This window comes from Luteibacter sp. 621 (genome assembly GCF_050435445.1).
Lineage (GTDB): Bacteria > Pseudomonadota > Gammaproteobacteria > Xanthomonadales > Rhodanobacteraceae > Luteibacter.
Window position 1 is genome coordinate 1 of the sequence record NZ_JBNDKI010000018.1, and the last position, 56,402, is coordinate 56,402.

Sequence of the window (56,402 nt, forward strand, 5' to 3'; positions counted from 1 at the left end):
CCGCTTCAAGACATTTCGTCCTGAGTGAGCCGCCCATTCTAGATCGTTTTTCGTTTCTGTCAACACCCTCGTGAAACATTTTTTCGAGGTGGTTGCTAGATCCGAAGACCTTGGACACCGTTCGCGAAGCGCGTTCCGTGTCAGCGGGGAGGCGAATAATACGGGTTTTCGAAGGGGCCGCAACCCCTTTTGTGAAATATTTTTGAAACCGCCGTTAAATCAGGCGGATACGGGCGAAGTTTCGCTTGCCGACCTGGAGTACGCCCTCGAAACCGGCCGTGAAGACGCGCGAACCATCCTCCACGACCTCGCCATCAATACGTACGGCGCGCTCCTTGAGCTTACGGTTCGCCTCTGAATTGCTCGGCGTGACGCCCGCAGCCGTAAGAAGAGCGGCTAGGCGGAAGCCTTCGGCCGGGGCGGGAATCTGCTCCAGCGGCAACAGGCTGGTATCACCCTGCCCCGTGACCACGGCATGCCAGCCGGCGATCGCCTGCTCCGCGGCAGCCGCATCATGGAAGCGGGTGGCCAGCTCGCGCGCCAGGCGCAGCTTCGCATCGCGCGGGTTCATGGCCCCGGAGGCCACATCGGCCTTCATGGCGGCCAGCTCATCCAGCGATACATCAAAGCTGAGCAGCTCGAACCAGCGCCAGGTCAGCTCATCGCCAATCTTCATCGTCTTGGTGACGATATCGATGGCCGGTTCGTTGATACCTATGTAGTTGCCCAGGGACTTGGACATCTTGTTGACGCCATCCAGCCCCTCGAGCAGCGGCATGGTCAGCACGATCTGGGGCGCCTGGCCGTGGTGCTCCTGCAGGGCGCGGCCCATCAACAGGTTGAATTTCTGGTCGGTACCGCCCAGCTCGACATCGGCCTCCAGGGCCACCGAGTCATAGCCCTGCACCAGGGGATACAGGAACTCGTGGATGGCAATGGGCTGCTCACCCTTATAACGCTTGGCGAAATCATCGCGCTCGAGCATGCGCGCCACGGTGTGCTGGGCGGCCAGGCGGATCATGTCGGCCGCCCCCATCTTGCCGAACCACTCGGAATTGAAGCGCAGCTCGGTCTTGTCCTTGTCCAGCACCTTATAGACCTGCTCGGCGTAGGTCTGGGCGTTGGCCAGCACATCCTCGCGGGTGAGCGGCTTGCGGGTCACGTTCTTGCCCGTGGGGTCGCCGATCATCCCGGTGAAGTCACCGATCAGGAAAATGACCTGGTGCCCCAGGTCCTGGAACTGGCGCATCTTGTTGAGCAGCACGGTGTGGCCGATGTGCAGGTCGGGCGCGGTCGGGTCGAAGCCCGCCTTGATACGCAGCGGACGCCCTGTCTTAAGGCGTGCCTCGAGGTCTTCCTTCTTGATGATCTCGTCGGCTCCGCGCGCGATCAGCGCCAGCGACTGCTGCAGGTCGTTCATGCTTGCTCTCTTGTTTACGTACGTATGTATGGGTTTCGCGTGCTTCACAAATGTATGTGAAGGACGTGTAGCGGTTAATTGTGCGTTAACCGCGACATGCGATGCAAAGCCTTGATGTGAAAGGCGTTGACGTCTTTTGCACGAGGCCGTTATGGTACGCGACAACACGGGGCGAGCGGATACAAGAAAGACAATGGGTGATGAGATTCGAAGCGCGCAACATAGCGCGCGCAAACAGGCGATCCGCCGCAAGGCGCAGCGTCGCCATTCCCACTTCTATGACAATCGTGCCGCCCACTGGTCCTTCAGTCGCAATGCGTCGGCCGAGCCACTGAGCTGGTCGCGCGAGCGCTGGATCCTCGCCGGTACCGCGTTCCTGCTCGTCATTCTTTCCGCGCTGGTCATCCCCGCATGGGCCGGCGCCATGAAATCGCCCAAGATCACCGCCACCGGCAGCGTCGTGTCCGCGCCCGTCGTGCATAACGTGGTTGCACTGGCCGTGCCGAAGATGGACCCCACCGCCATCAAGCCGCTCGTCCCCGCGGAAGAATGGCAGACGGTGCAGGTGGAAGCCGGCCAGACCCTTGCCGACATCTTCCTTGCGCAAGGCCTGAACATGACCGACCTGCAGCACGTCATTGACGGCGCGGGCGGCACCAAGGTGTTCCACCAGATCAAGCCCGGCCAGGAGTTCCAGTTCCTGATCGGCGCCGACCACGTGCTCAAGGGCGTGCGCTTCGACCAGGATGAAGCCACCATCGCCACGCTGCGCCTCGATGGCGATGCAGCGAAGCTCACCACGCAGGTCCGCGATGTACAGCGCCGTGAGCACATCGCCCACGGCATCATCGATAGCTCGCTGTTCGGCGCCGCCTCGAAGGCCGGCATGAGCAACGCGATGGTGCTGAAGCTGGCCGAAGCGTTCAAGTACGACATCGATTTCGTGCAGGACCTGCGCGTTGGCGACAGCTTTACCGTCATCTATGACGACGTGTACAGCGATGGCGCTTACCTGCGCGAAGGCGACATCGTCGCCGCCGAGTTCGTGAACCAGGGCAAGCGTTACACCGCGTACCGCTATAAGAATGCCGACGGCAAGGTGAGCTACTTCAGCGAAGAAGGCCGCCCGCTCGTGGGCTCGTTCCTGCGCATTCCGGTCGATTTCACCCGCATCTCCTCGCAGTTCAGCGCCGGCCGCATGCACCCCATCCTGGGCAAAATGCGCGCGCACAAGGGCGTCGATTACGCCGCACCCACCGGCACGCCCATCCACGCCGCCGGCGATGGCGTGGTGAAGTTCCGCGGCTGGATGAATGGCTACGGCAACTTCGTGGTAATCCAGCACAACGGCACGATCAGCACCGCGTACGGCCACATGTCGCGCTTCGCCAACCTGCGCGTCGGCCAGCACGTGAGCCAGGGCACCACTATCGGCTTTGTCGGCATGACCGGCCTCGCCACAGGCCCGCACCTGCATTACGAATTCCGCGTCAACAACGTGCAGCGCGACCCGCAGACGGTCACCCTGCCGAAGCCCGAGCCGCTGCCGGCCGCACAGCTGGCGAAGTTCAAGAAGGAAGTGGTCGCCCCGCAGCTTGCCCGCCTTAACCAGCTCGATAGCAACTACAAGCTGGCCAGCGCGAAATCCGGCAACACCGCGGGTGATGACTAAGCCGTGGCGCATGCCTCGGATGGCCTTTACCTCGGCCTGATCTCGGGAACCAGTGCGGATGGCATCGATGCCGCACTGGTCCGCTTTACCGATACCCGCCCCGCGCTCGTCGCGGGGCTTACGCATGCGTGGGATGAACCGCTGCGCCAGCGGATCCTTGCCGTCGCGCAGGATGAAGAACGCCTGGACCTGGATGGTTACGGCCACCTGGATGTGGCGGTAGCACGGAGCTTCGCAGATGCCGCGCACGCCGTACTGGCCAAGGCAGGCGTGAAGGCGGCCGACGTGCGCGCCATTGGCTCGCACGGCCAGACGATTCGCCACCGCCCCGATGGCGAATACCCCTTTACCCTGCAGATCGGCGATCCCTCGGTGATCGCCGAGCGCACGCGCATCGATACGATCGCCGATTTCCGCCGCGCGGATGTCGCGGCCGGCGGCCAGGGCGCGCCACTGGTGCCCGCGTTCCATGCCACGGTGCTGCGGCCTGACAAGGGCGCGCGCGTGGTGCTGAACCTGGGTGGCATCGCCAACGTCACGCGGCTAACGCCCGACGGGCACGTCACGGGTTTCGACACGGGCCCGGCCAACGGCCTGATGGATGCGTGGTGCCTGCGCCACCGCGGTGAGGCGTTTGATCGCGATGGCCTGTTCGCTGCCACGGGTACGATCGACCCGGACCTGCTGGCCGAGCTGCTGGACGACCCGTACTTTGTGTTGCCGCCGCCGAAGAGCACCGGCCGCGAACATTTCCACCTGGCGTGGCTGGATGCCCACCCACGCGTCGCCGAGGTGTCGCCGGAGGATGTCCAGGCCACCCTGATGGCGCTCAGCGCTATTTCCATCGGAGATGCCATCCGCCAGTACGCAGGCGATGCGACCGATGTGGTCGCGTGCGGGGGTGGCGTGCACAACGCCGTGCTGATGCATGCGATCGAAGGCCGCCTCGAAGGCCGCACGCTGCACGTGAGCAGCGCGTTCGGCATCGATCCGGACCAGATGGAAGCCATGGGCTTCGCATGGCTTGCGTTCCGCCGCCTGCGTGGCGAGCCGGGCAACTTGCCGGCGGTCACGGGGGCGCGCGGCCCACGTCTGCTCGGTGCGCTGTACGCCGCACCCTGAGCGGAACCGCTACAACGGTTCCGCAGCGGCGCCTCGCTCGTAAGCTTTTGCGGCCTCCGACAACGTCGCGGGCGAGGCCTGCGATAGCGCCGCAAGCGCTTCCTGGAACGCGGCCTGCTCGTCGGCATCCCACGCACCTGTCAGGTGTGCGATATCGCCTGGTTCGAGCAATAGCTCGCTGAACACGTCGCCCGCGCTCAAACCGAGCCCGTACCGCAACGCGTGCAGTATCACTTCGTTGATCGACCAGCGCCTTTCCCGGGCGAGCTGTTTGATCCGCTCGGCCATTTGCTCGTCGATGTGTCGCACCACGATATCCGGCACGTGCGTAACCTCCTTCGCGCATGCCCCCTGTGCCGCGGATCTTACACAGAATCCCGGGGGTCGCGCATATACACCAGTCGAGCTATTCCTCTATGGCCGCCGGCGCAGGCAAGCCGCGCCACAGGATGGCCAGGACGATAAGGGTGGGCACGATCGACGCGGTGCTCACCACGAACAGGGCGGTATAGCCCGAATCCTTTACCAGGAAGCCGGAGAACCCACCCAGCAACTTGCCCGGCAAGTTGGCCAGCGCGCTTAGCAGCGCGTACTGCGTGGCGGTGAAGCGGCGGTTGACCAGCCCCGACATGAAGGCGACCAGCACGGGGCCTGCAAAGCCCTGGGCGAAGTTATCGCCCGAGAGCGTGGCAACGAACGCCCAGGTCTGCCCCGGGTTCTGGGCCATCAACAGATAAAGCATGTTGGACAGCGCCACGCCGATCGCGGAGATCACCAGCAGGCGGCGCATGTCGAACCGGGTGACCGCCCAGCCACCGAGCAACGCACCGAGGATGCCGACGATCACGCCGTAGACCTTTGACACCTCGGCGATCTGCGTTTTGCTGAAGCCCGCGTCGAGATAAAAGGGGTAAGCCATCACCCCGAGCATCTGGTCGGGCAGGCGGAACAGCGCCACGAACAACAGCAGCCCCAGGGCCAGGCCCACGCCGTAGCGCGCAAAGAAATCGCGAAAAGGCCCGATGAAGCCTTCCTGTACGGCCACGGCAAACGGCACCCGCTCGCGCACGCGGTGTTCCGGCTCTCGCGCGACCAGTACCGTGGCGACGGGAATAAGCAGCAACGCGCAGATGGCCATGTAGCCCTTCTGCCAGCCGAGCGCATCGGCCACGATAAGAATGCCCGCGCCGCCCGCGATCAGGCCAAGCCGGTAGCCGAGCGTGTACGTGGCGGCCAACGCCCCCTGCGCTTCCGGGGGCGCGATCTCGACACGGTACGCATCCACGACGATATCGACCGTGGCCCCCGCGAAGGCGGCCAGCAAGGTCATGCCCAGGAAGCGCTGCAGCGATTCCGCCGGTGGCATCATCGCCATGCCGAACAGGCCCACGGCCAGCAACAGCAGCGCGAACATCAGCCAGCCGCGGCGCTGGCCCAGCCGGCAGAACAGCGGCAGGCGCACCTTATCCACCGCCGGCGCCCACACGAACTTGAAGTTGTAGGCGAAGGTGACGAAGCTGGCGACGCCAATGGCGCCGTAATCCACCCCCGATTCCTTCAGCCACGCCGAAAGCGTGTTGCCGACCAGCAGGAACGGAAGGCCCGATGCCAGCCCGAGGAACAGCATGACCACCGCGCCTGGCTGCGCGAACGCGGCGAACAGGCCGCGCCAGCCCTTATAGCGGGCCCTGCCCTGCGTTTCGGTCACTCCGCGTAGTCCACGGTGAACGGCGCATGGTCGGAGAAGCGCTCATCCCGGTAGATCGAGCAGCCGCGCAGGCGATCGCGCAGGCCCGGGGTGACGATCTGGTAATCGATACGCCAACCCACGTTGTTCGCCCGGGCCTGGCCGCGGTTGCTCCACCAGGTGTATTCCACGGCATCCGGCTTCAGCGCGCGGAAGCTATCCACCCAGCCGATCTCCTTGAACAGCAGGTCGAGCCACGCGCGCTCCGCGGGCAGGCAGCCGGAGTTTTTCTGGTTGGAGGTCCAGTTCTTGATGTCGTCCTTCGTGTGCACGATGTTCCAGTCGCCGCACAGCACGTAATCGCGGCCGCTGGCCGCCCACTCGCGGAAGATGGGCGTGAGCCATTCCATGATCCGGAACTTGTACTGCTGCCGCTCATCGCCCGACGAGCCGGAGGGGATGTAAAACGACACGACGCTGAGGTTGCCGTAGCGCGCCTCGATGTAACGGCCCTCGCAATCGAAATCCTCGCGACCCAGCGACGTACGGATTTCGTCGGGCTCGCGTTTGGAGTAGATGGCTACGCCGCTGTAACCCTTCTTGCTGCGTGCATCGTGGTAGAAGCAGTGGTGCCCGTCGGGGCGAAACATCGGATCGGTCAGCTGCGCTTCCTGCGCCTTGGTTTCCTGCAGGCAGACCACGTCGGCGTCCTGCTGGCGCAACCATTCGAACACGCCCTTGGTGGCGGCGGAACGGATGCCATTGGCGTTCAGGGAAATGATGCGCATGGGATCTCTGGTCAATGAGCGATGGGCCCATGATAGCAACCGAGGCGAGCCCGGGCGCCGCGCGGTACCATGGCGGCCTTTGCTTCTACCGGGATACCCGCCGTGCACGATTACCAGCGCGAATTCATCGAGCTCACGCTCGCCCGCGACGTCCTCCGCTTTGGCGAATTCACCCTGAAGTCGGGCCGCACCAGCCCGTACTTCTTCAACATGGGCCGGATCGATTCGGGCGCCGCGCTAGCCCGGCTGGGCCGATCGTACGCGGCAGCCGCCGTGCGCTCCGGGGTCGCGTTCGACATGCTGTTCGGCCCGGCCTACAAGGGCATCGCACTGGCGGCGGCAACGGCCATCGCGCTGGCCGATACCCAGGACCGCGACGTACCCTGGGCGTACAACCGCAAGGAAGCCAAGGACCACGGCGAGGGCGGCATGCTCGTCGGTGCCCCGTTGAAAGGCCGCGTACTCATCGTCGATGACGTGATGACCGCCGGCACGGCCGTTCGTGAATCGCTGGAGCTCATCCGCGCCCAGGGCGCCGAACCCGCCGGCGTGCTCATTGCGCTCGACCGCCAGGAGCGCGGCCAGGGTGAGCTTTCCGCCGCCCAGGAAGTCGCCTCGCACTTTGGTATCCCGGTCATCGCCATCGCCAGCCTGGCCGATGTGCTCACCTACGCCGGCGAGCGCCCGGAGCTGGCCAGCGAACATGAACGGCTGCTCGCCTACCGCGCGCAGTACGGCGTGAAGGGCTGACAAAACCCACGACCGCGTCACGCCGGAACGCACCTGTGTTGCCGACCGTGCGCCGAACCGGGCGCACGGCTGGCTATACTCCGGTGACAGGAGGGGACATCAATGCGAGCAGTGCGTTACATCCTTGCGGGAACGGTGCTGGTCATGGCCACATCCGCCATAGGCGCCCAAAACGACAGGAACAACAACGGCTACCGCTATCGCTGGAAGGATGCGTCCGGCCAGTCGAACTTCAGCGATAGCCTCACCGCCGATGCCATGAAAGCGGGCTACGACATAGTCAATGCGCAAGGCGTGGTGGTACAGCACGTCAATCGCCAGCTGACCGCCGATGAACGCGCAGCGGCAAAGAAAATTGCCGACGAGCAGGCCGCCGCAAAGGCCGCGGCCGATCAGCGCCAGCGCGATGACATGCAGATGCTGAACGCCTATCCGACGGAACAGGCGTTCACGGCGTCCCGGCAATCGCAGGTGGATAACTTCCACCAGGCGGTGAACACCACCCAGCTAAACCTGCAGGGCCAGGAAAAGACCCTGGCCGATCTGCTGAACCGTGCCGGTGACCTGGAACGCGCCAAGCAGCCCGTGCCCCCGTATCTCACCACCCGCATCGGCGAGCAGCGCAACACGGTGGCGGGCCTGCGTGCCACGTTGCAGCGCCAGCAGGCCGCCGAAACGGCCGCCAAGGCCAGCATGGCCGCCGATGTGCAGCATTACCGCCAGCTGAGGGCGGCAAACCCGAACGGCGGCTAAGGCCGCCGTTCGCTCAGAACGGCAACGGCAGCTTCGCGTCCACCGCGTGAAGCTGCAGCCGGAACGCCTGCTTCACCCGCTCCAGCACCTTCGCGCTATCCGCATCAAAGCGGAACACCAGCGCGGGCGATGTATTGGAGGCGCGGACCAGGCCCCAGCCATCCGGCCAATCCGCACGCACGCCATCCAGCGTGCTGATACGTGCTTCCTCAAACGCGGCTTTCGCCCGGAAAGCCTCCATGAACCGTGCCGGCGCGCCTTCGGGCATGGGCAGGCGAATTTCCGGCGTCGAGACACTCTTGGGCAAGCCTTCGAAGATCTCGGTCGGCGTGCGGTCCTCGAGATCGGCCGCGAGGATTTCCATGAGGCGCGCCGCGGCGTAAACGCCATCGTCGAACCCGTACCAGCGGTTATTGTCGGCAAAGAAGAAGTGGCCGCTCATTTCGCCAGCCAGCGCCGCGCCGGTGTCGCGCATCTTGGCCTTGATCAGCGAATGCCCGGTGCGCCACATCAGGGGCACGCCTGCCGCCTCCTGTATCACCTTGCGCAGGTGCCCCGTGCACTTCACGTCGTAGATCACCGTCGCGCCCGGGTTACGCGCCAGCACATCCTGTGCATAAAGCATCAGCAGGCGATCGGGGTAGATGATCTCCCCGCCCGGCGTCACCACGCCCAGCCTGTCGCCATCGCCATCGAACGCGATACCGAGGTCGGCGCCTATCGTATGCACAGCGGCGATCAGGTCGGCCAGGTTGTGCGGGTCGGACGGATCCGGATGGTGGTTCGGGAAACGGCCATCCACATCGCAATACAGCGGCACCACCTCGCAGCCAATTTCTTCGAGCACGCGAGGGGCCACCACGCCCGCCGCGCCGTTGCCGGCATCGACCACGATCTTCATCCGGCGCTGGGTGGATACATCGTCGGCCACCCGGTTCACGTAGGCATCAACCACCGACTGCTCGCGCCAGCTGCCATGGCCGCCGGTGGGCAGGCCACCCGCGGCGATACGGCGGTAAAGATCGGCAATGGCGTCCTCAGCCAGCGTTTCACCGCCCACCACGATCTTGAAGCCGTTGTGCTCGGCCGGGTTGTGGCTGCCCGTTACCGCCACGCCACAGCCGGTACCCAGCTGGAAACAGGCGAAGTACACCAGCGGGCTGGGGACGACGCCCAGGTCGATCACATCAATGCCCGCCTCGCGCAGGCCATCGGCCAGCGCGCCAGCGAGCTCAGGCCCCGACAACCGGCCGTCGCGGCCAACCACGATCTCGCGCAGGTCACGCTCCTGCATAACCGCGCCGATCGCCTGCCCGATCTGGCGTGCGGCATCGGCGGTCAGCGTGCCGCCGGCGACGCCACGGATGTCGTACGCACGGAAAATGGCCGGATCCACTGCCGCAGGGGCAGCCACCGGCGTGCGTGGGGCCGCCGCGCGCGCGGGCGCCAGCGGTGCGCTACCGGCGTCGCCCGGTGCAGGCGGCAGGCGCGGCTTTCGTTGCACATCGGCGACGAGCACGTCTTCTTCGACTGGCTCGGGCGCTGCCACCGGTGCGGGGCGGCTTCGCGACCAGAGCAGGAAGGCGCCCCCGCCAAGGCCGATAAGCGCCAGCAACGCGGCCAGCACTTCGGAATGCGGAATGACGATGAAGGCCCGCGGCATCGCCGCGAATACAAACAGCGCCGTGCCGGTGATGCGCTGCCCGTTGGGCTCGGTGTCCCCGCTCCGGCTGCCCTTGGCGATCAGGTTGAGGCTATCCGGGCCATCGCCCTGGCGCAGCTCCAACCGGCCACCGTGTGGCGATACGCTCTCAAAGCGCGTGGCAATGCCATCAAACGGATATTCCAGCCACGCCCAGGCACGCAGCGTGCCGCCGGCCTGGATCGGTTCGACCACGCTCAGCTGGCGCTTACCGCCGCTGAACTGGGTACTTGCCGGGGGCGGCTCGGGTGAGCCCAGGGCAGCCATCAGCTGGGCCGCCTTCGCATAGCCGAATTCACGGTAGTTGGCGCGAACGACCTCATCCAGGCCGGGGGTGAAAATCTCGACGGCCTGCGCGGTAGGCAACAGGGTGCGCAGCCGGGCGGCGGCAGCGGCGTGGTCATCGATCCCCGCCAGCACCGCGGGGTCGTTCACGGCCCCCTGGAACTGCTTGCGCAACGTGGCGTAGTCGCTGGAAAGCGCGCGCACGGCTTCCGCCTGCGATGCGCGCACTTCGGCGGCCGCATTTTCTTCGTCAGCGATCAGCCATGCCTGCCAGGCGCAGAAAGCGCCAGCCACGATCAGCACGGTGGCCCCCACCAATGTGAGCAGCTGCCGCGCATCGACGCGAGGCCCCCGCCCCACCCCTCTCGCTATCCGAGCCATGTTGCCCCTTACCCTTCCGGAGTATTAGTTGACGCCGGTGGAACCAAACCCGCCCTCGCCCCGATGCGAAGGTGCAAAGCCGTCGACGACCCGCAAGCGCGCCCGGCCGACCGGCACCAGCAATAATTGCGCAATCCGGTCCCCCGGCGCGATGGTGAATTCGGCAGTTCCGCGATTCCATGCCGAAATCATCAGCGGCCCCTGGTAGTCGGCATCGATCACGCCCACCAGGTTGCCCATCACCAGGCCCTGCTTATGCCCCAGGCCCGAGCGCGGCACAATCAGGGCACACCAGCCCGGGTCGCCAATGTGGATGGCCATGCCGGTCGGCACGAGCACGCTCTCACCGGGCTCCAGGGTCACAGGCGCCTCCACGGCGGCGCGCAGGTCCATGCCAGCGCTTCCGTCCGTCGCCGGTTCCGGCAGCGGGATGCTATCGCCCAGGCGGGGATCAAGGACCTTCAGTTCAATATCGATCAAGAGCGGTTTCCGTCTTTGGCGAGGAATCGGGCAGCCACGTGGGCCATGAGCTGGCGAGCCAGGTCGGTCTTCGGCGCCCGCGCCAGCACGGCATCACCATCGGCCCAGAACAGGTGGAGCGCGTTATCGGCCACCTCGAACCCACGCCCCGCGCCCACTTCATTGGCAGCGATCATATCCAGCCCCTTCCGGGCCAGCTTGTCGCGGGCATAGTCGGCCACGTCGCGTGTTTCCGCGGCGAAGCCCACCAGGAAGGGATGAACCGGGAGTGCCGCCAGCGCGCCGATGATGTCGGGGTTTTCTGCCAGCTCAAGGCGGAGTGGCTCACCGCCGGCCTTCTTCAGCTTGTGCTCGGCGGCATCGGCGGGGCGGTAATCGCCCACGGCGGCCGCGCCGATATACATGTCGGCACCCTCGGCCGCGGCAAGCACCGCCTGGTGCATCTGCCGGGCGCTGCGTACATCCACCCGGCGCACACCCGGGGGCGTGGCCAGCGCGACAGGGCCTGCGACCAGGGTCACCTCGGCGCCGGCATCGCGTGCCGCCTCGGCCACCGCAAAGCCCATGCGGCCGGAACTCCGGTTGCCGATAAAGCGCACCGGATCAATGTCTTCGTAGGTGGGGCCCGCGCTTACCACGACGCGGCGGCCACGCAGCGGCTGGTCGCCAAACGAGGCCACCAGGATATCGCGCAGTTCGTGCGGCTCGAGCATGCGGCCCGAGCCGATATCACCACAGGCCTGGTCGCCATCGGCGGGGCCAAGCACCTGTACGCCACGCACGCGCAGCGTGCCCACGTTGGCCTGGACCGCCGGGTTGGCCCACATCTGCTGGTTCATGGCCGGCGCAACGTAAACCGGGGCGGCAGTCGCCAGCACCACGGTGGAAAGCAGGTCGTTCGCAAAGCCATGGGCAAGTCGCGCGATGGTATCGGCGCTGGCAGGGGCGATCAGTACGCGCTCGGCCCACTTGGCCAGCTCAATGTGGCCCATGGCCGCTTCGCCCGCTTCGTCCCACAGGCTCACCCGCACCGGTTGCCCGGAAAGGGCCTGGAACGTCGTGGGGGTGACGAAGTGCGTGGCGCCCTCGGTCATCACGATGCGCACCTCGGCCTCAAGGTCACGCAGGCGGCGCACGAGTTCGCAAATCTTGTAGGCGGCAATGCCGCCGGTGACGCCGATCAGGATGCGACGCTGGCGGAGGGTCATGGCGAAACATGGCTTAGCGGCTGGACGCGCTAGCTTAACGGATTTCCCCTACGCAACCCCGTGAGTTCGGGCCGGCCCTTTTTCCGAATCCTTCCCTCGTCAGGCGGGGCCGGGCAACCGTAACGTGAGGATCTCCCCGCCAGCCCGCCGGGGCATGCACAGGAAGCGCCCGATGCCACGCCCACCGCACACACGCCACACCGCCCGGGATAGCGCCCCCGATACCTCCGCGTGGTCACGCCCCATCCACGCCTGGCCGGAGCGCGATCGCCCGCGCGAACGCCTGCTGCAAAAAGGCCCCAATGCCCTTTCCGATGCCGAACTGGTCGCCGTACTGCTGGGCAACGGCAGCCGCGGCGTGGATGCCGTCACCATGGGGCGCACCCTGCTGGCCAGGGCGGGTGGCGTGGGCAAGCTGCTGGCGGGGGCCGCCGATATGGATCACCTGCCCGGCGTCGGGCCGGTCAAGCGGGCCCGGCTGATCGCCGCGATCGAGCTGGCCCGCCGCTCGCTTGGCGAAGGCCTGACCCAGCTGCCCCTCATCGAGGGTGCGGACGATTGCTTCGCGTTCCTGAAGGCCCGGCTCTTTCATATGAAACACGAGGTGATCGGCTGCCTGTTCCTTGATGTGCGCCACCGGGTGATCAGCTTCGAGATCCTGGCCGAGGGCTCGGTCACCAGTGCGGAGCTCTACCCCCGCGAGCTGGTGCGGGCGTGCCTTCGCCACCATGCGGTCAGCGTCATCCTGGCCCACAACCACCCCTCGGGCGATACCACGCCCAGCGCCGATGACCGGGCCATGACCCTCGCCATGCGCGAGGCGCTGAATGTCGTGGAAATCAAGCTGCTGGACCACATCGTCATCGGCGCGGGCAAGCCGGTATCCATGGCCAGGCTGGGCCTGATCTAGGGCCGCCGCCAAAAAAAATGACGGCGCGAGTGCCGCTCGCGCCGTCATGGGTCACCTGTCGAGGGAGGGGCATCGATAACCCGTGCGTGCCGTGGGCCGGGGAGACACCGGGCACGAAGAAAAGTGTGACAGCGGCCGATGACAGGCCCATGACGTGCCGGTTCCGGGCAGCTTGCAGGCTTGCATTATCTGACTTATGCACATCGGCGCTTTTTTTCAGTTGCCCGTCACAGCTGTTGTCCCAGCGCAGGTCACGAACCTAACCCATTGTTTGGTTAGGGTTTAGCTTATTACGCAGTGATGTCACGCATTCGCCAGCACGTGGCATCCGGCCGGCGGCGGGTATTGCCCACAGAGTTATCCACAGGGCTGTGGAGAACCTGGCCCACCCCGCCGGGGCGGGCCGTGTAGCCCCTTTCTGCTAGGATTACCGGTTCCATATCCGTGTCGCGAAGCCCGTGAAACAAGAGCTCAAACAACTCGTACTGCAGGCCATCGGCGCCATGCGGGAGTCCGGCAAGCTGCCGTCCGATTTCGTGGCCCCGGTGTTCGTGATCGAGCGCACGCGCAGCCGTGAGCACGGTGATTTCGCCACCAACGCCGCCATGATGATGGCCAAGGCCGCTGGCCGGAAGCCGCGCGATATCGCTACCGACCTGGTCGAGGCCCTGCCGGCCTCGCCGCTGGTGGGCAAGGTCGAGATCGCCGGCCCGGGCTTCATCAACTTCTTCCTGGCACCGGCGGCGTTCCACGCCGAGATCGAGCGCGCGCTGGCGGAAACGGATCGCTACGGCCACAACCGTGATGGCGGTGGCCGCACGGCGGGCGTTGAGTACGTATCGGCCAACCCGACCGGCCCCCTGCACGTCGGCCACGGCCGCGCGGCGGCCATCGGCGACAGCATCGGCCGCCTGCTCCACGCCACCGGCTACAAGGTGTTCCGCGAGTTCTACTACAACGACGCGGGCGTGCAGATTGCCAACCTGGCCCTCTCCACCCAGTGCCGCGCCAGGGGTATTGCCCCGGATGAAGCCGGCTGGCCGGAATCCGGCTACCGCGGCGACTACATCGCCGAAGTGGCCCGCGCGTTCCTGGCGAAGGAATCGGTCGAGGCTGATGGCGAGACCGTCACCGCCACGGGCGATGCCGATAACCTGGACGACATCCGCCGCTTCGCCGTGGCCTCGCTGCGCCATGAGCAGGACCTGGACCTGAAGGCCTTCGGTGTCTCGTTCGATGTGTACTACCTCGAATCCTCGCTGTACTCCGAGGGCAAGGTGGATGAGACCGTGCGCGAACTGATCGCGCATGGCCACACCTACGAGGAAGGCGGCGCGCTGTGGCTGCGTTCCACCGATTTCGGTGACGACAAGGACCGCGTCATGCGCAAGTCCGACGGCACCTACACGTACTTCCTGCCCGATGTGGCCTACCACCGCACCAAGTGGCAGCGCGGTTACGAGCGCGCCATCACCGAACTGGGCAGCGACCACCACGGCTCGCTGGCCCGCGTGAAGGCTGGCCTGCAGGCGCTGGATGCCGGCATTCCGAAGAACTGGCCGGAATACGTGCTCCACCAGATGGTCACGGTGATGAAGGGCGGCGAGGAGGTGAAGATCTCCAAGCGCGCCGGTTCGTACGTGACCCTGCGCGACCTGATCGATGAAGTGGGCCGCGATGCGACCCGCTACTTCCTCATCGCGCGCAAGGCCGATTCGCAGCTCGTGTTCGATATCGACCTGGCCCGCTCGCAGAGCAACGATAACCCGGTGTATTACATCCAGTACGCCCACGCCCGCGCCTGCCGCGTGTTCCGCGAACTGGCCGATCGTGGCCTTACCACCAGCCGTTCCAATGGCATGGCCAGGCTGCCGTCGCTCGATACCGAGCACGAGCAGGCGCTGATGGTCGAGCTGTCGCGTTACCCCGAAGTGGTGGAAGCCGCCGGCGCCAATCTGGAACCGCACCTGATCGCGCAATACCTGCGCGAACTCGCGGGCGCGCTGCACAGTTACTATCACGAGCACAAATGGATTGTTGACGACGCCGACCTGCGCGATGCCCGCCTTACCCTGGTGGCCGCCACGCAGCAGGTGCTCCGCAACGGTCTGGACCTGCTGGGCATCAGTGCCCCGGAGAGCATGTAAATGGCAACACGCAAGAAGGGCAAAGGCCGTCAGGCGGTCCGCAACAGCTCCGGCGGCATGCCGGGCTGGGGCTGGGCGCTGATCGGCATCCTTGCCGGCGCCCTGCTCATGGCCTTCGCCATGAAGGGCAGCTTCATGCCCATGAAGAAGGATGGCCCGGAGCCGAACCCGCAGGCCACCGCGCAGAAGGGCAGCGAGCCGGGCGTGGCCGATACGGCCGAGCCTGAGAAGGCGGACAACAAGCCGCGCAAGCCGTCGTACGACTTCTACTCGGTGCTCTCCGAGAAGGAAGTGCGTATCCCCGATGCGGAAATCCACGCCCAGGCCAAGGCCGAGGCGCAGCAGAACCAGCAACAGCAGGCTGCGGCACAGCAGCAGGCGCAGGCCGCCCAGCAGGCCCAGGCAGCGGCTGCCCAGCAACAGCAGCAGACGCAGCAGGCCGCGGCCGCGGCGAACAACCTGCCGAAGGCCAGCACGCAGACGGTCACCGCCGCACCTGCGCAAGCCCAGGCCCCGGCGTCGTCCGGTGGCAGCGGGTATCTGCTCCAGGTGGGCGCGTTCCCGAGCGCGGCCGATGCCGAAGCCCTCAAGGCCAAGCTGGCCCTGCAGGGCTTCATCGCCAACGTGCAGCCGGTGAAGGTGGGCGCGCAGACCTACAACCGCGTGCGCCTGGGGCCGTTCAAGTCGGCCACCGAGCTGGAGAGCACGCAGCAGCGTTTGCAATCGGCCGGCATCAAGGCCATCGCGCTCAAAGAAGGCTCCTGAGCGCAGCTATATCCCTGTAGGAGCGCGCTCCTACAAAAAACCCCGCCGGTTGGCGGGGTTTTTGTTTTAGCTCTTGCGCTTCAGGCGGATCAGCGCGGAGATGTCGTCATCCCCGTACCCTTCCGACATCAGCTGCGCGAAATCCGCCAGCGACTGCTCGATGATGGTGCGGTCGGTGCCGGCATCGGAAGCAATACCCCGCACGATGCCCAGGTCCTTGTGCAGCAGGGCCAGCTTGAAGCCCACCGAGAACTCGTTGCGCAGCATGGTGGCGCCGCGCTTTTCGAGGAACCAGTTGCCCGCCGCGCCCGCGCCGAGCGTGGGAATCAAACGTTCCGGATCGAGGCCGAGTGCTTCGCCCAGGGCAAGGCCCTCGGTCACCGCGTGGGCGATGCCGGCCACCAGCACCTGGTTCACCGCCTTGGTGGCCTGGCCGCTGCCGACCGGGCCCATGTGGGTAATGCGCACGCCGTAGGCCTCGAGCACCGGCTGGGCTTTGGCGAGCACATCGGCCTCGCCACCCACCATCACCGAGAGCTTGCCGTTCTTCGCGCCTTCCACACCGCCGGATACCGGCGCATCAAGAAACGCACCGCCAGCCTCGCTGATGATGCGTGCCGCCCGCTTGGCCGTATCGGGCGAGACGGTGGAATGATCGACCACGATGGCGCCAGCTTTGAGCGAAGGCGCCAGCGCCTCGACCACGCCGATCACATCGGCATCGGCGCTCACGCACAGCGCGATCACATCGCACTGCGCGGCGATGGTGGCCAGATCCGGCGCCTGCACGCCAAGCTCCTTCGCCAGTGCATCGGCACGCGACTGCGTACGGTTGCTTACGGCGGCCAGCAGGCCTTTCGCGTGCAGGTGGCCCGCCATGGGCGCGCCCATGGCGCCCAGCCCGATGAAAGCAGCTTTCAGAGTCATCGCGTGGTTTCCGCCAGGTAGGTGTAGCCGGTCAGGCCCTTGTCGAGCGAGGCAGCCAGCTCATCGGCCAGCGCCCCCTCGATCCCGGCCGCCCTGATCCGCTCGGCGTACGTGGTGCGCAACGCCTTCACGTCGTAGCCCACGTAATCGAGCATCAGGTCCGTCGTATCGCCACGGCGGATGTGGGCGAACTCATAGCCCGTCTCCGTCGCGCGCACGTTCACGGCATCCGTGTCGCCGAACAGGTTGTGGATATCGCCCAGGGTCTCCTGGTACGCACCGACCATGAAGATGCCCAGCCGGTACGACTCGCCTTCCTTCAGCGGGTGCAGCGGCAGGCTCACGTCCACGCCCTCGGCATCCACGTAATGGTCGATACGGCCATCCGAATCGCAGGTGAGGTCGGCGATAACGCCGCGGCGGGTCGGCTCTTCATCGAGGCGGTTGATCGGCACGATCGGGAAGATCTGATCGATCGCCCAGATATCCGGCACCGATTCGAACACCGAGAAATTCACGAAGTACTTGTCGACCAGCTTCTCGTCCAGGTCATCCAGCGCCTGGCGGTGGGCACGCTCAGCCGGCAGCAGGCGCGGGCGCACGGCGTTGGCGATGGCGTAGAACAGGTCATCCAGCGTGGCACGGTCGCGCAGATCCAGCTGGCCCAGCGCGTACAGCGCCTGGCCTTCGGCGAAATGGTGCTGGGCTTCGTGGAACAGTTCCAGCGGCGGCCGCTCATCCAGCTCCGCGTGGGTCTCGCGCAAGTGGCGCAGCACGCTCGGCTCATCCGCACGCGGCTCGCCGATGGCGCCCGGCGGCACTTCTTCCACCTCGCTCACGTTCACCACCATCACCGCGTGGTGCGCGGTCATGGCGCGGCCAGATTCGGTGAAGATGGTGGGCGCGGGCATGCCGTGCTCGGCCACGGCCTCGGCCAGCGGCTGCACGATGCTGGCGGCGTACTGGCCCAGGCTGTAGTTGATCGAGTTGAAGCTGCGCGAGCGGGTACCTTCGTAATCCACGCCCAGGCCACCGCCCACATCCACCACATCGATGGGCACGCCCAGCCGGTGCAGTTCAATGAAGTAACGCACGGCCTCACGCATACCCGCGGCGATATCGCGCACGTTGGAGATCTGCGAGCCCATGTGGAAGTGCTGCAGGCGCAGGGTGTGCTTCAGGCCGGCGGCATCCAGGCGCTCGATCAGCTCCAGCACCTGGCCGGGGCTAAGGCCAAACTTACCCTTGTCGCCACCGGTGTTCTGCCACTTGCCGGCGCCGATGGAGGCCAGGCGTACGCGCACGCCGAGCAGCGGCTCCACATCGAGAGCCTTGGCCTCGGCCAGCACGTGGTCCAGCTCGGAAAGCTTTTCGATCACGATGTGCACGCGCAGGCCGAGCTTGCGGCCGATCAGCGCCAGGCGCACGTACTCGCGGTCCTTGTAGCCGTTGCACACCACCATGCTGCCGGGGCGGGCATACGCCAGCACGGCCATCAGCTCGGGCTTGGAGCCTGCTTCCAGGCCAAAGCCCTTCTCGCCGGCGGCCACCAGCTCGCCAACCACGCCGCGCTGCTGGTTCACCTTGATCGGGTAAATCGCGGTGTAGCTACCGGCGTACTCGGCATCATCGATGGCCTTGCCGAAGGCTTCCTGCAGGCGGCGCAGGCGGTCGGCCAGGATATCGGGGAAGCGGACGAGCAGCGGCAGGCGCAGGCCTTCGGCCGTGGCCTGGGCCACGATGGCCGGCAGGTCGAGCGCCGGGCCTTCGTCGCCGCGCGGGCGCATCTGCAGGTGGCCGCTAGCGGCTACGTCGACGTAGCCGTTGCTCCAGTGGGGGATCGCGTAGGTCAGCTTGGCGCGATCAATGGACCAGTTCGCCATGAGCGGGCGTTCTCCAAAGATGTTGTCGTGTCCCCTTGAGGGGGCGCGGAACAGTCGCAGCGGCGAACTTTGACCTGAAACGGGCCTGGACAGCCGGGAGCCTCGCACGCCGCGGGGCCATCCAGACAAGGCCAGCCATCCAAGACGGAAGGCGGCTGACCTTCTATTGTAGCGGCCCGGGATGACATCCGTGTATCGGTCAGCGAAGGCCTACATGGCTGATCGGTCAGGGACTTGGCCGCTTTTTGCCCCGGAGCCGGTACAATCACTGGTTTAGACCCCCTACCCGTTTCCAGGAACAAGCGTCATGTCGCAGCAGCAGCTCAGCTGGTTTACCGAGGCTCACCAGGCTTCGGGCTCCTCCATCGGTTTCCGCGTCGAGCGCCTGCTGCACGCCGAGAAGACCGAATTCCAGACCATCGAGATCTACCAGACCACCGACTGGGGCAACCTCATGGTGATCGACGGCTGCGTCATGCTGACCGGCCGCGACAACTTCCTGTACCACGAGATGATGACCCACCCGGCGTTGTTCACCCACGCCCGCGCCAAGCGCGTCGTCATCATCGGCGGCGGCGATTGCGGCACGCTGCGCGAGGTGCTCAAGCACGAGGAAGTCGAGAAGGCCACCCAGGTCGAGATCGATGAGCGCGTCACCCGCCTGGCCGAGCAGTACTTCCCGGAACTGTGCGATTCGAACAACGATCCGCGCGCCGAGCTGCTGTTCATCGACGGCATCAAGTACATGGCCGAGGCGGATCCGGAATCCATCGACCTGATCATCGTCGATTCCACCGATCCGGTCGGCCCGGCCGAAGGCCTGTTCAACGCCGCCTTCTACGCCAGCTGCTACAAGGCCCTGCGCCACGGCGGCATCCTGGTCCAGCAGTCGGAATCGCCGCTGGCCCACATCGAGCTGATCAAGGCCATGCGTTCGGCCATGCGCACCTCGGGCTTCAAGGCCGTGCGCACCCTGCCGTTCCCGCAGCCGTGCTACCCCACCGGCTGGTGGAGCTGCACCATGGCCCGCAAGGATGGCGACCTGTCCGGCTTCCGCGAGCGCGGCGCCATCAGCAAGGGCTTCGCCACCAAGTACTACAACGCCGATATCCACAAGGGCGCGCTGGCCCAGCCGGAGTTCATGCGCGAGGCGCTGGGCGAGTAAGCCCACGCCGGTGTCCCCAGGGCGGCACAAGAACGGGCGCTTCGGCGCCCGTTTTTTTTTGCTAACGTCGGCCCACCCAACGATAAGGATGTCCCGATGCGCGCACACCGCCTGAAACGCACCCTGCTCATCGCCCTGGTGGCCAGCACCCCCTGGATGGCCGCCCATGCGGACGAGTTGCCGGGTGCCACGGCTTACAGCCGCGCGACCGACGCGCTCATCGCCGCGCTGGGCGAGCCAGGCAAAGGGCCGGTACCGCCGGCGTCCGATCCAAAGGTGAGGGCTGCCCTGGCCAGTGCGAGCATGGATGCCGTGTTCGGCCACAGCGCTGCGCAAACGGCGGAACTGCGAACCACCATGCAACTGTGCACGAAAGCCAGCCAGATCGAAGTCACTTACATTTTTGCCGATGCGGCGTCGCTGGCCGCGGCACATCCAAACGCATCACCTGCCGATCAGCAAAACGCCATGGTGACCCTGGCCAATCGCAATGCCGAGACGTACCAGGATGTGATCGTGCCGATGATCGATTTCGGAGCACGGTGTACGGCGCGTGCCATGCCGCTGCTGACCGATTTCTTCCTGAAGCTGCCTGCGGATCAACGCACGCCGATCCGCCTGGGTGGGCTCGCGCAAGCAAGGAACGGGCTGCTGAACATGATGATGGGGGCGATCGCCATGACCCAGCAGCAGGGCCTGTCGGAAACGAACCGCCGCCGTGTGCTCGCGGCGGCGGTGGCCGCGGCACCGGCATTTGTCCCGGTGCTTGTGCTGGCCGACCGCAAGAAGATCGTCACGGCCGCCAGCGCGGCTCACCCGCTGACAGCGGAGGACCAGGCGTCCCTGACCGCGTTGATCAAGGCGTTTAGCGATGACCGGTGCGAGGGACTCTGCCCCATCGGCACCTGAGGCGGCCGCAAAGCGGTGAGCTTATTTGCTGCTTTCCACGTGGGAGGGTTCCCACCCCGCCGGCGCTTCGGCGGGCATGCCGTAGGCGCGTAGCGAAGCCAGCACCACGCTCATCTCGGTGCCGCCGCTGCGCGCCAGCGACAGAAGCTTGAACGCGGTGGCCTTGTCGCCCTGCGCCTGCACATTCAGCTGGGCAAAGCGCTGCATTTGCCAGATCAGGTTGAGGCGCGCGGTCTTCGCCGATTGTTGATCGGCGGCATCGGTCGAAAGGGTCTCGCGCAGGTGCAGGCCGAGCGAGCGGCCCAGCGGGCTGCTGCCCCACTCAAGCACCTTGGCCAGCTTCAGGCAGTCGCCCACGATGGCGCTGTTGTCCTTGTTCGCCTCACAGAACTTGGCGGTGGCCTGGAAACCGGGCATGGGCTGCGCGCTGGCCAGGCCAAACACGATCACCATCTGCACGCCTGCGGCGCCTGCGCCCTGCAAGGGGTTGAAGGTGTTGGGCGGCGGCGGCAGCTGGCTCACCGAGTTGGCCAGCGCCTTCATGCTGGCGCCGAGGTAATCGTCGTAGGTCTTGGCGTTGGCGGCCTTGGCCAGATCGGCGCGTGCCGCGTTCGCATCGCCATTGTGGTCGTCGATACCCAGCTTCAGCAGCCACACCGCGGCGTTATCCGGGGCCTGGGTCTGCAGCTGGGTCACCGCCTCGGCGTTGGGGCATTCGCCGCCCTTGGCATTGCAATCGGCCAGGCGCACCCAGGTGACACGGGGGCCGGCATCGGCGTTGCGCGAGGCGCGCTCGAGCAGCGCGTGGTAGCTCAGCACTTCCGGCGGATCGGTGAGCGGGCGCGCCAGCAAGGCGGCGCCAAGAAGCGGCTCGGTCTCCGTGCGCAGCGCCAGCACGCTGGCCAGGTCCTTCTGGAACTGCAACAAGGCCTTGGTCTGGTCCTTCTGCGCCTTCTGCTCGGCCTTGCCCGGCGCAGCCATCGGGGCGCCTGGCCACGAGGTGGCGGCAAGCGCAGGCAGGGTAAGCAGGCTGGCGAGGGCCAGGGTAAGGACGCGGCGTCCCTGCATGGGACATCTCCGTGAAATAAAACGTCAAGGATACGGCCACAGCATGAACGGAAGCTGCGGGGTTTGGCTTCACACGTGCTCTACATTGTTACCATCGGCGATAGCGCGGGGGGAACATGCCTGTGGAAAGCCGCATGACCGATGCACCAATCCTGCGACAGAACAGGAGCTTACAATGGATCAATTCGCCATCTTCGCCAGCGAACGCGCTGGCTTCTTCGTCGGCTGGGGCACCCTCACGCTGATCAACGCCGGGCTGGCCCAGGGCAAGAACCGCAGCGGCCTGCTCTGGTGGCTTCTTTCGCTCATCCTGGGCCCCATCGCCACGCTTATCCTGGTCGTGCTGCCCAAGGTTCGCACCAAGCTGTTTTGATCCGGCGCCCGCCTGTGTAGGCTAAGGCCACTCCCCATGGCAGGTGGTCGCGCATGCTTACGACGCTCGTAGCAAGCAGCAAGGGTGGTTGCGGTAAGTCGACGCTGGTCACCCAGCTCGCTTCCTACTGGTCACAGGCTGGCAAGCACGCGGCCATCATCGATGCGGACCGGCAGCACTCCAGCCTGCGCTGGGCCGGTCGCCGTCCTGAGAACGTCCCCTCCGTCGTCGCTATCGAAGGCAGCCGCAAGGCGTTCGATCGGCTTTCCGACGATATCCAGCGGGTGATGATCGACATGCCGGCCGGTATGGACGAGAAGGACATGGAACCGTACCTCGACAAGGCCGATGTCATCCTGGTCCCGGTACTGCCCTCCACGTTCGATCTCGACGCCACGCTGGATTTTCTCAAGATCCTGCAAGGCATCCCCCGGGTAAAGCGTGGCAAGCTGCCGGTGGGCCTGGTGGGTAACCGCCTTAAGCCGTGGACCAACGCCAGCCAGCAGGCCATGGCCGATCTGGCCGAACGTGCGCCGTTCCCCGTGGTGGCGGAATTGCGTGATTCGCAGGCTTACGTCTTGCTCACGGCGCTCGGTAAGGGCATCTTCGACTATCACTCGGAAAACGTACGCGGCCACCAGGACGACTGGGCGAAACTGCTTCGCTGGATCAAGCGAAGTACCTGAGCGTAAGGGCAACCGCGACGACGGATCACGCCACATACCTGTGGCCTTAGCGGAGGGCGGTACCCATGCGCGAACTCATTCTCCTGCGCCATGCCGAGGCAGCACCCGGCACCGATGGCAAAGACGACCGCGAGCGAAAACTCACCGAACACGGCAGGAACGAAGCGCGTGCCGCTGGCCAATGGCTGGCCGAGCACCATGTGAAATACGACCGCGTGCTGTGCTCCCCGGCGGAACGCACCAAGGAAACTGCCGCCCTCGCCCTGGGCCAGGTCGAGCCGGTGTTCGAAGATGCGATTTACGACGCCACGCCCGGCGACCTGTACGAACTTCTGGACGAGCAACGCGACGCCGAACGCGTGGTGCTGGTCGGTCACAATCCCGGCATTGAACAGCTGGTAGCCTTCCTCGTCGAGGGCCGCTCCGAGGACTACCGCGGCATGCCACCCGGTGGCATGGCCCGCCTGGTGTACGACGGCCCGTTCGAGCCCGGCAAGGCCAAGCTCGAAACCTTCTGGTCACCCCCCAACTAAAGCCTGCACGACGAGTTCCTGATGCGCCTCCTGTTGTCGGCGATCGCAATGATTTTTCTGGCGTCGCCTGCGATCGCCGCCGACCTGCGCATCGATTCGGTCCGTTCGAAAGCCGAGTTCTCCGTGCGCCTGCTCTGGGTCACGTCGGTCACCGGCCACTTCGAAGGCATCCGGGGCGATCTCACCACCGATCCGGCCACCGCCACCGCGGTGGTCCGGGCCGATATCGATACCGAGAGCATCAAGATGGAATCCGCGCGCCTGCGCCGCTGGGTGCTGGCGCAGGAGTTCTTCGATTCGGTGCACTACCCCAGCATCCACTTCGTATCGAAGCCCACCTCCCTGGCACTGCTCAGCCAGGGGGGTGATGTGGCGGGGGACCTCACCATCCGCGGCGTCACCCGCCCGGTCACGTTCCGCCTGCTGGCCAACCGCTGCCCACCCGAGGCCATGGCCGGATGCATACTGCAGTTGCAGGGCATCATCGATCGCACGGACTTCGGCATGCTCGGCCGGCGCGGCGCACTTTCCGATCGCGTGTCCCTGGGCATGGCCATCGTTATCGAGCCGATGTAAGCCCCTGCGGCACATTGGCTCACGTGGCGTTGCGCCACGTCCCCTATGATGCGCGGCATGCGCCGCCTCCTCTTGCTCCTTGTCCTTGCCGCCACGCTGGCTACCGGCGGCTGCACGCTATCGGCGGCCCGCATCCAGAAAGCCGATGCCGTGGTCGCGCTTACGGTGGATCGCCAGCTCAACTGCACCCAGGCCGATCACTGCCCGCTGCCCTCGCCGCTGATCGATGCCGCGCTGGAAGCGAACAGCGCTTCCACCGCCGATAAGCCGGTCCACGTGGCGACCTTGCTGGAAGACGGCGAATCCGCCCTGGCCGCGCGCATCAACCTGATCCGCGCCGCGCGGCAGAGCATCGATGTGCAGACCTACATCTGGGAACAGGATGACGCCGGCAAGCTGGTGCTGGATGAACTGGTCGCCGCCGCCCGGCGCGGGGTCAAGGTGCGCATCCTTGCAGACCAGCTGTTCTCGTTCCGCGACCCGGGCCTGCTCGCCGGCCTGGCCCGCGCCAGCGATCACATGGAAATACGGCTCTATAACCCCACGTTTTCCAGCGCGCGCACGCCGCCGCTGGAATTCGCGGCGGGCATCGTCTGCTGTTTCTTTCGCTTCAACCAGCGCATGCACAACAAATTGCTGGTGGTGGATGACCTGATCGGCATCACCGGTGGGCGCAACTACGAGGATCGCTACTTCGATTGGGACCCGGTGTTCGATTACGTGGACCGCGATGTGATGATCGGCGGCCCCGCCGCCAAGGCCATGGGCGCCAGCTTCGATCAGTTCTGGGGCCACAAGCGCGCCGTACCGCTCACCCACCTGCGCGATGTCAACAGCGAGCTGGTCGCCGATACCGACGATCTGAAGCAATGGCGCACACCGAAGTACGACGATCCCGACCGCGTCAGTGACCTGCTGGCCAACGCCGAGGATCCCGACTGGCTCGACGAACACCTGGTGCGCAACACGCTGCGCATGAACCGCGTGGAATACCTTTCCGACCTGCCCGGCAAAACGGACGATCCGAAACGCCGCGAGGCGCGGGCGCTTACCCGGCACATCATGGGCCTGGTGCGGAATGCCAAGAGCGAAGTGGTGCTGCAGACCCCGTACCTGGTCATGAGCCGCCCGGCGAAGAAGATCTTCAGCAACCTGCACCAGCAACCGGATCCGCCGCGCGTGGTGGTCTCCACCAATTCGCTGGCCTCCACCGATGCGTTCGCGGTGTACGCCATGTCGTACAAGCACCGTAAGCGCTACCTCACGGATTACGGCTTCGAGATCTATGAGATGAAGCCGCACCCATCGAATGCGGATCGTGATGCGCTGGAAGGCCGCTCAAACGCTGTCGCCACCCCGCCGATCAATCGCCCGGTCGGTTCAGGCGGCGGCGGGCGGCGGCTCACGCGCGCCGAGCGTGCGCAACTGGCCGCGGAGAACGGCCCCTCGGAAAGCACCGGTTTCCTCTCCGCCGGCCGCCGCTATGGCCCCAGCGCGCGGCACCGGCCCGCGCCGCTGCTTACCGCGGGCGTTCGCTTTGGCCTGCACGCCAAATCCATCGTGGTTGATGACACCTTCGCCATGGTCGGCACGCACAACTTCGATCCGCGCTCGGACCACTACAACACCGAATCGGGCGTGATCATCTACGACAAGCGCTTCGCCGACCGGCTGCGCGGCTCGATCATGCAGGATACCGAGCCCGGTAACGCGTGGGTCATCGGCCCGCGCGAGAAGAAGATCCCGGTGCTGTCGGAGATCAACGAATTCATCGGCGATGTCTCCGAACGCCTGCCGTTCTTCGACCTGTGGCCGTTCCGCTACGCCACCAGCTACGACCTCAAGCCCGGCTGCATCCCCATGCGCTGGTCGGATCCCAAGTTCTTCGAATGCTACGAACCGGTCGGCGACTTCCCCGAAGTGGATGTGTCGCTGAAGGTGATCTACACACGCATGATCACGGCGTTCGGCTCGGCATCCTCCGGCATCCTGTAAAAGCCTGCGCAGATCTCCTGTAGGAGCGCGCTTGCGCGCGATCCCCGGTTACCGCGGCGCACGTGATCGCGAGCAAGCTCGCTCCTACAACGACCGGGGCGACGTGGAGGGGGCCGGTGCGGGTCAGAGAGGGTCGGTGAGTTCGAACCGGATCGGGAGGTCGGAGGTGTAACGCGGTGCGCGGTCGGCTGCGGCGAAGCGCCAGTTCCTCACGGCTTCTTCGGCCGCATCGTCCAGCGACGGATCGCCACTGGAGCGGCCCACGCTCACCGCCGTGACATCGCCATCGGGGGTGACGGTCACGCTCAGCACCACCTGGCCCTCGCGGTGCGCACGCAGCGCTTCCATCGGGTAACGCGGTGAAGGCATGTATACCGGGACGAGCGGTTCGGCCTTGGGTGCGGGTGCGGCCTCAGTCGTCGCGGCAACCCGGGTGGCGGCCGCACGGCGCATGGCCGATTCCGCCGCCAGGTCCACCACCGCACGCGTACGCAACCGCTCCGGCGGCGTCGGCGATGCCGGGCGATCGGCCACGGTTTTCGGCTTGTACGCCGGCGCCGTACCCGGCATCACGATCTCGGCCAGCTGGCGCGTGGCCGGGGCCCGCTCGTAGGTGAGCGCGGTAAGCCAGCTGGTGCCGGCAATACCGATAAGGAGCCCGAAGGCGCTGAGTGATGTACTGGTACGGAGTGCAAGCATAGGTGGCGCTTAAGGTCGCTCGAGAATCGCCGTGACACCCATGCCACCGGCGGTGCAGATCGAGATCAGGCCGCGGCCCGAACCCTTCTGCTCCAGCATCTTTGCCAGGGTGGCGACAATGCGCGCACCCGTGGCCGCGAAGGGGTGCCCCGCGGCGAGACTGGAACCGTTGATGTTGAGCTTGGCCGGATCGATGGATCCCAGCGGAGCATCGAGCCCCAGCCGGTTGCGGCAATAGTCTTCGCTTTCCCATGCACGCAGCGTGCAGAGCACCTGCGCGGCGAACGCTTCGTGGATCTCGTAGAAGTCGAAATCCTGCAAGGTGAGGCCATGGCGCTTGAGCATGCGCGGCACGGCCACGGTGGGCGCCATGAGCAGGCCTTCGCCATGCACGAAATCCACGGCCGAGACTTCGGCATCGAGGAAATACGCCTGGATGGGCAGGCCACGCTGCGCCGCCCACTCTTCGCTGGCCAGCAGCACGGCTGCCGCGCCATCGGAAAGGCCGGTGGAGTTACCCGCCGTGAGCGTGCCCTGGCCGGAGGTCTTGTCGAACGCCGGCTTCAGCGACGAGAGCTTTTCGAGCGTGGAATCGGCGCGCAGGAAGCCATCGCGCTTCAGGCCGCGGAACGGCACCACCAGGTCGTCGAAGAACCCGGCGTCGTACGCGGCACCCAGCTTTTTGTGGCTGGCCAGCGCCAGCTCATCCTGCTCCACGCGGCCGATGTGCCATTCCTTGGCCATCATCTCGCAGTGGTCGCCCATGGATTTGCCGGTGCGCGGCTCGGCCACACCCGGGAACGAGGGCTTCAGTTCCTTGAACGAGAAACCACGCGTGGCGACCTGGAACTTCTCTTTCAGGGTCTTCGCACGGTTCAGCGCCAGCAGGCGCTTGCGGAATTTCTGCCCGTACACGATGGGCACATCGCTGGTGGTATCCGAACCGCCGGCGATGCCGGCATCGATCTGCCCCGTGGCGATCTTGTTGGCAATGATGATCGCGTTATCGAGCGAGGTGCCGCAGGCGCGCGCGGTGGTGATGCCGGGGGTGGTCGCAGCCAGGCCGGAGGAAAGCACCGCCTCGCGGGCCACGTTCCAGTCGGAGGAGTGCTTGATCACCGCCCCCATGGCCACTTCGCCCAGCTCCACGCCGTGCAGGCCGAACTTCTCGACCAGTGACCCGAGCACCTTGACGGACATGCCGAAGTTGCCGACATCCGCATAAGCGGTGTTGTTGCGGCAGAAGGGAATGCGGACGCCACCGACCACACCCACGCGCTTTTGCGACTTTTCCATGCTCTAGGGACTGTCCGAAAACCAGAAATAAAGTACGGCCGACCGATAGTCGATCGAAGCCAAAGGGATCGCGGACGCCGACGTTCGCCGACGAACCGGGTATCAGCAAGGCTAACCCGCATCCCCTTCTAACGAAAGGGCAAACACGCCCAATGGTAGAATTGCGTTCCTTTGCCGTTGTGGAAATGTCGTGTCCGAGCCGCTGATCGCCTGCCCCGCCGTGCTGGCGCTGGAACTGGTCCCGGGGGAAGCCCCCGATCGCCTCGAGCTCACCCGCGATGAGGCCCAGGAACTGGCCGCCCTGATGGCGCAGGACCTGAAGGACCTGCTGCCGGGCGTGGAGGCCTCGCGGTTCGCCGTGGCCGGCGCCCTGTTCGATGGCGTGGAGCTGCTGCGCCCGGGTTTCCCGGTCTACGCCACGCTGGATGAGCTGGCCCGGCGCATCCCCCGGGTCACCACCCAGGGCGGCGTGGTGGCCTTTGGCACCCACGAAGGCCACATGCCGGCCCAGCCGCTGGTGCCGGATCCGCGCTACGCCGGCGGCCCCATGCGCCTGGTGCCGTGGATGCTGCTGGCCCCTGCCGAGCTGGCCGATGACCTGGGCCAGGCCATGGAGCGCGAGCTGGCGGCCAAGGGCGAAGCGGGCTCCCGTACGGCGGATTTCCTCATGCGCACCCTGGGCATTCGCCTGGAACACGCCCGTTACCTCACCCGCGACGACCTGCTGGCCCTCACCTGCGTCCAGTACGAACACGTGAACCTGGCCCCGCTGTGGACCATGCTGGAAGCCGCCCTGCTCACCCCCTACCGCGATGAAACCGCCCTGGGCTCGCGCGGCCTGCCCCTGCGCTATAGCGAGGGCCGGGTCAGCGTGCCGGGCATCGCCGGCTGGTTCGCCCGCGAAGGAACCCAGGGCCAGAACCCCACCCACGAGCTGGCCGGCACCCTGTTCGAGCTGCGCCAGTACGCCGCCCTGCTCGCCGCCCACCACGTGCCCCTGCACCTGGAGGGCGATCCGGCCTCCAGCGCCGGTTACCTGGTGGAAGCCCTGGCCGAGGCCGATCCGGCCCAGCCGGCACCCCAGCTGTACGCCCACGAGGCCGCCGGCCTAGGCATGGCCGCCATCACGGTAGCCCAGCCCGTTCCCGGCAAAGCCCGGGTGCTGGCCCACGGCTACCCCCTGGAACCCAACGCCCTGGCGCCCCTGCTCGAGGCCCTGGCCACCCGCTATGGCACCGACGCCGAGCTGCACACCCTCGGCCGCGTGCTCCTGGACGACACCGGCGCCCTGACCGCCCCCGCCCCCGCCCTGCACTAAGGGACCACGTGCCCGGGCACCCGGCTCCTGTAGGAGCGGGGGGGGGCGGGGGGGGGGGGGGGGGGGGGGGGCCCCCCCCCACCCCCCCCCCCCCCCCCCCCCCCGCTCCTACATTTCACGGCGGCTGATATACGGTCGGCCATCCACGCACTAGAGTGAGCCATCGCAACTCGGCTTTTCCTATGCCCCTTCCGGCTTCACCCGACGAGCTGTCCCCCACCGACTGGCCTACGTTCCTGCTGGAGCGCGCACCGGCCATGCTGGCGTACGTCGGCACGGATATGCGGCTGCGTTACGCCAGCCCCGCATACCGCACGTGGATGGGCATCGCCGAGGGGGATATCGAAGGCCGCAAGCTCGAGGAACTGATCCCGGCCGAGTTGTACCCGCGGATCGAACCGGGTGTGGTCGCCGCACTGAACGGCACGCCGGTCATCGCCGATCGCGAACTGCGCCGCGAAGAGATGCACCGCTATGCGCAAGCCAGCTTCTCCCCTGATCGGGATGAACACGGCCGCGTGCGTGGCGCGTTCGTCGTGCTCGCCGATATCTCCGACCGCCGCGCCCTCGAAGCCCGGCTGAAGGAAAGCGAACGGCGCTTCTCGCAAGCCTTCCGCCACGCCGCCATCGGCATGGCGCTCGTGTTGCCCGATGGCCGCTGGCTGCAGGTGAACGATGCCATGTGCGGCATGCTCGGCTACAGCGAAAACGAACTGCTCGCGCTGAGCTTCCAGGACATCACCCACCCCGACGACCTGGCCACCGACATGGGCCTGGTCCACCAGGTGCTGAGCGGTGAGCGCGCGTCGTACCACATGGAAAAGCGCTACCTGCACCGTGATGGCCAGGTCGTGCATGCGTTGCTCACCGTCTCGCTGGTACGCGACGAGCGTGGCGAGCCGCTGTACTTCGTATCGCAGGTGCAGGACATCAGCGAACGCAAGGCCTTCGAAGACGCGCTGTTCCGCGAGCGCGAGCTGGCCGAAGTCACGCTGAAATCCATCGGCGATGCCGTGATCACCACGGACCCCGATCTGCTGGTGACCTCGCTCAACCCCATTGCTGAAGCGATGACCGGCTGGGCCAGCCACGAAGCCGTCGGCCGGCCCATGGACGATATTTTCCAGCTGCGCGATCCGCTCACCCGCCGGCCCATCGCCAACCCACTGCTCACGGCGGTGCAGAAGAACACCATCATCGGCCTCACCACCGATGCCATCCTCGTGCACCGCAATGGCTTCGATAGCCCGATCGAGGATTCGGCCGCGCCGATCCACGACCACGCGGGCAACGTAGTGGGTGGCGTCGTGGTCTTCCACGACGTGAGCGAAACGCGTGCGTTGGCGCTGAAGATGGCGCACCTCGCCCACCATGACACGCTCACCGGCCTGCCGAACCGCGCGCTGCTGCAATCGCGCATGGAGTTCGCGGTAACGGTCGCGACGCGACGCAAGCAACGCAGCGCGTTGCTGTTCGTCGATATCGACCACTTCAAGCAGATCAACGACACCCTTGGCCACGCCGCGGGCGATGCGTTGTTGCAGGAAGTGGCGCGACGTATCCGCTCCGCCGTGCGCGCCGACGATACGGTGAGCCGCCTCGGTGGCGACGAGTTCGTGGTGCTGCTGCCGCATGTGGAAGACGCCACCGACGCCGCCGAAGTGGCCGAGAAAGTGCTGGAAGCCTGTAACGAAGCGATTGGCCTGGAAGCCTCCGCGCTCGCCATCAGTTTCAGCATTGGCATCAGCCTGTACCCGGATGATGCGTTCGATGCGGAATCGATGCTGCGTAACGCCGATACCGCCATGTACGAAGCGAAGATGCAGGGCCGCAACGGTTACCGCTTCTTCAACCCGAGCATGAACGAGCGCAACACCGCGCGCGTGCGTATCGAAGTGGAGCTGCGCAAGGCGCTCGCCCGCAACGAACTCAGCCTGCACTACCAGCCGAAGGTGGATGTGGATCTCGGCACCATCGTCGGCGCAGAAGCACTCCTGCGCTGGCAGGTGGATGGCGAGGATATCTACACGCCCGAGCAATTCATCCCGGTGGCGGAAGATTGCGGGCTCATCGTCACCATCGGCGAATGGGCGCTGCGCGAGGCCTGCCGGCAAACCCAGGCGTGGGCCACCGCGTACCGGCCCATCTCGGTCTCGGTAAATGTTTCCGCGCTGCAGTTCCAGCACACCCGCTTCTTCGAGTCGCTACAGGCGATCCTCGTGGAAACCGGCCTGCACCCTACCCTGCTCGAGCTGGAAGTCACCGAGCGCACGGTGATGGAAGGCGGTGACCACATCGCCGACCTGCTGCACCGGATCAAATCCGAAGGCGTGGCGCTCAGCCTGGATGACTTCGGCACGGGCTACTGCAGCCTGTCGTACCTGAAGCACTTCCCGGTCGATACGCTGAAGATCGATCGCGCATTCATCCGCGACGTGGCGTGGGATAACGACAGCGCCGCCATCGTCAGCGCCATCATCACGATGGGCAAGGGCATGAACAAGATGGTGCTCGCCGAAGGCGTGGAAAGCGTGGAACAAGCCACCTTCCTCGGCAACGCCGGCTGCACCCAGATGCAAGGCTTCCTCTTCGGCCGCGCCGTCCCCGCCCGCGAATTCGAAGAACGCATCGCTCAGATCGACACCGGCAATCCCACCGCCTAACCGCGCCGCCCCCGAACACCCCCTGTAGGAGCGCGCTTGCGCGCGATGGGTGCTTGCCTCAACCCGAATCGCGCGCAAGCGCGCTCCTACAAGAGCGGGGCCTCATACATGAAGTAGTGGCAACGCTCCATCCCAAGGCCGCCATACGTCGCCTGAGCCCGCTCATTCTCCGTCTCAACATACAACCGCAGGCCCACCGCACCGGCGCCTTCCGCCATGGCCTTCACATGGTGGTACATCGCCCGGAACACGCCCGCGCGTCGCGCTTCCTGCGCCACATACACACTCTGCACCCACCAGAAATCACCACAGCGCCAGTCACTCCATTCGTATGTGACCAGCAGGCAGCCGACGCGCACGCCATCCAGCTCGGCGACGAGGTAGAACCCACGGCGCGGCTCATCGAACACCGCGCGCACGCCCTTACCGATGGTCGCCGGATCCAGGCGCTTCTGCTCGGTCTCCCACGCCATGGCGATGTTCCAGGCGGCAATGTGGTCGGCGTCTTCGATCGCCGCGCGTCGTATGTCAAGGCTCATGTCACACTTCCGTTGAAGGCCGCCGCTTGCGCGACGCACCGAGTTTTCGCGTAAGCGTATTACGCCCCACGCCCAGCGCAATGGCTGCTTGCTGGCGGTGCCCATCGTTGGCCACCAGCGCAGCCTGTAACAGGGTCTTGTCCATGGCCTCGCGTGCCCGCGAATGGATATCCGCCTCGCCCTGGGCCAGCGCATCCTGTGCCCACATGCGCAGCGCCTCGGTCCATTCGCCGGTGCGGCTGCCGCGAGCTGGTAGCGCGCCGAGGTCGGCGGCCTGAATTTCCAGGCCGGGCGAGATTACCGCCAGGCGGCGGCAGAGGTTTTCCAGCTCGCGCACGTTGCCGGGGTAATCGCGTTGTTCGATCAGTTTCATGGCGCCGCGCGAGAAGCGCTTCGCTGGGAGATTGAGTTCCGCCGCGGCCTGGCTAAGGAAGTGCCTTGCCAGCAACGGCACATCGCCACGACGCTCGCGCAACGACGGCAGCGGAATGCGAACGACATCCAGGCGGTGTTTCAGGTCGGCACGGAACAGACCCTGCGCCACGCGCGATTCAAGATCCTGGTGCGTGGCAGCGATGATGCGAACGTTGCCGTGCATCAGCTCACGTCCGCCCACGCGGTAGAACTCACCGCCGGCCAGCACGCGCAGGAGACGCGTTTGCAGGCCCAACGGCATGTCGCCGATTTCATCGAGGAACAGCGTGCCGCCATCGGCTTGTTCGAACCGGCCAGCGACGCGACGGGTGGCCCCGGTGAAGGCGCCGGCCTCGTGGCCGAACAGTTCGCTTTCCAGCAGTTCGGCCGGGATGGCCGCGGTGTTCAGTGCCACGTACGGCTTGCCGGCGCGGGCACTTTCTTCGTGCAGGGCGCGGGCGACCAGTTCCTTGCCAGTGCCGGTTTCACCGGTGATCAGCACGTTGAGATCGCTGGCGGCGACGCGGCCGATCAGGCGGAACACTTCGCGCATGGCGACACTTTCGCCGATCAGCGCGTGCGTATCGCCCCGTTGTGGCGGGATGCTGACTTCTTCGTTCGCCGCCGCGAGTGCACGTTCGACGGTTTCCACCGCCTGATCGAGATCGAACGGCTTGGCGAGGTAATCGGCGGCACCGGCGCGGTAGGCCGCTGCGGTGGTCGCCACATCGGTGAACGCACTCATGACGATCACCGGGCCGATGTTGCGCCGGGTGAGGTCTTCGAGCAGGCGCAGACCGTTTTCGCCAGGCATGCGTACATCCGTCACCAGCAGCGCGGGGCGACTTTCTTCCAGGGCGGCACGTACCGCATCGCCCGCGCTGAACTCACGCACCGTGTGGCCGGCATCTCGCAAGGCTTCGGCCAGGACGAAACGCACACCACGGTCATCGTCGGCAATCCAGATCTCACTCATGCGCACGCTCCATGGGGAGATAAAGGGAGAACACCGTATCGCCAGGTCGGCTCACATAACGCAGGTCGCCGCCGTGCTCCAGCGCGATCTCGCGCGAGAGCGCGAGGCCAAGGCCGGTGCCATCGGGGCGGCCGCTCACTAGCGGATGGAACAGCACATCGCGTAGTTCATCGGCCACACCGGGGCCGTCGTCCATCACATCCACGCGCAACGCGGCGCGGACGGTGCGCTCGCCAAGGCGGGCGCCGTGCTCGATGCGGGTACGCAGGGTGATCTGCTGCGCGCCGGCTTCGCCGGCATTGCGGGTGAGGTTGAGCAGCACCTGCAGCAGGCGGTCGTTATCGCCGGTGACATCGGGCAGGCTGGGGTCGTAGTCGTGGCGCACGCGTGGTGCGCCGGGCTCGGCGGTAACCAGGCCTTCCAGGCGTTCCAGCAGCTCGTGGATATTCACCGGCCCGATCCGGGCGGTACCGCCGTGGCGCAACAGGCCATCGGCCAAGGCAGCCAGCCGGTCGGCCTCGGCAATCACCATGGCGGCCAGTTGGCGCAGGTCGCCTTCGGCCAAACGGCGCTCCAGCAGCTGCGCCGCACCACGCAGGCCGGCCAGGGGGTTCTTCACTTCGTGGGCAAAGCCACGCAGGGTGGCCGAGAGGGGGGTCTCCGAACCGTGCAGGTCAGGCGCCAAGGGGTGGACCTCCACCAGCACCTTGCCATTGCCGATGGGCTGCATGGCCAGGTCGGCGGTGACCTCACGGCCCCGCGCCACCCCAAAGGTGAGCCCGCGGAGGTTGAAGCCGCGGCCTTCATCGAGGGTTCGCTCGAGTTGGCTGGCCAGGGCGGGTTCCCGCAGCAGCTGGGACAGGGGTTGGCCTATGGCCGTGCGCGGGCCGACATCCAGCACCTCGCCCAGGGCGGGGTTGATCCAGAGCACGCGTAGGTCCGGCCCGACGACCGCGAGGCCGGTACCTAGAAGCGTGAGGAGCTCAGCCTGTTCGGGTGCATGCATTGCACCAATCTAGGGCGGGTTTTGTTGCGGTGCAACTGGAGGGATTCCTAGGGTTCCCGCAATGCACTCAAGAAATGGTCGGTGGAGCCGACTTACTGGAACGCGCTGCCGGATGGCCTATGCGGTTCTATTTTCCAACTAGCGACAACTCGGAGAGCGCCTATGAGGCGTTGTCGCATATCTATGCTCGGATCATGGGACTGCCGCGTGTACCCATCACGTTCGACTTCAGCAGGTGCATGCAGCTTCGCCCCATTGGGCTAGTACTCCTTGCCGGCCTATGCCGCCAGCTTCGCCTCCGCGGAATTCAGCCGCACATCGACATTGCAACCATGTCGAGCGAGGTATACAGGCGGTTCGTCGACAGCGGCTGCCGAAATCACCTCTTTATTGGCGTCCCCTCGACACCACGCACACTTTTCCGCCACGACGAGATGGAGGATGAGGATGCCATTATTGCGTTTCTACGTGACCAGTGGCTCGGGGAGTCGAGGCTAGAGATGAGTACGTTGCTCAGAGATGCCTTTATTACGCATCTTTGGGAAATTTACGCAAATGCGTTCGAGCATGGCGATTCTGCACTAGGCGTATTTACATGTGGCGAGCAAATCGATGATCACACTCTCCTTCTCACCGTCGCCGACTTTGGACCTGGAATCCCTCACAATGCGGCCCAAAAATTGCGCAAGACCTGGATTCCCGGGGACCAGGCGCTCGAGTGGGCTTTCACAAGAGGGACGACTACCGCAAGCCACGAGCGCTATCCACGCGGGTTAGGCTTGGACCTCTTACGAGAGTTCGTAGGCGTGAACGGCGGCAGGCTTGACGTCTACTCACATCACGGGCATGGGAGAGTAGAGGGCGGCCCACCAGAATTTCGCAGCCTACTGCTTTCGATGGGTGCCACAGTCGTTCAGATCAGCCTAAACTGCGACAATCGGACGTACCGTTTCCAACAGGAACTTGAACAGGCATTGCCTCCACCCGGGACGCCCCTTTTCTGACCGATATGACTATGAGAATCCCCGTATCCGAGATTTCTGGCCGAAACGCCGTCTCATCGAAGGCGGGTGAGGCCTTGTACCAGGAAATCCTCCGTCGCATTGACGTTGAGACGGTTGAGTTGGACTTCGCCGGCGTAGAGATTTTCTCGACGCCATTCTTCAATTTGGCGATCGGTCGGCTTCTCCAGAGGATGCCCTCGGATCTATTGAATCAGCGGCTCCAAGTACTCAACCTTAGCCCGCTGGGCTTTAGCACATTGCGTCGCGTTATCGACAATGCGAAGCGCCATTATTCGGGCACATCAAACTAAGAGGCGCTATGGATCGCAGCAAGTCATCGACCAGGAAGGTCAATGCGATAGCCATTGACGTATCGAATATTCAAGTAAAAGTACCCGATAAGCTTCTAGTAGACACAAATGTTTGGCTTCTCTCGAGTTACAGTCCGTTTAGTCTCGGAAAGAGGCAAGACGCTGCATCGATCTATGCCGACTTCCTAGATCGATGCATCGCCGAAGGTTGTCGGTTGCTTAGGACGCCTTTCACGCTGCCTGAGCTCACTCACGTAATTGAGCGAGAGGAGGCCTCGGCAGCGCGCGAACGTGGCAACAACAAAAATGTCAAACAAATGCGCTGGGAACCCAATCACCGCCGAAAAGTAATTGCCGAAGTCTTATCGGCATGGCAACAGGTCGCGGAAATGAGCACCTGGACATCCGGGATCATGGTTGACGCCCGTGCAGCCGATCAAATGCTTATCGACTTTCGCAATCTCAAAATCGATGGATATGACCTCTTGATCGTACAAGAGGCACTCGCCAATGGATCGATCCCCATCCTAACTGATGACTTCGATTTCTTGTCAGTCCCAAAATTAACAGTCTACACCGCAAACCATACTGCAATTACGGCTGCAGAGAATGCTGGGCGTTTGCGCGCCTAGCGCATGCTCTCTATGAGTTTTGCAGCGGTAACGAGAGTCCAAACGCTGGCGGCAGTGCGACGCACACAGGCTTCGAGGCGACAAATGAACAGGGATAGCTCGACCGAGTTGATGTTCGCGCTGGCAACGAAAGTCGGCCAGCGTGCGACCGCGATTGGAGCCTCCCTTGCAAGCCTAGTCGGCTGGGCCCTTGTTGCAGGGTATATCTACAACCTTTCGTACTTCTCTAACGTCGGCGCCCGGTGGATAGTCGGTGCCCTCACCACTACGGATATAGTTGCTGCGGGTACAACGTGCATTCTCGTCGTGCTTTTTACCGTTGCTATCGCCGTCCTCCTTCGAGCGTCTATTCAACACTCTGACGCAATATGGTCCTGGATGCTTCGTGCGGCCTGGCTAGTACCTGCGACAATTGGAATCTCCGCCGCCGTATTCCACACCTCATGGATGCCGACGTTGAGCGCGATAGTATCCTTGCTCTGCGTCACGTTATCGACGTCTGGGGTCCTTGCGAGAGTCTTTTATACCGGCGGCACTGAGACCTTTACGCCGGGACAAAAAGTGGTAGCTGTATTGGCCGTTCCGATTTTCTTAGTGATGTTCCCATGGTTCGTGGGATTCAACACGTCAAAGCTGGACTTCTTGCTAGAAACGACTACGTTCCCGAAAATTGAACTGCACTCCGATGAGGATCGGCTTCAATGGCGGCTTGTGAGATCCGTCGGTGACAAACTCGTTGTTACGTCAACGTTGGCCGATGGAAGCCGTGCGTTCAAGGTAATTGTCGCAACCGATGCCCGACTGATTCATGACCTCAGCTCGAGAGCAACCTCTACCGCACACTAGTCCGGCAGACCCTCAACTTGACGACGCCGATGCATAGCGTCGCCAGTTGGCGGCAGGCTTTGTTGAACGTCATTTCGCCCTGGTGCTTCCTAGAGCCACTCGATCGGTGACACAGAAAATCTGGAAGAATGACGCCGGACTGAGTTAAGGCTATAGCCCAATTGTAGCAAGGTGCTAACTCGCAGAACCTCGTCGGTGGTGCGCACAATGTCTTGCTTGCTGATGTCACCTTTGCAGAGCTAGTTGCCTTTGCTGCCGCGGATTACACTGGTGATCTTCGTCGATGGCGCGGAATTACGCCACGGGCCCCGATGAGCGGCGCAAGAAGGGGCCCGCAGCACCGTGACAGGCCGCCATACGGCAGGTGGGGGCAGAAACATCGCCCGCCACCCTGGCTGCGAACAGTGCGAGCCTGTGTTGCAGAGGGCGGCCGCCACTCATTTGCGCCGTGTCACTTTCCAGGAAAGGCAGCCTTAACCCTCTGATCGAATTCATCCAGCCACGTCTTCACCTTCGTCACATCCTCCTTGAGCACTTCAGCGGAGGGGACCTTTGCAGGCGCCTCTTGAGCCTGCGAGTGCACGAAGCCGGAATATTTCGACATCATCTCATCGACGAGTTGACAGTCTTCCGGCGTCACCAGTGCAAGCTTTGCGATTTTATTCTTCGTCTGAACATCTCTCCGATACCGAGCAATGACATCTGCACACAAGTGGTATTCCACAATCTTCTCCAAGAAGAGGCGGAACGTGCTGCAAAGGCCAGCTCGTACGAATGGCTCAACATTCGCAGGCACATTGCCAAGACTATTGATCCCCTGAAGCAGGTTGTTGAGACCTGCCTTCGGCCTCTGGGAGAAGATGTCGAATTCCGAGGGAACGCCCGCGCCATCAGGCATTCGACTGATCACCTGGACTGCAACCTTTACTTGCTGACCGAATTCGACCAACTTGTCTGCAGCGGCCTGCAGCAATGTCATCATCGACAAGCGATGTGTGAAAACGATGACCTGCCGGGTCCGGCTCAATTCGATAAGCCGGGTGGCTACCGCCTCTTCGAAGTCTTGATCGAGCGATGAGATCGGATCGTCAAAGATCACCGGTGCCGCTCTCGCCGCACTGGTGACGTCTGCAAGGAACGATGCAAGCGCGACGGCCCGCTGCTCGCCTTCGCTCAAGATCAGCCGCGGAGCAGCCTTTGTCTTCCCATCTCTCAGATCGAGGCTGAAGCTGAAGCGGCCCTTGCCCTCGGACTTGGCGTTCAACTTCACACGGACCTGGCTCCCACCCAACCCCGCAAGTTCATTGTTGAAACGCTCGACGTAACCGCCGACGAGGTATTCATTGGCAACTTCGCCGACCTTTCTCGTCAGGACGTTTGTCGTGGTCAGCGACACTGCATCATCAAGCGACTTGAGCGTTATCTGCCGGTCGCATTCTTCAAGCAAGGAAGGCCGAATGCTCGCCAGCCACTTGTGTGCCTTAAGCACCTGTAAGCGAACCGTTTTCTCTGCACGCCCCTGCGCCCCCGCCACTGCAATCAGTGCATCGCGCTCACGCTGCAGCCGGGCGTCCTCGTTGTTCAAGGCATCAAGCAGGTGAGAGAAGTCGAGAGGCGGGAGGCCTGCTGGCTCGTCGGATTTCCCGGCCGCCTCGAAACGAGCTGAGAGAGCGTCTTGAAGAGGCCTAAATGCGTCTTCGGTGAGGCCGGTTGCCGCCGCTACAAGGGGCCAAAAGGTCGCTTCAGGGGACTTCGTGAAGTCGGCCACAGCGTCAGTCATCGCTTGCTCGGCGGCCACGGCCTTGGTCTCGAGCGCGCCCTCCAAGTACTCAGAGAAGCTGAGCATACGACCCTTCGCTTCGTCGCCGAGTTCCTGCTGACATAACACACATCGAGCTTTGTCGCCGAGCACGGGATAGTCCATTCCCACGTAGGCAACTTTCTCCGAATAGCCTTTTGCATGCGACCAGAGTTCCCGCCACACGGCCTCACCCACACCAGCCAGAGGGATGCCCTCGAAGAGTTCTTTGGCGAAAGCGGTGGCTGCCGAGCGTGCCGTGGTTGCGTCTTTACGCGCGGCCGCTACCGCGCCAATGGCAGCATCGGTTAGCCCCTTCGCCAGCTCATCACAGTCCGAACGGATATCTGTGTTGCGCTGGAGGCTGGCTGTTAGGGCGGCAATTTTTCCCGTGGGGTCTTCCGCTGCAAGCGCCCCTTCTAATTCTGCGATCTCGTCGTCGATATTCTTCGGCAGGACACAAGCCTCGTTGACCTCATCTGGCTTAGCCTTCGACATTTGGGCAAAGAACTGCGCTGCTGGTGTGTTCGCATGCTCGGCGGGTAAGGTGGGCAACTTCGAGACGGCGAGATCCCTCCGCCGGCGAAGTTCCGCCGCGACCCCGTCAGAAATCGCAATCAGCCCTGACAAGAAGCGCATTGCACGGGGCTCGTGGGTCGCCGCATTTGACTTGTCTGTAAAAAGCGTCGCGGCCGTCGTGTCGAAGACCTGGACAGTCGACACCATGTCATGAATGGCACCCGTGGCCACGGTCCACGGGTGAGCGGGTTGATCTTTCGTGTCGATCGTCACCACCACCGTCGCTTCCGGTGGGGTGTTATCCTCGTCAAAGACGTTCCCGTAGAGGTGGTCGTCCTTGGCTTTAGCTCCGCAGATCTCTTTGATCAAGCGCGCATAGCCGGTTTTGCCACTCCCGTTTGTGCCGTAGACGACGGTAAGGTTGCCTTGATCGAGGTTGAGAACGACGTCCGCACGCAACGCATTCACACCCTTGATCTGGCTCACGGACTTCAATCGAATCTCCGGCCCAGTGGGGGCGGCCTCGATGGAACCGTCTTCAAGGGTTACGGACTTCTCCTTCAGCTCTTGCTTGGCTTCCGCCAGGCAGTGGTCGGCCAACGCGGCGATCTCTTCCTGACTAGGATGACGACGCATAGTGAGAAATTCGGAAGCCGCTCGCCGCAACCAGTCACTACGGCCATTGAGCTCGTTCTCGATGGTCGGAGCTGCCTTCTTTCCCCCTGTCGCTGCCATGATTCTATCCCTGTCTTAATTGGCCCAAGGCTATAGATTACTCTCACGCTGAAGTGCGTTGGAGGGGCCTCCCGATTCGGCAAAGTGTATCTGGCTTGAATTGAGACCCAGGTGTCGACCCGCACTAGTCAGTGTCAACCTCAGCACAAGACAGCCGGATTGTCTTGTTGCCTGAATTCAGCGCGTCATCCCGCCAAGCCTGTCGCGTCGCATCTCGCGCTTGCAATCAGCTACCCAGAGTTCTGCTTGTTCGCGTACTTCCGTCAGTTTCAGTAAGACGGGAATGTCGAGTACGCCTCGCCGAAAGCTGCCGTTGAGTTGCTCGACTAACCCGTCCTGCATCGCCTCCCGAGCCCCGATGAAGTCCAGAGTAATGCCTTTGTCTTCTGCCCATTTGGCTACACCCGCGATAGCACCTCACCACAACGCAAAAAGGGGCCGGAATCATCCCAGCCCCTTCATCGTTTCAATTAAAAAATGCGGACTCTCGCTTAACGAGAGCCCGCAAACCACTCACCGCTTAGGCAGAGCGTACGCCACAACGTAATTGCCCTTAGGCGTATGCATGAAGTGGTGGCCAGTCGCCGTGATCACCACGAACTCGCGCCCATCCTGCTCGTACACCATCGGCATCGCCTGGGCGCCGGCAGGCAGCGGGGCCGACCAGATGGTTTCGCCGGTTTTGATGTCGATCGCGCGGATCAGGTTGTCGGTGGCCGCGGCGATGAACACCAGGCCCGACTTCGTGATGACCGAGCCACCGTTGTTCGGCGTACCGATCTGGATCGGAAGGCCGGTGGGCATGCCGAACGGACCGTTCTCACGTGCGGTACCGAAGGGGCGATCCCACACGGTGCGGCCATCACGGATATCGATGGCGCGGATACCACCGTACGGCGGTTCCTTGCAGAGCATGCCCGTCGCCGGCACCTGCCAGCCTGCGTTGACATTGACAGCCACGGGGACGCCTTCCTGCGGGTCGCCGGCACCTTCGGCCCTGGCTTCCTGCACCGGGTCGTTGAGCACGTCACGCGCCTTCCAGCCCAGCTTGTCGGCTTCCGCACGCGTCACCAGCCTCACGTAGTTCGGCATGTCGTTGTAGTTGGAGATGATCAGGCCACGGGCAGGATCGAACGCCACGCCACCCCAGTCGACGCCACCGTTGTAGCCCGGGTAATCGATGATCGGGTGCTTGGTATCCGGCGGCGTGAACTTGCCGCGGTAGTCCGCTTCCGCGAACTGGATGCGGCAGAACAGCTGGTCGATGGGGGTCAGGCCCCACATGCTGGCCGGCGTAAGGTCCGGCTGCGCCACCGAATTGAACTTGGAGAACGGCTGCGTCTTGCTGCGCGCAGCCGGCTCGAGGCCGCCCTGCGGCACGGGGCGCTCTTCCACGCCGAACAGCGACTTGCCGGTCTCGCGGTTAAGCACGTAGAACTCGCCATTCTTCGTCGGGAAGATGATGGCCGGCACCTTGGTGCCATCCTTCTGCGGGTAATCCACCAGCGTGGGCGGCGAACCCGGGTCGTAATCCCACACGTCGTCGTGCGTGTTTTGGAACGTCCAGCGCGGCAGGCCCGTCTCGACGTCGATAGCGGTGAGCGACGGCGAGTACTTCAGCTCGTCCGCAGTGCGGCTGCTGGAGTAGTAATCACCCGAGGCATTCGCCACCGGCAGGAACACCAGGCCCAGCTTGTTATCGCCCGTGAACGAGGTCCACACATCCGGCGACCCACGCTTGTAGAGGTCTTCACCGGTACGCGGGGCGGGATCGTTCGGCGCTGCCGCGTCCCATGCCCACTTCAGCTTGCCGGTCTTGACGTCGTACGCCTTGGTGACGCCGGCGGGACCAAAGGCACGCTGGCCATCGACCGTGGTGTGGCCGACGACAATGGTGTCGCGGATGACCATGGGCGGCGACGTGATCGCCACGTAGCCGTGGTAGACCTTGCCCATATCGACCGTGAGGCTGACCTCGCCGTTCTGGCCGAAGTCCGTGCAGCGCTTGCCGGTGGCGGCATCGAGTTCGATGACGCGGGCATCCAGCGTGCCGACAATGATGCGACGGTCGCACATGGCGCCCGTGGCCGGGGCAACGGCAGCGGCGGTGCTGCTCGCACCGGCGGGCGCATCGGTGCTGGCCGTGGCCGTACCGTGGTCCTCGTAGTAGCTCATCGAGCGGCACGACGGGGTATACGGCACCGACTTCGACGTGATGCCCGGGTCGAATTCCCACTTGTGCTCACCGGTGGCGGCGTCGAGCGCAACCACCTTGTTGAGGTAGCCGCACACGTAGACCATGTTGCCGATTTTCAGCGGGGTGTTCTGCACGCCCCAGCGCGTATCCGTCGGCACATCGCCGACCTGCGCGGTCCAGGCGACCTGCAGGTCCTTCACATTGGCCGGCGTGATCTGGGTCAGCGAGCTGTAACGCTGCGTGGCCTGGTTGCCACCGTAAGTCGGCCAGTCGGAACCGGGGATACCGCTTTCCGGGCTCGGGCCCGTGTCGGCGGCGAAGGGGTTATCGCCCGGCTCCGGCACGTTGCTGGCCGCGGTGACGTGGTGCGGCACGAACGCCAGGCCGCCCGCGACCACGAAGGCCGCAATGAGCAGGGCCGGGATGCCACGCGTGACAGCACGCGACAGGCGACCCTGGTGCAGGCTGGGCAGCAGGAACGAGAAGGCGATGGCGAAAATGAGGATCAGTGCGAAGCGCGGCACCCAACCCCAGTAATCCGCGCCGGATTCCCAGATCGTCCACACCAGCGTGAGGACGAACAGCACGCCGAACCACAGCGTGGCGCTGGTGCGGCGGCGGAACAGGCTGATCGAACTCGCCAGGCTCAACAAGCCGGCGATGGCGTAATACCAGTTACCACCCAGGGTGATGAGGCGAACGCCGCCAACCACCATCGCCAGGCCAAACAGGCCCAACACGAGGGCAAGCAAACGCCTGCCCCAACGTGCGAGGGCACTCTCCGATGTACTCATTTATGGATCCTCACTGAGGAATCGCCGCCGCTGGCGTCATCCCACGCCGAGCCTTGGCTAGTGCCAGCCGGGGCGGCGGATGCGTTGGCACTCGTCGTCGCCGTGCTGGCGATGGAAACCGGAGACCACCCCTTGTGGGCTCCAAATCCGGAGAAGGCGCCCCTGACAATTTGCCGCGCCTGCATAGCTATGCAAGGGTACGCCTGTGTCTGCTGCTGTGCAAGGAAATGCTAGGCTGGGCAATGCCCCGGACCCCACCTAGCCCGCCAGGTGCCAACCGCGCCCAGCCATCCTCGACCGCCGTAGCCCGCCTGGCCGGAGTGTCCCAATCCACGGTATCGCGGGTGTTTAGCCCCGGCGGCGCGGCAGTATCCGCAGCCATACGCGAAAAGGTGATGAAGGCCGCGGCTGAGCTCAACTACCGGCCCAACGCCCTGCCCGGCATCCTGCAAACCGGCCGCTCCGGCATCATCGCGGTCATCGTCGGCGGCTTCTACAACCCGTTCTTCACCGAGTTCCTCCGCTGCGTCACCGAGCTGTTACGCGCCCGCAAACTCGAAATCATGCTGGTCGATACGCACAGCGATGCGAACATCGACGAGATCGTGGGCGAGCTGTCGCGCTACCGGATCGATGGCGTGATCAGCGCCATGGCCATCAGCTCCACGCGCGTCGTACGTGCCCTGGAAAGCGTCGGGATTCCCATCGTCGCCGTGAATTCGAAGCGCGTCGGCAGCCTGCGCACGGTATCCACGGATAACCGCTCCGCGGGTGGTGTCGCGGCCGATCTGCTGATCGATGGCGGCTGCACCTCTATTGCTTACCTGGCTGGCCGCGAGAGCCAGTCGCAGAGTGAGCGTGAGAAGGGTTTTCTGAAGCGCCTGAAAGAGCGCGGCATGCCGGAACCCGAACGGCTGGTGGCGGGCTACAGCTATGAGGAAGGTTATGCCGCCGCGGTGGCCCTGATGAGCTCGGGCAGCCGCCCCGACGGCCTGTTCTGCGTCAACGACCTCGTGGCCATCGGTGCGCTGGATGCCTTGCGCACCGAGTTTGGCCTGTCCGTACCTGGGGATATGCAGGTCATCGGGTTCGATGACATCCCCATGGCCGGCTGGCGCGCGTACGACATCACCACCTTCCACCAGGACATGCAGGCCTTGGCGGAAGGTAGCGTGGCGCTGCTGGCGGAAGCGCCGGCGAAACTGACCATCACGATTCCACCGACCCTGGTACGGCGCGGGACCACGCGGCACTGAAGTGACCGCCGCGTGTCCTCGCGAAGTGCGACGTCCGGTGCCATGTTCGATCGGCCAACGACGGGCGATTAATCACTTCGCCTCGATGAACTTCCGAATCGCCTGAGTCGTCACACCAGGCGCCTCCTCCATCAACCAGTGCCCAGCCCCAGGTACCACCAACTCCGTAACGTTAGTCGCCGCGTTCCGCATCACAATCGCCTCATTCGCGCCGAACGATTTCTCACCACCAATCGCAAGCACAGGCATCGTAAGCTTGTGACTTGGCGCATCCTTGTTATCAACGGCATCGGTCCGAATGGCCCGGAACTGCAGGAATGCCGAATGCATGGCACCAGGCCGAGCATAGATAGCGGCGTAATGGTTACGCGCACCCTCATCGATCTTCGACGGTGTCCCCGCAAATTCATTCCAGAACCGATCGAGGTAAATGCGCTCACGGCCGGCGACCAGGCGCTCCATATCCGGACCTCCAAAATCAAAGTGCCAAAGTAGCGGGTTGCGAACGATCGTGTCCCACGGCGGAATACCCGGAACCGGCGCATCCATCACGATGAGCTTCACCGTCTTGTCCGGGTAGCGGGCCGCATACGCATAGGCGACCATCGTGCCAATGTCATGGCCAACGACAACCGACTTCTCGATACCCAGCTTCGCCAGCACGGCACGCATGTCCGCTGCCTGGGTCTTCTTGTCGTAGCCACCCTCGGGGTGTGACGACAAGCCCATGCCGCGCAGGTCGGGGATCACCACCGTGTGGTCGCGGGCCAGATCAATGGCGAGCGGCGCCCACATGTCGCCGGTATCGCCGAATCCGTGCAGAAGCAGCACGGCCGGGCCGGTGCCACCGACGCGGACATGGATCGTCGCGCCATCGGTCGCGATGTCCTGGGTGTGGAAGCTTGCCGGTAGCGGTGTGACATCCGCCACGGCGGGGGCGCTCAGCGCCAGCAGAAGGGCGCCTGTTACAAGGAGCTTCTTCACCGAAGCCCAACCGTTCAAACGTGCCATGCCGACGACTCCCATGAGGGGCAGCGAATTACCGCCCGTAGATGCAGGTTGCGACTTCGGACAACGAAAGACGTGCGCGAACCTGCATGAGGACGTTCGACGAGGTCGTATGTCTTCAACGGTAGGCTGTCCCCCAACCCCGCCCATGCCCCCTGCCCGCCGGAACCGCTCGCCCGGGTGGGGTCAATGTGGGTGGGAGCGAGGATAGCCGTCAGGCCCCGTTGTTGCCTAGCCGAGCCCCATCCTGGGTGCCGGCTACCGATTAACTAGGCCTGGGCGGCCGCATGCCTCTGCTCCCAGGTCCATTTCGCATGCGCCTGCCCTACCCGCTCGACGCCCGCCTGCATCATGGCGGCGACCGCCTCGAGCGACAGGCCAAGCTGCTTACCATCCACGCCTTCCGCTTCATGGACAAGATCGGCCAGCGTGGCAGTGACACCACGTGCGTACTGCAGCCAGACGATCGCCTCGTTCAGCAGTTCGTGGACGTGAGGCTCCGACGCCTCGACGGGTTCATTCAACTCACTCATGTCGCAAATTCCATAGTGCCGCCAACGCTCGCTCTAACGTGGCACGACAGGCAAACGCCTGCCATGCCACGGACCATAGGATCGCGGGTTCACCGGCTGCCCTATCCGGGCGCCGGGCGGCTTGATTGACGAAGTGGTATGCGGCGACGACCGTTCGTGAGGCGTGCCAGGCGTCATGCCTGCCTCATTCGATCAAGAATTGCCTCAAAGATGGCGGTCGCTGCGGTTCTTCAACCGTGCCTGCGGCTTATGCAGGCGGCCCGTTTTCGGTTGGAGTGTCGCCGGGGAGAATCGGCGGGCGAGCGGATGCCGTATGATCAGGGATAGCCATATTCAACTCTTCTGCAGTTGTTTGTGGTTAGCGAGCCAGGTGTGCGTCAACACGCCTGGCTCGCGACTCTCACCGCACTGAGCGGTGGTTGCCTGCGTGGCGGGGGTGAAACGCGCGCAGGCAACGAAGCGACCGTAACAAATCACATGTGCGTTGTCTTTAGGACAAATCGTGTTCCACATGCGCATCGATGTGCGAATACGGAGATCTCATGCTTGCGGTCGATGGTCACCTCTGGGCGACGTAGCAGCATGCCTATGGATCCGCGACGGACATCTTGACCCGTCGCTGACCCTTCTCGCATAGTGCTTTCACTCCCCCGTCGGTCTCGGTCGCCGGGTCGCACGCCACCCCATTGAGGGTGGCGTTGCTTTTTCTAAGGAGCGCAAATGAGGACGGCAGTTTACGAGTGCGAGCGGCCAGTGCGGCGACCATTCGCTTCGGAACATTCAGGCAGCGCGGAAGGCGGATACGGCTGGCCGCACCTGGTGACGCACCTGATCCCTACTTTCGCCTTGTCTCCTGCGAGGGAAGGGATTCAGATGTCACGGTGAGCCTATGGGTATCCTGGAGATGCGAAGTAAGCGCGATTCCGTTCGATGACCGGGTTAAGCAGCTCCAAGAGTTTTCCCGCCCCAGTCCGAAGCGTCGACCACGCAGGGTGGTTCATCGCGATAAGGCAGCCCTCACGTCGCGTCATACTCACGTGTGGCACCACGATCGCTTCTGGAGGAAGGCGCCTGATGGCGGCAACGAGATCAAGGATCGCCTCGGCGTGCTCCCATTCAAGATATGCAGCCGAGATACGCAAAATACCCAACCCACCGCCGGCGACATCCCGCTGGATCTCATACGGCGTGTTGTAGTTGCCCATCTCGTCACACTGCATCTCGGGGTCGTGCGAAAGCACCTCAAGCGCACGCACGAAGTAATTGAACGCACTCTCGAAGTTGTCTCTCGTCTCCGCGATATCAGAGTTCGGCGCTTGTTCCTGCTGCGTCATGTCTTTCACCGATCCTGATCTGAGTCGCCGAGCGCCCATCGCTTGAGCCACTTTGGCATGGCAGCGACCTGGCCAAGTTGTGGCGGTGTACCAGGCTTACGGCATGCGAGCCGCCACAACAGATAGGCCGAGCCCGCTACGAAGAAGACCAGTAGGGCCAAAGCCAACACCCAACCGGCCCATCGGGCATGGAGGCCGACGGCGCCTGCGAGCACCAACACGCACACGCCCGCCTCCGCGAACGCCCTCCGTGATCCGATCTTCCAGCCCGGTCTCCCGTCCATTCCCAAGGTCAGCCTTTACCCATGAGCCTGAGGCCCCTTGTCGTCAAATGTTCCCCATCCTCCGCGATCAAGTCACTGTTGCCGGCGTCGGAAAAGCAGGTGACTCGCATTAGGTCTTCCTTTTGAGGCTTATTTGTTCGAGCGCTTCTTGTCTACTCGACCTGCGCAAAGTTTGGCATACCTCAAGTGTATGCCATTCCGGCAACCCGCCCTCGACACGCCCTCAGGCCACAGCTACGATCCCCCAACATCGCGACTCACTGTGCAGCTAGGGGATGGCTAGGTATGTGGCTCAAGCAGGCTCTGCTCCTCTCGCTCGTTGTCGCACTGCCTACCGCCGCCTCAGCCGGCGAGGTCTACAAATGCACCGTGGGCGGTTCGTCCGTCTTTCAGGACAAGCCCTGCGCCAACGGCAAGAAGATTGAAGTGACGGGTTCGGTCGTGGGCTCTGCGGCATCAGGCGGGGGTGACATCCATTCCATGAGCCTCGTGCAGATGAACTCGCGCCTGCGTGAGTCGAGCGACGAAGAGAAGCGCCTGGTCGATGACATGAACCGCGATATCGCCGATGCCAGGGTGCGCCGCGGTCCCAAGGCGACGATCGCCTTGACCTCGGAGATTGAACGCATCCAGACCGAGTACCGGCCGAAGGTCGACCGCGCGCACGCGACGTCCACGGCGATCGTTGAGGAAATACAGAAGCGCTGCCCCGGAGCTGCCGCAAGCAGCGCAACCGGCAATGGGTGCGGCGGCTAACGATCCCTGATCAGGCTAAGCGAAGAAACTTCTTTGCCGCCCGATCGTGCTTGGTGTCGACTCCTGAGTCAATTTTTCGAATATTCGCGGACCCTGACTATGTTCACGCGATAGGTGCTTCCGTTACAGGTGCCTGCGATGTGACTCTTTTGCGTGTGGCTATGCACTTTTGCTCCGACATCCACGCCAAAGGTCTTGACCGGGATGACGAGACGAACATACTTCCGCTCGACGCAAAGCGCGTCAGGGAAGACCCGGCTGCCCTGCAGGTGACATATAAGAGAGGCTAGACCTCCACCTGCTTGGCGGCCATTTCTGTGCCCAGGAGGGGCCTCATGCTTTCTTACGCGATCATGCTTGACGGCGGGTTCGTCAAGCGAAAGGCGCGAGCCGCCAAACAAGCCGCCGCTTCGCAGGATGTCGTTCGCCTCACGTTGGCGATCCGTGCGCATCCGCTGCTAGGCCCGCACAGGCTTCATCGCATTTATTTCTATGACGCAGCGCCGTCGAGAGAGGTGGTGCACAACCCGTTCTCAAGGGAGAGCATTGATTTCGGGGCAACGGCGGCGTTTCGGGAGAACCTGACACTACACAAGAAACTGGCGTGTGAGGCCTTTTTTGCGAATCGGCTTGGCGAATTGTCGTTCGAAGGGTGGGCGCCGAAGGGCGGGCTACGCAAGGTCAAGGACGGGAACGTTGTATTGACTGGCAGAGACGTCAAGCCGCTGATAAGTCAGAAGGGTGTCGATATGCGGATCGGTCTCGACATGGCGAGCCTCACCTTGAAGCGGCTATCGTCGCTGATCGTCCTTGTAACGAGCGATAGCGACTTCGTTCCGGCGATGAAATTTGCACGGAGGGAGGGCGCACAGGTTCTTCTCATTACCCTCGGGCACGGTGTCAAAGAGTCGATGCGCATGCATGCCGACGTGGTGATAGATAGCTCGGTCGATGAGTGGCTCGAAGCGGCGGGCCTCATCTAAGTAGACCTACGTACAGCCACGACGCAGGAATTCTGACGAATTCGGCTATTTGCCGTGATTCCATAACGTCGAGCCCCGCCTGGCGCGAGGCAACGCCACCCATTCGGGGGCCACGACGCAAAACACGCAGCAGGCGGGGGGGGTAACCGGTTCTTCTATTACCGCAACGCCCCTTCGATCGATAACCAGACCGTCGTGAAAGCGAATCATCGTATCGTGGACATCGAGGCCACGTCTTCGGCTTTAGGGTGGGCCGCGGCCTCGGGTGCCTGTCATGGCCTGATGAGCTGGACGGTCCATCCCGAGCGATCCCACGTCTAAAGACGAGGTCCACACCATGCCAGAGAAAAAAACCACCGCCCGCGCTGCGAAGGACAAATGCGAAGGCAAATCCGCCTCCACGCAAGCGGGTGAGTACGTACGCGAGGAGATCGAGCACATTCGCGAAGGCAAGCACGGCGCACGCTCGGCCAAGCAGGCGATTGCCATTGGCCTCTCCAAGGCGCGGCGCGCTGGGGTAAAGGCGACGCCTTCGAAAACGGCGAGCAAGGCAACGAAGAAGAAGGCGGCGCAGGATACGAAGGCGGCGAAGAAGCGCTCTTCGGGTACGGCCACGAAGAAGTCGGCAGCGCGTAAGCGTGCCTCGACCAAAGCCCTGAAGCGCGAAGGTACGGCCGCGGTCTCGAAGCGGGCGTTATCGACCCAGGCGCGCAAGAGTGCTGCCAAGCGCACCAGCGCAAGTAAATCCGCTGCGGCGAAGAAGGCGGCGCATACCAAGGGTGCAGCAGGCCGCAAGACGGCGGCGAAGAAGGCCGCACGTACTCGTGCGCGCAAGGCTTCATAGATCGCGTCCACCCCGGCCGTGCTGATACGCAGAAAACATGCGGCCGGGGTCGCCAGGCCCCGGCCGCATCAGCATCCCTGGTGGTCGTAACTCAGGGCACCAACCGCCAGCTCACCTGCTGCACCCACGGCGCCGGCGGCAACAGCCACCCCGCTGCCGGAAAGCCATACTCATACGTCACCGTGTCCTGCATCGCGAACGAATGCATCGGCTGCGCCTGGCACACCACATCCCTGTTCGGCAGGTTGCCTGAACTCAGGTAGGCGAACTCCGTGGCTGCGGTGCAGGGGTTGTTGTCGTACATCACGGCATGCGTCGCGGCGTTGTTGATAAGCACCATGCGGACGCCGGCGGCACTCTGCGCACGATCCGCCAGTGCCTCGGAGTAAGGCGTGGAAGGATCGAACTCGTTCTGCAGCATCAGTGCGTGCACCGTGGTGCGCGCCTCCAGCACGCGATCGAGCACCGGGCGCCACGGCCAGTTTTCGCAGGTGTCAATCAACGTGGAGGCGCCGATCGCCCAGTACGTGTGCACGTCGGCGATCTTCTGGTTGGTGCTGCGTGGATCGGTGGAACCCGAGTCGTTGCACTGCAGCGCGTACTGCATGGGGTTGAAGCTGGGCGTGGTGCGCAGGTCGGCGTAGGTCGCCGCGGCCATCTGTTCGGCGGCGGCGATATGCGCCGGGTCGCCATCCAGCGCGTCGGCCATGCTGCTCAGCGCAGGCGCCACCAGCAGGTCCCAGAATACCCACATGCCGGTGCCATCCATCGCACCCAATGCCTGGTCGGGCGTGACCGTACCCATGCGGTGCTCGGAGGTGGCCCTGTAGATCTGCTGGTACGTCGCAAGAACTTGCTGCGGCGTCGTACCCATGTGGAACTGGTCGTTGTGGCGCGAGATGAACGGGATAAACGCCTTCTGGATATTCAGCTGGTCCATGGCCATGCGCTTCAGCGACTGGCGCTCCCAATCCAGGTGGACCCAGTTCATGTTGCTATCGAGCACCACCCGCTCGAACGTCTCCGGGAACATGCGATCGGCATACGCCATGAGGCTGCTGCCGCTAGAGATACCCATCAGGTCGGCATGTTTGAAGCCCAATACCGCACGCACCAGGTTCAGGTCGCGCACGTGGTTGGGCGTGTTGATGCCTTTCAGGAACGTGGCGTTCTTCTTCAGGCAGGCGCTGATCGAGCGGTTCCACCACTCCTGGTGAGCGCGCAGGCTGGCGGCCGTGGGGTTGCGGCTATCGCCATCCATGAAGTTCTCGGCACCGCTACGGGGCGCGTAATCGCAGCTCACCTGGGTACCGGTGCCATCGGTCAGGCCGCGCAGGTCCACGCCCACCACCAGGTGATCCGCCATCACTTGCGGCTGGAACTGTTCCAGCATTTCGGCCTGCGACGCACTGGAGTTATCCGGGCCGCCGGCATTCACCAGCAGCAGGCGCGTGTACGGCTGCGGTTGAGCGGCCGGGAGATGCCGATGGTGATGTCGCCCTGCTTCGGGTCGGCCCAGTCGACCGGCACCGTCACCAGCGCGCACTGGATGGTGCTGCCATCGGTGAACAACGACGGCGGGCAGCCGCCCCAGGTCAATGGCTGGTGGTAGTACCGCGCGTAAGCAGGATCATTACTGTGATCGTCGATACCGTGAGCAATTACGAGCCCCGAGGCCGCCATACCACCGAACAACGCCGCGAGCTTGCACGCGGCCAACGTCATGCGCTTCATTTTGGTGCATCCTTGGTCAGATCTGCCCGATGCGGGCGATCGTGGCGGTGGGGACCGCGTGCGCTGTGCCCTGCCAGCCTTGGCGGGATCATGTTCAGGGCCAGGGGGAAGGTAAATGACCGGTGGCAAGCTATTTCGATGTGACCACTTCGAACTGTCACAGAACACACGGCCGTCCGAGCGGCGCCAGGCCGACGACCCCATGTACGCGCAGGTTGCCGAATCGATCCGGCGCGATATCGATTCCGGTCGCTTCCAGGTCGGTGCGTGCCTGCCGGGCAGCCGTTCCATGGCGCTGGCCCTGGGCGTGTCGCGCACCGTCGTGCTCATGGCGTACGAACGCCTTGAGGGCGAGGGCTACCTGGATTCACGCTCGGGCAGCGGCACGTACGTCAGCGCGCGCCCCGCTACCATGGCCCCCACCGAAACACTCGCCACCGAACAGACCGTGACGCTACGCCCGCCACGGCTTTCCCGCTTGGCGCAGCGCGCCGTGCTGCCCACCGCGCCGGGCAGCCACCCGCACGATCCCGACGGTGATGTGATCGACCTCGCACAGCCCCGCGTCAAATCCGATCCGCGCAGCCTGTGGGCGTGGAAGCAAAACCTGATGGCGCTGCTGCGCCGCCGCGACGTGCCTGACTTTCCCGAAGTGCAGGGCGTGATGGACCTGCGCAGGGCGGTCGCGCGGTACCTCAGCACCGAACGTTCGATCGCGGTGGATCCCGACGACATCCTGATCGTGAGCGGCGCGCAGCAGGCGCACGACCTGATCGGCCGCGTACTGCTGGATGAAGGCGATGCCGTCGGCGTGGAGGAGCCTTGCCACTGGAGCGTCCGGCATACCTACGAGGCGCTGGGCGCACGGCTCGTGCCATGTAAGGTCGGCTCGAAGGGGTTCGACATCGCGCGCCATGCCCCAGCGCTGGAGGGTGTGAGGCTGGTGAATGTCTCACCTTCCTTCCAGTTCCCTACCGGTGTGGTCATGCCCGATGACCGCTGCCATGCGTTGTTGCAGTGGGCTTATGCGAACGATGCCTGCGTGGTGGAGGATGATTTCGATTGCGAGCACCGCTTTGGGGTACGCACCGCCCCTTCGCTCTGGTCGCTGGATCGCCACGACCGCGTGATTCATGTGAGCAGCTTCGCGCGCTCCATGTTCCCGGCGCTGCAACTGGGCTACATGCTCGTGCCACGTTCGTTGCGCGAGCGCTTCATGGCCGTGAAGTGGCTGGCCGATCGCGGCAGTATCTCCATGCAGCAGCACGTGCTGGCGGCATGCATTAACAGCGGGCAATACATCAGCGACCTGCGCCGCATCGCGCACGGCCTGGCACCCCGCCACCGCGCCTTGCACGCCGCACTGCAATCACGCCTTGGCCCCGCCATGACGGTGACCGGTTCCGTGGCAGGTGGATCGATGTTCGTGCACCTGCCTGGACTGCCACGTAGCGCTACCGAAACCCTGGTTACCGAGGCGCTGGCCCATGGCGTGCGTATTCGATCGGCCGAGCGCCTCTACCGGACGCCGCCGGAGCATGTGACGCTGGTGCTTAGTTATGCCGGCGTGCCGGAAGCCAGCCTGAAGCGTGCGGGTGCGCGGCTGGCGGAAGCGTACCTGGCGATCAAGGCGTCACTCAGGTAGCCGGCGCGCGGCAAGAACGCGAGCCGCTACGACACGCTGACATCCACCCGATGAATCTCCCCGTCGAACCGGAACGGCCGCCGATCAAAATAATCCGGCGACACCGGTGACCCCAGGTCCACACCCACGCCGAACGTTTCGCTCGCCGTGAAGGCCACGGGCACCGTTCGAGCGACCACCACCCGTGCGACCTCGGCACCGTCCACACGCAGGGTGACGGTCGCCGGACCCATGGGCCTGGCGGATTCGAACGCGGTATCGACGCCCCCAGCCCAAAACCCACGTCATCGAGCAGGATGATGAGGACGTTCGGCGCGTTATCAGACAGGTGCGTTGACAGTGCCCGACGATGGTGGGTCGACTCGGCGAGTGTGTAACCAGCCTTGCTCGCCGTGGGTACCGGCGGAAAAGGCAATGAACGCCCATCATGTCGACTCATGGCACCGTTCCTTACGGGTTATCTCGCAAGTTTCGCGCCGCAGCCGCTATCTGGGCCACGGTAGTTACGGGACGTAGGACGCCGTGAAACTACCGAGGACCGGCGCTAGGTAGAACTACGCGGCGAGCCGGTGGGAATGTTCGCTTGCGAGCGCGCGGCCGTGCATCAACGCTGGCTGCCTTGCGCCTCCGCGAGGACTTCCCCATGTCGCTCTTCGTCGCCATGAAGCTCCTGATCGTCGCCAGCACGGTGCTGCTTGTCATAGCGCTATCGCTGTTCGCGCGGCTGCAGGATGTCTTCCACTTCATCCGCAACCCGGCGCTGGGGCTACGTGCCTTCCTGGCGATGTACATCATCGTCCCTGCGGTCGCCCTGCTCTTCATCGTCCTGTTTGATCTGCGCCCGGGCGTGGAGCTCGCGCTGCTGGTCATCTCGCTCTCGCCGGTGCCACCCCGGCTGCCGAGCAAGCAGCACAAATCCGGCGCCGAGAATGCGTACGTCACCGGCTTGCTGGTCACCTCGGCCCTGGTCTCGCTGATCGTCATGCCGCTCGGCCTGCACCTCATCGGCAGCTGGTTCGGTCGCGATATCGAGGTATCCACCGCCGGCATCGCGAAGACCCTGGCGATCACCGTGGTTATCCCGCTGATCATCGGCCTGGCAGCTCAAAAGGTGCTGGGCGAGCGATCCGAGCGCGTCGCGCGCGTCATGGCCAAGCTCTCCATGGTGATGCTGGTGATCGGCGTGCTGGTGGTCTTCGTGATGATCGCGCCGGGCATGTGGGCACTGGTGGGCCACGGCACGCTGATCGCGCTGGCGGCCATGGTGGTGATCGGCCTGCTGGCGGGTTACGCGCTGGGTGGCCCCTTGCCGGAGAATCGCAGCGCGCTGGCCCTGGCGACATCCATGCGCCACCCTGGCGTCGCACTGGGGGTGGTCGCCACCGCCTTCCCGGATGCACACCCGCCGCTGATGGCGATCATTATCTTTACCCTGCTGAACGTGATCATCAGCATCCCGTTCCTCAAGCTCGTGCATCGACACCGGAGCGCGCCCTGAGTGGTGTTACACCGCCCACCACCCAGGGCACGATCGCCCAGGCGTTATTGCCGGGCGAGATACATCTTGATCCGCTCTTCGAAGTCGTCCGGTGCTTCGCCCGTGATGTCGATAAGCGCCTTCTTTACCGTGCCCGTGAACGTAAATGGCGACGTGTAATCGAGCATCACGGGTGCGCCGGGATCTGCACCGACCGCGACGCCTGCAGCCAGGCCAAGCTGTAGCGGGATGGTCACCGGCAGGCTGCCTTTGCCCACCTTCTTACCATCGACCAGCAACGCCACATCGGCAGGCGTGCCCTTGCCCCTGGCGATATCGGCCTTGCCCGTCGGCGTGAACTCGAAACTGAAAACATGCTCGCCCGTCGGGACCACGGCATCCGACTGCACCTTGAAGCGCTGGTCGGCGACGTAGTTGTAACCGTAGGTGAGCTTGCCGTCCTGGATATAGAAACTGAACCCGCCATCGTTACCGCCCATGGAGAGCAGCACGCCCTCCGCACCTTCCTTCGGCACATGCGCATGGACCGATACCGAATGCGCGACATTCAGGACCCGCGGCGCGGCATTGCCAGGTACCACCTGCGTGCCGGGGT

At 64.3% G+C, this 56,402-nt stretch carries 51 protein-coding genes (1 of these 51 running past the window's edge); 26 read left to right on the forward strand and 25 right to left on the reverse strand.

Annotated elements, in window-relative coordinates; genetic code table 11:
- Positions 1–214: 214 nt before the first annotated feature.
- A complete protein-coding gene (gene tyrS / locus ABIE56_RS17065) occupies positions 215–1,420 on the reverse strand; it encodes a tyrosine--tRNA ligase (protein ID WP_429244991.1) in 1,206 nt (401 codons plus the stop codon).
- 193 nt (positions 1,421–1,613) lie between these two features.
- On the opposite strand from tyrS, the gene ABIE56_RS17070 reads away from it, so the two are divergent.
- Complete coding sequence (locus tag ABIE56_RS17070) at positions 1,614–3,092, forward strand: OapA family protein (RefSeq protein WP_429244992.1); 1,479 nt, start codon at positions 1,614–1,616, stop codon at positions 3,090–3,092.
- A gap of 3 nt (positions 3,093–3,095) precedes the next feature.
- Positions 3,096–4,214, forward strand: coding sequence for an anhydro-N-acetylmuramic acid kinase (locus tag ABIE56_RS17075; RefSeq protein WP_429244993.1), 1,119 nt, complete (start codon positions 3,096–3,098; stop codon positions 4,212–4,214).
- Between the two features lie 9 nt (positions 4,215–4,223).
- Here the strand turns inward: ABIE56_RS17075 and ABIE56_RS17080 are convergent, their stop codons facing one another.
- The 3 genes from ABIE56_RS17080 to ABIE56_RS17090 form a co-directional block, all read right to left on the reverse strand.
- Positions 4,224–4,538, reverse strand: a complete 315-nt coding sequence (locus ABIE56_RS17080) for a hypothetical protein (RefSeq protein ID WP_429244994.1) — start codon at positions 4,536–4,538, stop codon at positions 4,224–4,226.
- A gap of 82 nt (positions 4,539–4,620) precedes the next feature.
- Positions 4,621–5,922, reverse strand: a complete 1,302-nt coding sequence (locus tag ABIE56_RS17085; protein WP_429244995.1) for an AmpG family muropeptide MFS transporter — start codon at positions 5,920–5,922, stop codon at positions 4,621–4,623.
- Entirely contained in the window at positions 5,919–6,689 is a 771-nt protein-coding gene (locus ABIE56_RS17090) for an exodeoxyribonuclease III (protein WP_429244996.1), read from the reverse strand. Before ABIE56_RS17090 ends, ABIE56_RS17085 begins: the two co-directional genes overlap by 4 nt.
- A gap of 102 nt (positions 6,690–6,791) precedes the next feature.
- Between ABIE56_RS17090 and pyrE the strand changes: the two genes are divergently transcribed.
- Positions 6,792–7,439 (forward strand): orotate phosphoribosyltransferase, encoded by a 648-nt coding sequence (gene pyrE / locus ABIE56_RS17095; protein WP_429244997.1) that lies wholly within the window; start codon positions 6,792–6,794, stop codon positions 7,437–7,439.
- A gap of 102 nt (positions 7,440–7,541) precedes the next feature.
- Entirely contained in the window at positions 7,542–8,192 is a 651-nt protein-coding gene (locus ABIE56_RS17100) for a DUF4124 domain-containing protein (protein WP_429244998.1), read from the forward strand.
- A gap of 13 nt (positions 8,193–8,205) precedes the next feature.
- Here ABIE56_RS17100 and ABIE56_RS17105 read toward each other — a convergent pair whose 3' ends face one another.
- Genes ABIE56_RS17105 through coaBC form a run of 3 tightly spaced genes read right to left on the reverse strand, consistent with a single transcriptional unit; the run spans position 8,206 to position 12,248 of the window.
- Positions 8,206–10,560: a phosphomannomutase/phosphoglucomutase gene (locus ABIE56_RS17105; protein ID WP_429244999.1), complete on the reverse strand. Its 2,355-nt coding sequence runs from the start codon at positions 10,558–10,560 to the stop codon at positions 8,206–8,208.
- 24 nt (positions 10,561–10,584) lie between these two features.
- Positions 10,585–11,040 (reverse strand): dUTP diphosphatase, encoded by a 456-nt coding sequence (gene dut / locus ABIE56_RS17110; RefSeq protein ID WP_429245000.1) that lies wholly within the window; start codon positions 11,038–11,040, stop codon positions 10,585–10,587.
- Complete coding sequence (coaBC, locus tag ABIE56_RS17115) at positions 11,037–12,248, reverse strand: bifunctional phosphopantothenoylcysteine decarboxylase/phosphopantothenate--cysteine ligase CoaBC (RefSeq protein WP_429245001.1); 1,212 nt, start codon at positions 12,246–12,248, stop codon at positions 11,037–11,039. Before coaBC ends, dut begins: the two co-directional genes overlap by 4 nt.
- 172 nt (positions 12,249–12,420) lie before the next feature.
- On the opposite strand from coaBC, the gene radC reads away from it, so the two are divergent.
- The 3 genes from radC to ABIE56_RS17130 all read left to right on the forward strand — a co-directional run bounded on the left by radC (position 12,421) and on the right by ABIE56_RS17130 (position 16,070).
- Positions 12,421–13,158 carry a RadC family protein gene (gene radC / locus ABIE56_RS17120; RefSeq protein ID WP_429245002.1) on the forward strand — a complete coding sequence of 246 codons (738 nt, stop codon included), beginning with the start codon at positions 12,421–12,423 and terminating at the stop codon, positions 13,156–13,158.
- A 458-nt stretch (positions 13,159–13,616) separates the two neighbouring features.
- Complete coding sequence (gene argS / locus ABIE56_RS17125; protein ID WP_429245003.1) at positions 13,617–15,305, forward strand: arginine--tRNA ligase; 1,689 nt, start codon at positions 13,617–13,619, stop codon at positions 15,303–15,305.
- Complete coding sequence (locus tag ABIE56_RS17130; protein WP_429245004.1) at positions 15,306–16,070, forward strand: SPOR domain-containing protein; 765 nt, start codon at positions 15,306–15,308, stop codon at positions 16,068–16,070.
- Positions 16,071–16,136: 66 nt separating this feature from the next.
- Here ABIE56_RS17130 and ABIE56_RS17135 read toward each other — a convergent pair whose 3' ends face one another.
- Together ABIE56_RS17135 and speA are read right to left on the reverse strand one after the other, a co-directional pair.
- Positions 16,137–16,997, reverse strand: a complete 861-nt coding sequence (locus ABIE56_RS17135; protein ID WP_429245005.1) for an NAD(P)-dependent oxidoreductase — start codon at positions 16,995–16,997, stop codon at positions 16,137–16,139.
- Positions 16,994–18,880: an arginine decarboxylase gene (gene speA / locus ABIE56_RS17140; protein WP_429245006.1), complete on the reverse strand. Its 1,887-nt coding sequence runs from the start codon at positions 18,878–18,880 to the stop codon at positions 16,994–16,996. The genes ABIE56_RS17135 and speA overlap by 4 nt, the downstream gene beginning before the upstream one ends.
- 307 nt (positions 18,881–19,187) lie before the next feature.
- Between speA and speE the strand changes: the two genes are divergently transcribed.
- Both speE and ABIE56_RS17150 read left to right on the forward strand, forming a co-directional pair.
- Positions 19,188–20,045 carry a polyamine aminopropyltransferase gene (speE, locus tag ABIE56_RS17145; RefSeq protein WP_429245007.1) on the forward strand — a complete coding sequence of 286 codons (858 nt, stop codon included), beginning with the start codon at positions 19,188–19,190 and terminating at the stop codon, positions 20,043–20,045.
- Positions 20,046–20,141: 96 nt separating this feature from the next.
- Complete coding sequence (locus tag ABIE56_RS17150) at positions 20,142–20,954, forward strand: hypothetical protein (protein WP_429245008.1); 813 nt, start codon at positions 20,142–20,144, stop codon at positions 20,952–20,954.
- 21 nt (positions 20,955–20,975) lie between these two features.
- Here ABIE56_RS17150 and ABIE56_RS17155 read toward each other — a convergent pair whose 3' ends face one another.
- Entirely contained in the window at positions 20,976–22,022 is a 1,047-nt protein-coding gene (locus ABIE56_RS17155) for a hypothetical protein (protein ID WP_429245009.1), read from the reverse strand.
- Positions 22,023–22,197: 175 nt separating this feature from the next.
- Here ABIE56_RS17155 and ABIE56_RS17160 point away from each other — a divergent pair, with 175 nt between their 5' ends.
- The 5 genes from ABIE56_RS17160 (at position 22,198) to ABIE56_RS17180 (ending at position 26,185) form a co-directional block, all read left to right on the forward strand.
- Positions 22,198–22,395, forward strand: a complete 198-nt coding sequence (locus tag ABIE56_RS17160; RefSeq protein WP_429245010.1) for an antitermination protein NusB — start codon at positions 22,198–22,200, stop codon at positions 22,393–22,395.
- 53 nt (positions 22,396–22,448) lie between these two features.
- Positions 22,449–23,081 (forward strand): AAA family ATPase, encoded by a 633-nt coding sequence (locus tag ABIE56_RS17165; protein ID WP_429245011.1) that lies wholly within the window; start codon positions 22,449–22,451, stop codon positions 23,079–23,081.
- Positions 23,082–23,146: 65 nt separating this feature from the next.
- The gene (locus ABIE56_RS17170; RefSeq protein WP_429245012.1) at positions 23,147–23,614 is read left to right on the forward strand and encodes a SixA phosphatase family protein; all 468 of its coding nucleotides are present in this window, start codon (positions 23,147–23,149) and stop codon (positions 23,612–23,614) included.
- Between the two features lie 21 nt (positions 23,615–23,635).
- A complete protein-coding gene (locus ABIE56_RS17175; RefSeq protein WP_429245013.1) occupies positions 23,636–24,190 on the forward strand; it encodes a YceI family protein in 555 nt (184 codons plus the stop codon).
- Positions 24,191–24,247: 57 nt separating this feature from the next.
- Positions 24,248–26,185: a phospholipase D family protein gene (locus ABIE56_RS17180; RefSeq protein ID WP_429245014.1), complete on the forward strand. Its 1,938-nt coding sequence runs from the start codon at positions 24,248–24,250 to the stop codon at positions 26,183–26,185.
- Positions 26,186–26,308: 123 nt separating this feature from the next.
- Here ABIE56_RS17180 and ABIE56_RS17185 read toward each other — a convergent pair whose 3' ends face one another.
- Together ABIE56_RS17185 and ABIE56_RS17190 are read right to left on the reverse strand one after the other, a co-directional pair.
- On the reverse strand, positions 26,309–26,884 hold the full coding sequence (locus ABIE56_RS17185; protein ID WP_429245015.1) for an energy transducer TonB: 576 nt from the start codon (positions 26,882–26,884) through the stop codon (positions 26,309–26,311).
- 9 nt (positions 26,885–26,893) lie between these two features.
- Positions 26,894–28,180, reverse strand: coding sequence for an acetyl-CoA C-acetyltransferase (locus ABIE56_RS17190; RefSeq protein WP_429245016.1), 1,287 nt, complete (start codon positions 28,178–28,180; stop codon positions 26,894–26,896).
- A gap of 190 nt (positions 28,181–28,370) precedes the next feature.
- Here ABIE56_RS17190 and ABIE56_RS17195 point away from each other — a divergent pair, with 190 nt between their 5' ends.
- The gene (locus tag ABIE56_RS17195) at positions 28,371–29,498 is read left to right on the forward strand and encodes a hypothetical protein (protein WP_429245017.1); all 1,128 of its coding nucleotides are present in this window, start codon (positions 28,371–28,373) and stop codon (positions 29,496–29,498) included.
- Positions 29,499–29,680: 182 nt separating this feature from the next.
- On the forward strand, positions 29,681–32,161 hold the full coding sequence (locus ABIE56_RS17200) for a sensor domain-containing protein (protein ID WP_429245018.1): 2,481 nt from the start codon (positions 29,681–29,683) through the stop codon (positions 32,159–32,161).
- Between the two features lie 86 nt (positions 32,162–32,247).
- Here ABIE56_RS17200 and ABIE56_RS17205 read toward each other — a convergent pair whose 3' ends face one another.
- The 3 genes from ABIE56_RS17205 to ABIE56_RS17215 are packed head-to-tail and all read right to left on the reverse strand — an operon-like array spanning position 32,248 to position 35,096.
- Complete coding sequence (locus tag ABIE56_RS17205; RefSeq protein WP_429245019.1) at positions 32,248–32,700, reverse strand: N-acetyltransferase family protein; 453 nt, start codon at positions 32,698–32,700, stop codon at positions 32,248–32,250.
- Position 32,701: 1 nt separating this feature from the next.
- Entirely contained in the window at positions 32,702–34,090 is a 1,389-nt protein-coding gene (gene ntrC, locus ABIE56_RS17210) for a nitrogen regulation protein NR(I) (protein ID WP_429245020.1), read from the reverse strand.
- A complete protein-coding gene (locus ABIE56_RS17215; RefSeq protein ID WP_429245021.1) occupies positions 34,083–35,096 on the reverse strand; it encodes a two-component system sensor histidine kinase NtrB in 1,014 nt (337 codons plus the stop codon). The genes ntrC and ABIE56_RS17215 overlap by 8 nt, the downstream gene beginning before the upstream one ends.
- 500 nt (positions 35,097–35,596) lie before the next feature.
- On the opposite strand from ABIE56_RS17215, the gene ABIE56_RS17220 reads away from it, so the two are divergent.
- From ABIE56_RS17220 to ABIE56_RS17235, 4 genes are all read left to right on the forward strand, one after another.
- On the forward strand, positions 35,597–36,100 hold the full coding sequence (locus ABIE56_RS17220) for an ATP-binding protein (protein ID WP_429245090.1): 504 nt from the start codon (positions 35,597–35,599) through the stop codon (positions 36,098–36,100).
- An 11-nt stretch (positions 36,101–36,111) separates the two neighbouring features.
- A complete protein-coding gene (locus ABIE56_RS17225) occupies positions 36,112–36,411 on the forward strand; it encodes an STAS-like domain-containing protein (RefSeq protein ID WP_429245022.1) in 300 nt (99 codons plus the stop codon).
- Positions 36,412–36,419: 8 nt separating this feature from the next.
- Entirely contained in the window at positions 36,420–37,043 is a 624-nt protein-coding gene (locus tag ABIE56_RS17230) for a hypothetical protein (RefSeq protein ID WP_429245023.1), read from the forward strand.
- A gap of 84 nt (positions 37,044–37,127) precedes the next feature.
- Entirely contained in the window at positions 37,128–37,889 is a 762-nt protein-coding gene (locus ABIE56_RS17235; protein WP_429245024.1) for a hypothetical protein, read from the forward strand.
- A gap of 451 nt (positions 37,890–38,340) precedes the next feature.
- Here ABIE56_RS17235 and ABIE56_RS17240 read toward each other — a convergent pair whose 3' ends face one another.
- The 3 genes from ABIE56_RS17240 to ABIE56_RS17250 form a co-directional block, all read right to left on the reverse strand.
- A complete protein-coding gene (locus ABIE56_RS17240) occupies positions 38,341–40,941 on the reverse strand; it encodes an AAA family ATPase (protein ID WP_429245025.1) in 2,601 nt (866 codons plus the stop codon).
- Positions 40,942–41,118: 177 nt separating this feature from the next.
- Positions 41,119–41,352, reverse strand: a complete 234-nt coding sequence (locus ABIE56_RS17245) for an integrase core domain-containing protein (RefSeq protein WP_429245091.1) — start codon at positions 41,350–41,352, stop codon at positions 41,119–41,121.
- A gap of 102 nt (positions 41,353–41,454) precedes the next feature.
- Positions 41,455–43,932 (reverse strand): membrane-bound PQQ-dependent dehydrogenase, glucose/quinate/shikimate family, encoded by a 2,478-nt coding sequence (locus ABIE56_RS17250; protein WP_429245026.1) that lies wholly within the window; start codon positions 43,930–43,932, stop codon positions 41,455–41,457.
- A 242-nt stretch (positions 43,933–44,174) separates the two neighbouring features.
- Between ABIE56_RS17250 and ABIE56_RS17255 the strand changes: the two genes are divergently transcribed.
- The gene (locus ABIE56_RS17255) at positions 44,175–45,188 is read left to right on the forward strand and encodes a LacI family DNA-binding transcriptional regulator (protein WP_429245027.1); all 1,014 of its coding nucleotides are present in this window, start codon (positions 44,175–44,177) and stop codon (positions 45,186–45,188) included.
- Between the two features lie 72 nt (positions 45,189–45,260).
- Here ABIE56_RS17255 and ABIE56_RS17260 read toward each other — a convergent pair whose 3' ends face one another.
- From ABIE56_RS17260 to ABIE56_RS17270, 3 genes are all read right to left on the reverse strand, one after another.
- A complete protein-coding gene (locus tag ABIE56_RS17260; RefSeq protein WP_429245028.1) occupies positions 45,261–46,199 on the reverse strand; it encodes an alpha/beta fold hydrolase in 939 nt (312 codons plus the stop codon).
- 266 nt (positions 46,200–46,465) lie between these two features.
- Positions 46,466–46,729 (reverse strand): hypothetical protein, encoded by a 264-nt coding sequence (locus ABIE56_RS17265; RefSeq protein ID WP_429245029.1) that lies wholly within the window; start codon positions 46,727–46,729, stop codon positions 46,466–46,468.
- Positions 46,730–47,616: 887 nt separating this feature from the next.
- Positions 47,617–48,063, reverse strand: coding sequence for a hypothetical protein (locus ABIE56_RS17270; protein ID WP_429245030.1), 447 nt, complete (start codon positions 48,061–48,063; stop codon positions 47,617–47,619).
- A gap of 569 nt (positions 48,064–48,632) precedes the next feature.
- Here ABIE56_RS17270 and ABIE56_RS17275 point away from each other — a divergent pair.
- The 3 genes from ABIE56_RS17275 to ABIE56_RS17285 all read left to right on the forward strand — a co-directional run bounded on the left by ABIE56_RS17275 (position 48,633) and on the right by ABIE56_RS17285 (position 50,930).
- Positions 48,633–49,103 (forward strand): DUF4124 domain-containing protein, encoded by a 471-nt coding sequence (locus ABIE56_RS17275; RefSeq protein ID WP_429245031.1) that lies wholly within the window; start codon positions 48,633–48,635, stop codon positions 49,101–49,103.
- Between the two features lie 335 nt (positions 49,104–49,438).
- Entirely contained in the window at positions 49,439–50,086 is a 648-nt protein-coding gene (locus ABIE56_RS17280) for an NYN domain-containing protein (protein WP_429245032.1), read from the forward strand.
- 337 nt (positions 50,087–50,423) lie between these two features.
- A complete protein-coding gene (locus ABIE56_RS17285; RefSeq protein WP_429245033.1) occupies positions 50,424–50,930 on the forward strand; it encodes a DUF6496 domain-containing protein in 507 nt (168 codons plus the stop codon).
- Between the two features lie 91 nt (positions 50,931–51,021).
- On the opposite strand, the gene ABIE56_RS17290 is transcribed toward ABIE56_RS17285, so the two are convergent.
- Positions 51,022–52,368, reverse strand: coding sequence for an alpha/beta fold hydrolase (locus tag ABIE56_RS17290; protein ID WP_429245034.1), 1,347 nt, complete (start codon positions 52,366–52,368; stop codon positions 51,022–51,024).
- The gene (locus ABIE56_RS17295) at positions 52,365–52,664 is read right to left on the reverse strand and encodes a hypothetical protein (RefSeq protein ID WP_429245035.1); all 300 of its coding nucleotides are present in this window, start codon (positions 52,662–52,664) and stop codon (positions 52,365–52,367) included. Before ABIE56_RS17295 ends, ABIE56_RS17290 begins: the two co-directional genes overlap by 4 nt.
- A gap of 115 nt (positions 52,665–52,779) precedes the next feature.
- Here ABIE56_RS17295 and ABIE56_RS17300 point away from each other — a divergent pair, with 115 nt between their 5' ends.
- Positions 52,780–54,309 carry a PLP-dependent aminotransferase family protein gene (locus ABIE56_RS17300; protein ID WP_429245036.1) on the forward strand — a complete coding sequence of 510 codons (1,530 nt, stop codon included), beginning with the start codon at positions 52,780–52,782 and terminating at the stop codon, positions 54,307–54,309.
- Between the two features lie 26 nt (positions 54,310–54,335).
- Here the strand turns inward: ABIE56_RS17300 and ABIE56_RS17305 are convergent, their stop codons facing one another.
- Positions 54,336–54,542, reverse strand: a complete 207-nt coding sequence (locus ABIE56_RS17305) for a hypothetical protein (protein ID WP_429245037.1) — start codon at positions 54,540–54,542, stop codon at positions 54,336–54,338.
- 410 nt (positions 54,543–54,952) lie between these two features.
- Between ABIE56_RS17305 and ABIE56_RS17310 the strand changes: the two genes are divergently transcribed.
- Positions 54,953–55,807, forward strand: a complete 855-nt coding sequence (locus ABIE56_RS17310; RefSeq protein WP_429245038.1) for a bile acid:sodium symporter family protein — start codon at positions 54,953–54,955, stop codon at positions 55,805–55,807.
- A gap of 44 nt (positions 55,808–55,851) precedes the next feature.
- Here the strand turns inward: ABIE56_RS17310 and ABIE56_RS17315 are convergent, their stop codons facing one another.
- Positions 55,852–56,402: the end of an arylsulfatase gene (locus ABIE56_RS17315; protein ID WP_429245039.1), read on the reverse strand. The gene runs 1,804 nt beyond the window's last position; the window shows 551 of its 2,355 coding nt (coding positions 1,805–2,355); the start codon falls outside the window, past its right edge; its stop codon occupies positions 55,852–55,854.

Excerpts from the sequence above, each read along its gene's own strand:
- tyrS (WP_429244991.1), bottom strand. The coding sequence starts at position 1,420 with ATGAACGACCTGCAGCAGTCGCTGGCGCTGATCGCGCGCGGAGCCGAC.
- ABIE56_RS17070 (WP_429244992.1), top strand. The coding sequence starts at position 1,614 with ATGGGTGATGAGATTCGAAGCGCGCAACATAGCGCGCGCAAACAGGCG.
- ABIE56_RS17090 (WP_429244996.1), bottom strand. The coding sequence starts at position 6,689 with ATGCGCATCATTTCCCTGAACGCCAATGGCATCCGTTCCGCCGCCACC.
- ABIE56_RS17100 (WP_429244998.1), top strand. The coding sequence starts at position 7,542 with ATGCGAGCAGTGCGTTACATCCTTGCGGGAACGGTGCTGGTCATGGCC.
- ABIE56_RS17105 (WP_429244999.1), bottom strand. The coding sequence starts at position 10,560 with ATGGCTCGGATAGCGAGAGGGGTGGGGCGGGGGCCTCGCGTCGATGCG.
- coaBC (WP_429245001.1), bottom strand. The coding sequence starts at position 12,248 with ATGACCCTCCGCCAGCGTCGCATCCTGATCGGCGTCACCGGCGGCATT.
- radC (WP_429245002.1), top strand. The coding sequence starts at position 12,421 with ATGCCACGCCCACCGCACACACGCCACACCGCCCGGGATAGCGCCCCC.
- ABIE56_RS17130 (WP_429245004.1), top strand. The coding sequence starts at position 15,306 with ATGGCAACACGCAAGAAGGGCAAAGGCCGTCAGGCGGTCCGCAACAGC.
- ABIE56_RS17135 (WP_429245005.1), bottom strand. The coding sequence starts at position 16,997 with ATGACTCTGAAAGCTGCTTTCATCGGGCTGGGCGCCATGGGCGCGCCC.
- speA (WP_429245006.1), bottom strand. The coding sequence starts at position 18,880 with ATGGCGAACTGGTCCATTGATCGCGCCAAGCTGACCTACGCGATCCCC.
- speE (WP_429245007.1), top strand. The coding sequence starts at position 19,188 with ATGTCGCAGCAGCAGCTCAGCTGGTTTACCGAGGCTCACCAGGCTTCG.
- ABIE56_RS17150 (WP_429245008.1), top strand. The coding sequence starts at position 20,142 with ATGCGCGCACACCGCCTGAAACGCACCCTGCTCATCGCCCTGGTGGCC.
- ABIE56_RS17155 (WP_429245009.1), bottom strand. The coding sequence starts at position 22,022 with ATGCAGGGACGCCGCGTCCTTACCCTGGCCCTCGCCAGCCTGCTTACC.
- ABIE56_RS17160 (WP_429245010.1), top strand. The coding sequence starts at position 22,198 with ATGGATCAATTCGCCATCTTCGCCAGCGAACGCGCTGGCTTCTTCGTC.
- ABIE56_RS17165 (WP_429245011.1), top strand. The coding sequence starts at position 22,449 with ATGCTTACGACGCTCGTAGCAAGCAGCAAGGGTGGTTGCGGTAAGTCG.
- ABIE56_RS17170 (WP_429245012.1), top strand. The coding sequence starts at position 23,147 with ATGCGCGAACTCATTCTCCTGCGCCATGCCGAGGCAGCACCCGGCACC.
- ABIE56_RS17175 (WP_429245013.1), top strand. The coding sequence starts at position 23,636 with ATGCGCCTCCTGTTGTCGGCGATCGCAATGATTTTTCTGGCGTCGCCT.
- ABIE56_RS17180 (WP_429245014.1), top strand. The coding sequence starts at position 24,248 with ATGCGCCGCCTCCTCTTGCTCCTTGTCCTTGCCGCCACGCTGGCTACC.
- ABIE56_RS17185 (WP_429245015.1), bottom strand. The coding sequence starts at position 26,884 with ATGCTTGCACTCCGTACCAGTACATCACTCAGCGCCTTCGGGCTCCTT.
- ABIE56_RS17190 (WP_429245016.1), bottom strand. The coding sequence starts at position 28,180 with ATGGAAAAGTCGCAAAAGCGCGTGGGTGTGGTCGGTGGCGTCCGCATT.
- ABIE56_RS17200 (WP_429245018.1), top strand. The coding sequence starts at position 29,681 with ATGCCCCTTCCGGCTTCACCCGACGAGCTGTCCCCCACCGACTGGCCT.
- ABIE56_RS17205 (WP_429245019.1), bottom strand. The coding sequence starts at position 32,700 with ATGAGCCTTGACATACGACGCGCGGCGATCGAAGACGCCGACCACATT.
- ntrC (WP_429245020.1), bottom strand. The coding sequence starts at position 34,090 with ATGAGTGAGATCTGGATTGCCGACGATGACCGTGGTGTGCGTTTCGTC.
- ABIE56_RS17215 (WP_429245021.1), bottom strand. The coding sequence starts at position 35,096 with ATGCATGCACCCGAACAGGCTGAGCTCCTCACGCTTCTAGGTACCGGC.
- ABIE56_RS17220 (WP_429245090.1), top strand. The coding sequence starts at position 35,597 with ATGAGTACGTTGCTCAGAGATGCCTTTATTACGCATCTTTGGGAAATT.
- ABIE56_RS17225 (WP_429245022.1), top strand. The coding sequence starts at position 36,112 with ATGAGAATCCCCGTATCCGAGATTTCTGGCCGAAACGCCGTCTCATCG.
- ABIE56_RS17230 (WP_429245023.1), top strand. The coding sequence starts at position 36,420 with ATGGATCGCAGCAAGTCATCGACCAGGAAGGTCAATGCGATAGCCATT.
- ABIE56_RS17235 (WP_429245024.1), top strand. The coding sequence starts at position 37,128 with ATGAACAGGGATAGCTCGACCGAGTTGATGTTCGCGCTGGCAACGAAA.
- ABIE56_RS17240 (WP_429245025.1), bottom strand. The coding sequence starts at position 40,941 with ATGGCAGCGACAGGGGGAAAGAAGGCAGCTCCGACCATCGAGAACGAG.
- ABIE56_RS17250 (WP_429245026.1), bottom strand. The coding sequence starts at position 43,932 with ATGAGTACATCGGAGAGTGCCCTCGCACGTTGGGGCAGGCGTTTGCTT.
- ABIE56_RS17255 (WP_429245027.1), top strand. The coding sequence starts at position 44,175 with ATGCCCCGGACCCCACCTAGCCCGCCAGGTGCCAACCGCGCCCAGCCA.
- ABIE56_RS17260 (WP_429245028.1), bottom strand. The coding sequence starts at position 46,199 with ATGGCACGTTTGAACGGTTGGGCTTCGGTGAAGAAGCTCCTTGTAACA.
- ABIE56_RS17265 (WP_429245029.1), bottom strand. The coding sequence starts at position 46,729 with ATGAGTGAGTTGAATGAACCCGTCGAGGCGTCGGAGCCTCACGTCCAC.
- ABIE56_RS17270 (WP_429245030.1), bottom strand. The coding sequence starts at position 48,063 with ATGACGCAGCAGGAACAAGCGCCGAACTCTGATATCGCGGAGACGAGA.
- ABIE56_RS17275 (WP_429245031.1), top strand. The coding sequence starts at position 48,633 with ATGTGGCTCAAGCAGGCTCTGCTCCTCTCGCTCGTTGTCGCACTGCCT.
- ABIE56_RS17280 (WP_429245032.1), top strand. The coding sequence starts at position 49,439 with ATGCTTTCTTACGCGATCATGCTTGACGGCGGGTTCGTCAAGCGAAAG.
- ABIE56_RS17285 (WP_429245033.1), top strand. The coding sequence starts at position 50,424 with ATGCCAGAGAAAAAAACCACCGCCCGCGCTGCGAAGGACAAATGCGAA.
- ABIE56_RS17295 (WP_429245035.1), bottom strand. The coding sequence starts at position 52,664 with ATGAAGCGCATGACGTTGGCCGCGTGCAAGCTCGCGGCGTTGTTCGGT.
- ABIE56_RS17300 (WP_429245036.1), top strand. The coding sequence starts at position 52,780 with ATGACCGGTGGCAAGCTATTTCGATGTGACCACTTCGAACTGTCACAG.
- ABIE56_RS17305 (WP_429245037.1), bottom strand. The coding sequence starts at position 54,542 with ATGGGTCCGGCGACCGTCACCCTGCGTGTGGACGGTGCCGAGGTCGCA.
- ABIE56_RS17310 (WP_429245038.1), top strand. The coding sequence starts at position 54,953 with ATGTCGCTCTTCGTCGCCATGAAGCTCCTGATCGTCGCCAGCACGGTG.